Genomic DNA, 57,671 nt, shown 5'->3' with positions numbered 1-57,671 from the left:
TTTGTTGAATAACATAACCGATACTTCTTCTTAATTCCACGGGATTCATATGACGAACATCTTTGCCATTCATCTGGATTTCTCCATCAGTGGCCTCAATCATTCGGTTAATCATTCTTAATGCAGTTGTCTTACCACTACCACTCGTCCCAATAAATGCGATAAACTCTCCTGATTCAATATCAAGTGATAAATTATCAACTGCCTTTTTATTCCCAGAGTAAATCTTGGTTAAATTCTTAATACTTAACATGATTATTTTCCCCTTCCATTAAGTAAAAAATGGCGAATATCACTATACAATTTAAAAGACCAGCAGAACAGTTGTTAACTAATAAATAATATTGGTTGAACAAGCATACGATGGTCTTTACCTTCAATGTTTAATTTTAAAAAGATGTCATTATGTTACTGCTATGTGTATAACATTGGCTTTAGGTTTCTATGTATGCATATTCGACAACGATATAAATATATACCCTATATAATTTTAATAAACATATTGCGTTTTTACAAAATTCATTTATTTAAACTTAACAAATTTATAAAGATATTCATAATTTTAATTTGAATTACAAAACGATAAACATTGTATTTCTAGCTTAAAATTATGAATTGTGAAAGTTATTTTAATAATTAATGACAATAAATCGAAAAGTATTTTTATGTTACACATTTATGAATACCTAATGTTCTTTTGTGATATTTTGAAATTGTATTAAAAAAAATAAAAAGAAGGGTTAAAAATGAATGAACAAAATAAAGTAGCAGTTGTAACTGGTGGCTCACAAGGTATTGGTTATCAAATTGCTAAACGTTTATTCTCAGATGGTTTTAAATTGGCTATTGTAGATTTCAATGGAGAAGGTGCAAATCAAGCAGCACATGCTCTATCACAAGATGATTCAAAAGTAATCGCAATCAAAGCTGATGTTTCAAATCGAGACGATGTATTCAATGCGATGAATCAAACAGTAGAACACTTTGGAGACTTACACGTACTAGTAAGTAATGCAGGTTTAGGTCCTATGACACCTATTGATTCTATTACCCCTGAAGACTTTGACAAAGTATATGGTGTCAATGTGAAAGGTGTACTATGGGGTATTCAAGCAGCACATGCTCAATTTAAACAGTTAGGTCATGGTGGTAAAATTATTAACGCCACATCACAAGCTGGTGTTGAAGGAAATGCAGGATTATCACTTTATAGTAGTAGTAAATTTGCTGTAAGAGGCTTAACGCAAGTTGCGGCACGCGATTTAGCACATGAATCTATCACAGTAAATGCATTTGCACCAGGTATTGTCCATACACCAATGATGGAAGGCATAGCTAAAAAAACAGCTGAAGAAGCTGGCCAACCTGAATCTTGGGGATGGAAACAATTTACTGATCAAATTGCTTTAGGAAAACTATCCCAACCAGAAGATGTATCCAATGTTGTTAGCTTTTTAGCTGGTAAAGATTCAGACTATATTACTGGCCAAACAATCATCGTTGATGGTGGCATGAGATTCCATTAATAATCATTGGCATTGTTTAAACTCTTACTATATAAAAAGACTAAGCGAAGTTAGCAGTATATGATTACTGTTAGCTTCGCTTAGTTATTACTTATCATGCATACCTTTACCTTCAAGGATATGATTAATATATTTATCCACACGCTTTTGTCTAGTATCTGCGCGTTTTGCTTCTCCGATATGATGTAAATATTGTCGTTGTCTCCCAGGTGTTAATTGTTTAAATGCTTCTTTTAACTCTGGCATTTTATCAAATTGTTGTTGTAGTTCATCTGGAACTTCATAGTCCTCTGTTTTCTTTAATTTTACTTCTTTACCTGCTTTTTCAATGTCTATCGCTTGTTTCACATAATCAATAATTTCTTCTTTTCGTGATTGAATATCTTCTAATTTTTCAAATCGTAACTGTCTTGCAGATTGTACGTTTTTCGTTTGTTGAATTAGCGTGTTGTAACTGTCTTCTATTAATGCACCTTTGAAAAACATAACCGCAACATATTCTTTAAACCCGTGTATTAAAACAACGTTTTTATTATTAATTGTGTAACAAGGGTGCATCCATTTCATTGTTTCTTCTAAATCATCAAAATTTACAATGGTCTCTCTTAAATAATTGAATTCATCTTTCCATTGACTATCCTTTTTTAAAAATGCTTCCACATCAGCATTGATATTTTTTTGACTACTCATTTGTTTGCCCTACTTTCTACTTTTTCCAGTGATTTATTCACTATTATATACCAAAATATTTAAAACACTATTTTTATACATTTATACAAAAATTACAATATATGCATTTGACTAATATTTTAACTAGCGTATAATAATGGCGTAGTATTTTCAGAATATAAAAGAATGAGGAGTCAATATGGCAAATAAAAATGAAACAGAATCGAATAACAGCAAGATTAATCTGCCCCAATTAGTGTTACTCGGACTAGGATCATTAATTGGTTCAGGTTGGTTATTCGGTGCATGGGAAGCATCTTCTGTTGCAGGCCCAGCAGCTATCATTTCTTGGATTATTGGATTCGTAGTTATAGGAACAATTGCTTATAACTACATAGAAATTGGAACTATGTTCCCACAATCGGGTGGTATGAGTAACTATGCTCAATATACACATGGTTCACTACTTGGTTTCATAGCCGCTTGGGCAAACTGGGTATCACTAGTAACGATTATCCCTATTGAAGCAGTATCTGCTGTTCAATATATGAGTTCTTGGCCTTGGGATTGGGCTAAGCCAATGAGTGCCTTAATGAAAGACGGTTCGATAAGTACTTCTGGTTTATTCGCCGTTTATGCTATTATTATCATCTTTTCATTATTAAACTATTGGTCAGTAAAATTACTAACGTCATTTACTAGCTTAATTTCATTCTTTAAATTAGGTGTACCATTATTAACAATTATCATGTTAATGGTATCTGGATTTGACACTGGTAATTATGGTCATTCTGTAGGTACATTCATGCCATACGGAAGTGCACCAATATTTGCTGCGACTACAATGTCTGGTATTATCTTCTCATTTAATGCATTCCAAACAATCATTAATATGGGATCAGAAATCAAGAGTCCTGAAAAAAATATCGCACGTGGTATTGCAATTTCATTAACTATTAGTGCTGTACTATATGTTATTTTACAAAGTACATTTATCACTTCAATGCCACAATCAATGATTCATGAACATGGTTGGAGCGGTATTAACTTTAACTCTCCATTCGCTGATATGGCTATTTTATTAGGATTAAATTGGTTAGCTATTTTACTTTATATTGAAGCTGTAGTATCACCATTTGGTACTGGTGTATCATTTGTTGCTGTAACAGGTCGTGTGTTACGTGCAATGGAAAAAAATGGTCACATTCCTAAATTCTTAGGAAAAATGAATGAAAAATATAAAATCCCACGTGTTGCAATTGTCTTTAATGCTATTATCAGTATGGTAATGGTGACATTATTCCGCGATTGGGGTACACTAGCAGCCGTTATTTCAACTGCAACATTAGTTGCTTATTTAACAGGTCCAACAACAGTTATCGCATTACGTAAAATGGGACCTAAGATGACGCGTCCATTCAGAGCTAGAATTTTAAAATTCATGGCACCACTGTCATTCGTACTTGCTTCATTAGCTATTTATTGGGCTATGTGGCCAACGACTGCAGAAGTTATTTTAATCATTATTTTAGGTTTACCAATTTATTTCTTCTATGAATATAAAATGAATTGGAAAAACACTAAAAAACAAATCGGCGGAAGTTTATGGATTATCATTTACCTAATTGTACTTTCTTTCCTATCATTTATCGGTAGTAAAGAGTTCAAAGGTTTAAACTGGATTCACTATCCATGGGATTTCTTAGTTATCATTACTGTTGCCCTTATTTTCTATCAATTAGGTGCAATTAGTTCATTCGAAAGTGTCTATTTCAGACGCGCTAAGAAAATGAACAGCAATATGGGTGATAAACTTAAGAAACGTAAACGTCGTGAAAGACGCGAAAAAATCGCCGAAAAACGTCAAGAACAACAAGAAGAGCAAGAACAAAATAAATAATATATTGAAAACTGCTAATGACTAAAAATAGTCTTTAGCAGTTTTTTGTATGTTGTTAGAAGTTATCAATCATTTATTATATAGTGAATATATAGTACGAATTGAGAGGACGAGTGGTGTGTATGGTGAACGTGAAAACAAGCAATGGAGAAATTAATGGTATTCATAAAGATGGTATAGATACATTTCTTGGTATTCCGTATGCCACCTTGTCTAATGGACGTTTTAATCATTCTAAAGTTTATAAACAATGGTCTGAAGCTATACATGCAACACATGTTCAAAGTATTCCTCCTCAACCTTATAATCAACTTGAAGACTTTTTCTCAAATGATGATGACTACCATTTCAATCAATTTTCTCAACATGAAGAGTGTCTATATTTGAATATATGGCGACAGCATCACCATTCTGAATCACGTCCAGTTATTATTTATTTTTACGGTGGAGGCTTTATCAATGGTCATGCTAATGCCGAATTATACTCTCCTAAAAATGTTGTAAAACAAGAAGATGTCATTGTCGTCACTTTTAACTATCGTTTAGGTGCATGGGGATTTTTAGATTGGTCTTATATCAATTCTAATTATGATTTAAATAATGGATTATCTGACCAACTAAATGTTTTAAAATGGGTTCACCAAAACATTGAAGATTTCGGCGGTGATCCTAACAATGTCACATTAATGGGACAATCAGCAGGAAGTATGAGCATCATGGCTTTAATGCAATTACCTCATACTTATCCATACTTCCATAAAGTAATGTTGCTAAGTGGCATCTTAAACTTAGATAGCCCAACAATAGGATATGATAAAGCTCAAAGATTTAGTAACTTAATCTCAAAACAATGTCCTAATGTCTCAATAGATGCATTATCGACTGACGATATATTAAATATTATGATGTTAGATCAAACATCTAGAGGGAATTCAAAAGGATTGGAATTAATATATGCACCCATTCAAACAGCTGATATGGACTTTAATAATGCTAACTTTTCAAAACCCATCTTCGTTTCATATACGAAAAATGAAGGTGATATTTATATAAAAAATGAATCACGCAAACTATCTCCCGAACGATTTGTTGAAGCCATGTCATTTAATAAAGTTAATATCGATTCGACGGAAGCGATATCTGCCAAACAGCAATCAGATTGTATTACCAAGTATATTTTTCAACAGCCAGTACATCGTTTCTTAAATGACATGAAGCATAACCCACATATATGGTTAGCTTGTTTCAAGTGGTATCGTACTGATAGTAAGTACTATAAAAGTGCATATCATATTTTAGATATGATTTTTTGGTTTGGTAACTTGAATATTTTAAAAGCGCATCAATTATCTGTTACACAGCATGAAACAAAGTTAAGCTCGAAAATGATACATGATTTATGTTACTTTGCTACACACAGTAAAATGCCTTGGACCCCTTATAATGAAGACAATAAAAGACCATTTAAATACAAATAAAAGCGTCTCCTCTTTTGGGAGACGCTTTTGTTTACTTAAAAATTTAATTTTTAGCAAAATGATTATTTTTTAATGCTATAGTAACAATTAAACCTAAAAATCCAATGAATGCACTCGTATAAGTCACAAAGTGAACTGACATATTTGATACAACGAGTCCACCTATAATGCCACCCATTCCTATTCCGGCATTCAAACTAGACATGTTCCAACTCATCACTTGACTTGTGTCGCCTTCAACTTGTTCGATAAGACCACTTTGTACGGCAGGATTAGTACTCCATTGCATAATATTCCATACAAATAAACCAATTAATAACATAATAGTACCTGATAATATGAAGTTCAAAATAAGCATCATTACAATAAATATCGTAATTGAAATAATCAACCAACGCTTACTTGTCCATTTATCAGCAAAAATACCACCTAATGATGTACCAATGACACCAGCAACACCATTAATTAATAATGCGAGTGATACAAATGACATTTCGTGACCATTTGATAATATAAGTGGATTAATATATACAAATGTGACTGAGTTTGCAACTAAAATCAAGAATGTAATTGTTATAAATTTAGCAACTTCACCAGGACGTAATACTTTTGATATGACTTGATTGCTATGATTAGTGTTTGAGTTATTAGAATGACTTAATTCATGTTCTTTAGGTAGGAAAAACATCATTAATATTCCAACGATAACACTGATAACAACTATAAATACAAATGTAAATCGCCAACCTACCATATCACCTATTAATGTTCCTACAGGTACTCCAAACACATTTGCTCCGCTAAAACCTGAATAAACGATTCCTATCATTTTCCCTCGATTTTTAGCTGGCGTTAACATTGCAGTGAGCGCTAGTACTTTTACAATAATTAATGAGGCCGCTGCAGATGAAAGAATTCGACCTATAACTAATATCGTGAAATTAGGTGCGACTGCTATAATTAAATTCCCTATAATAAAAGCAATTAAGGTCCATAACAGGACTGATTTAGCTTTAAAACGTTGTGTTACTTTAACAAGTATTGGCCCACAAATCGCAAACGTTAAAGCATATAAAGTCACTAGTTGACCTATTACGGCTTCTGATACATGTAAGTCCTGACTCATTAAATTCATAATTCCAGCTACCATCATCTCAACCATTCCAACGATAAATACACTGAATATGAAGGTGATGATACGCATCAACGACATAATATATCCCCCTTCCCTATAAAATTACAATATTTGTAGCATCAAAAAAACAGCTACAAACCCATTTAATTAGATTAGTAATTGTTACATTATATAATATAAATTAATACTTTTGTTTGTCAGGAATTTAAAATTTTAAAATTTGTCTTCACCAATGGCATGATTAATGATTTCCAAAGCTACAATCAAAATCAGTGTGCATATTAAACTACCATTAACTATATAAGAGTTGTGTAATAACATTTCCACCCCAAAATCTTTATGACTCCTATTTTCAATGAATACTAAAATAAATCTTAAAATATTGTAAGTTACTGTAATCATTAACAAAAAAGACATTAGATAACCTAGGACTTTCATTTTATATTATCCCCCATCTTTAGTTTATTATCGTATTTCTCTTTAATTTCACCAAAATAGATTAATAAAGTATTAATAAAAGAAATACCACAAATGACGTATGGTCCCTCTAAGAAGTTAAAGAAAGTTAAATTGAAATACTCTCCCAATTCTCTCACGAATAATAGTGTTAAGACTGAAATTATAAAAACACAAGAAGTCACTAGAACTTTTTTCATTGCTAACATCTCCTAAACTTATTATTTAATTTCATGTTATGACATATAAATAAAGCTTCATTTATTTTAAGTTTAAATTTTCCTTAAATATCGAAAGTTTCATAGTTTAATTATTTAATAACGCGTAAACTATAACTGTGAGGTGGATAAAATGAATTCTCAAATATTAATCATTGAAGACGATAAAGATATTCAAGAATTAATCAAACTTTCTTTAACAACTAAAGGAATTTCATCTATAGATACGGCTGATGATATAGAAGAAGGCTTAAACTTTATAAATCAATATACATACAATGTCATATTATTAGATTTAAATTTAAAATCAGAAGATGGATATGAATTAATGAAGTATATTGATTTATCATCTACCTCAGTAATAGTCGTTACCGCTAAGGAAGAAAATATAGAATTATATAGAGGGTTTGAAAAAGGTGTTGTCGATTATATTAAAAAGCCCTTTGATCCAATGGAATTATATTATAGAGTGTCTCTTCATTTAAAAGAAACACCAAATGATACGTATAAACATGAACATTTAACAGTTAATTTTAAAAGTGGTTTAGTTCAAATTAACGAACAACCTGTTACACTCACAGCTCGGGAACTAGACTTACTTTTCTATTTTATTAATAATAAAAATCAAATTTTATCTAAGGAGCAAATTTACGCAAAAGTTTGGGGATATGAAACATCAGTTGATGACAATACATTGATGGTACATATTAGAATGTTACGACGAAAAATTGAAAAAGATCCTAATCATCCAGAATTTATAAAAACATTACGTGGAAAGGGATACATATTTAAGGATAATCATTATGAATAAACGATTTATATTAAAGTTTTTTAAATACTTAGCGACATTTTTAATATTGTCTTTTGCAATTATCATTATCACTTCTTTATTCATCTTAAAATCAATGTTGGATGCGATATATTCTGATATTAAAAGTATCGATCCTGATTATTTTATTACTGGTAAAGTTGAAGATGTACCATATTCGTATTTAAAGGGATTAGCAACAGAAGAAAATGCAAAACTATATTTAACAAACAATAAGGGGAATATTATTTATCCTAAAAATTCCAAAATACAAAATGTTAAACCATTAATTTTGAAAAACATCAATTATTCGAATGCTGTTCCTATATCTAAAAAAGAAAAGAATTATATTGTTTATATATACAAAAATAAGCATCAGTCTTCAATCAAAAATTCTAAGAATATTAATACGCATCAATTACTTCAAAGTATTACAACTCATGATTATAATAAATACAATTTTAACTATCAAAACAACAAAATTAAATTTCACAAAAATTCTAATCAAAATCAAATTTTAAGTAAATCAATTTCTCAAAGCGATATAGCGAATAAACTTATTGATATTCCTAAAATTTTGATAATTGCTTTAATCATCAATGTCATCTTAGCGTTAATTACTTCTTATTTAGTATCAAGAAAGCTAACTAAACCTTTAGGCTATTATATTGATTGGATTGGTAATCTATCTAAGGAAAAACTGCATCAACCGAATACTAAAGGTAATATTAAGAAATATAGTAAAACGTATCCAGAATTACACAAATCATTAACATCATTAAATCAACAATTACTTCAAGACAAAATATACCAAAATCAGATTAACTATTATAAATCAAAATGGATTTCTCAAATTTCACATGATTTAAAATCACCACTAACGTCTATCTATGGTTATTCAAAAATAATTGAAGTTGATGACTCAAATAAAAAATATTTAAATCTTATATCAGAAAAAGCTAAATACATGGAAGATTTGATACAAAGTTTAAATAAAGATTTTGATAAAGAAACAAATCAAATGAAACATGATAAAGAAAGTTTTCCAATTCAATATACAGTAGAAAAATTCGTTTCCTCTATTGGTTATGACAATATAGAACTCTCTTTTCTATTTGATCAAGAAGAAACTTTTTATGGTAATAAATTATATTTTGAAAGATGTCTTATCAACTTAATAGAAAATAGCATTGAACATAATAATCTAAATCCAAAAATTAATATATTGTTTGATAAAATTGAAAATACTCTTTTAATTGATTACAAAGATAATGGTCAAGGATTACCAAGTAATAAAAATGATATTTTCAAACCTGGTTATAGTACTAAAGCGACCAACAAAGTTAATCATGGTTTAGGATTAACCATTATCAAAGAAGCTATTGATTATCATAATGGCAGTATTCATATTATTCCTACAACGAACGGCGTACATTTCAAAATCAAATTAATTTCACAGATATAAAAAAGCCAACTAATGATTTCAATTAAGTTAATCATTAGTTGGCTACTTGATTATTTAAAGCTCTAAATCATATTAAACAATCGCCTAACTATAAAGTAAATAACATCGCTACAAAGGCGACACTATTATTAATTACATGTAATGTTATGGTCGCTGCTAAGTTACGATTAGTAAAGTGATACGCTGCAACAAAACAACTTGCCATAATAATATATGGCCCTATTTCAAATGGTGACTGTGCATCTGTTACGTGCACACTTGCAAATATTAAAATGGACAACACATACATAACAACATAAGTTAATTTTTTACCCAGTTCATGAATTAATAAATGTCTAAACAGTAATTCTTCTACGATAGGTGTAACGATCACAATGTCTAAAAACAAGATTGGCCACATCCAACCTGATGTAAACATTTGTGCTAACATTTTATTATTTTCGGTATCATCAAATTGATATTTTTCAGGTAAAAATTCAACCATAGCTCCATACAAAATATTTAATACATACATAACAACAATAATAATCGCAATTGTTGCGAAATGTTTTTTCAAATCTTTAAAACGTTGTTTAGCTAAGGAAATTAATGTTTTTCTGTGCATTAAATAAAATAATAACAATACTAATGCCATACCAATCAAGCCAAATACAGTAGCAAAATTGGTTATAAGATTATTAATTTTATGATCTGACTTCATATGAAGTGAATTCGATATAATAAAAGCAATTAACATACCAATCATTGGTAATAAGAATTGCGCTAATATAATATAGGCAGGAATAAGCCAAAAATCTCTTTTAACTACCTTCTTTGATGCAAATTCATTCTGTAATTTATCAGAATCTAATAGTTGTTGAGTAGTTTCATTTTCCATAAAATTCTCCTTTAAATCTTCTTTAATTTTATTACTACATTAATAAGAATTTCACTGTAAAAACGATAAAAATAATGAGTTGAATACCTGCTTGAAATAAATAAGCTGCTGCTAAATTCATTCCAGATTTAAGATACACAAATGTTGAACCTATAGCAATAATCAAATAAGGCAACATTTCCATTATATTTATCATATCATACACATGGACAAGCACTTCTATGAATATAGAAAGTATAATCACTATAACAATATGCCACTTTTTCCTTAATTCATGAATTAATACGTGTTTATAAATAAGCACTTCAATCATAGGTCTTAAAACAACCATTGATATAAGGGTAAAGAATAATGCAGATGGATAGTTAAATAAACCTTCTACTCTACGTTCATATTGTGTTGGTCCAAAGTTTAATATACCTAGTAACCATGTTGCCATTAACAGACCTAATAATACAACGACGATAGAAATCATAATATGTATAGTGTATTGTTTTGCATAATGAAATTGTCTTTTCATTACTTGTGCTATATCAAATTTATGCATTACAAAAAAGGCAAATAATGTTAAAAACTGAGCTAACACGAATCCCACGCTTAAACTAAGATTATATAAAAATTGTGCCGGTGGTCTTTGCGTTACCATTGCTGTTAATCCTAATGTCCCAAATACCGTACCAATAGGAATTAACATTTGAAATAATATGTATATAGGTATGATTAAAAAATCCTTTTTCATCATTTGGTTTTGATTCCAAACGTCACGTTGTAATTGGTTATATTGGCTCATGTGTCACCTCCTAAATCGCATTTTATCACAATTACTTTATCATTTTATTATTCAGTTGAATACACTAATTAAAATAAATTGTCTCACATAAACATTTCATAAACTAAAATAATTTAAATTCTACAATATAAATTTAACCGGTTTCATTGTAAAACATTAAGAATGGTGTATCATAGTGTTGGAGTAATGATTAAGGGGGGCATATTAATGAGTGTACTAACGACGATGCAGTTCATTGTCAACATCATTATTATGATTTTTTTATTGGGTGCATTATTATTAGGTATCATTTGGCTAATCAAGGATAAACGACAAACACAACACAGTGTATTAAGAAATTATCCGTTACTTGCACGCATTAGATATCTTTCAGAAAAAATGGGGCCTGAATTAAGACAATATCTATTTTCTGGTGATAATGAAGGTAAACCCTTCTCTCGTACAGATTATAAAAATATCGTATTAGCTGGAAAATATAATTCAAGAATGACTAGTTTTGGTACTATGGAAGATTATAAAGATGGATTTTACATACAGAACACAATGTTTCCACTTCAAGCAAATGAATTAAAAGTGGATAACACCACACTACTTTCAACTTTTATTTATCAAATTGAGAATGAACGTTTATTTAGTAGAGATGAACATCGTAAAAGTAAGGAAGTGGATCCTTATTATTTAACTGATGAACACGCTGTCGTTCTCGGAGAACATCTTGCGCATCCTTATAAAATCAAACGATTAGTTGGTCAATCAGGGATGAGTTATGGTGCATTAGGTAAAAATGCTATTTCTGCTTTATCTAAGGGATTATCTAAGGCTGGCACATGGATGAATACAGGTGAAGGTGGTTTATCAGAATACCATCTTAAAGGCGATGGAGATATCATTTTCCAAATTGGACCAGGCCTTTTTGGTGTAAGAGATAAAGAAGGTAATTTCAGTAAAAAAGAATTTAAAACACTTGCTGAACGTAAAAATGTACGTGCATTCGAATTAAAATTAGCTCAAGGTGCCAAAACTCGTGGCGGTCATATGGAAGGTGCAAAAGTAAACGAAGAAATTGCTAAAATTCGTAATGTTGAACCGTTCAAAACAATCAATTCACCAAACCGCTTCGACTTTATTCATAATGCTACTGATTTATTAAATTGGGTAGATGAAATCCAACAATTAGGCCAAAAGCCAGTTGGTTTTAAAATAGTTGTGAGTCGTGTTGAAGAAATTGAAAACTTAGTCAAAACTATGGTTGAACTTGATAAATATCCAAGTTTTATAACTGTTGATGGTGGCGAAGGTGGTACTGGTGCCACATTCCAAGAATTACAAGATGGTGTAGGTCTTCCATTATTAACTGCTCTACCTATTGTTTCTGGTATGTTAGAAAAATACGGTGTTCGTAATAAGGTGAAAATCTTTGCATCTGGAAAATTAATTACACCTGATAAAATTGCAATCGCTTTAGGATTAGGTGCTGACTTAGTTAATATTGCACGCGGTATGATGATAAGTGTAGGATGTATTATGAGTCAACAATGTCATATGAATACATGTCCTGTTGGTGTTGCGACAACAGATCCTAAAAAAGAAAGAGGACTAATTGTTGATGAAAAACAATATCGTGTAACCAATTATGTAACAAGCCTTCACGAAGGATTATTTAATATTGCAGCAGCTGTTGGCGTATCAAATCCTACCGAAATTACTGCTGAACATATTATTTATCGTAAAATGGATGGTGGCACACAAACTATTCATGATTACAAATTAAAGTTAATATCTTAAATGAGCTCAATGTAACGCGATCACTTCAATGTGGTCGCTTTTTTAATGTCATTTTCTTACATAAACCTTCATAGACAGATATCTATATAGATGATAATCTATATTTAATTTGGAGGTTATCATGACTTATCAACAATTAGCAATTTTATTAAAAGTGTTATCAGATGAAAATAGATTAGAAATTTTAGATATTCTATCTTGTGGTGAATTATGTGCGTATGACTTATTATCATACTTTCAATTTTCTCAACCAACGTTAAGTCATCATATGAAAATCTTAGTCACACATCAATTTGTCACCACTCGAAAAGAAGGAAATAAACGATTTTACCAATTAAATGATGCGTTTTACACTCAAATACTTAATCATTTAAACCTCATTAAAAATAATAATGAACAATGTAAATGTCATTCAATGAAATTAGGTGATAGTCAATGATGAGTATCCTTGCTATTGCTATATTTCTAATAACCCTCTTATTTGTTATTTGGCAACCTAAAGGATTAGATATCGGAATAACCGCTTTAATAGGTGCTGTCATCGCAATTATTACAGGCGTTGTTAGTTTATTAGATGTCGTTGAAGTCACTCAAATTGTTTGGAATGCAACACTTACTTTCGTGGCTATTATATTAATATCCTTAATACTAGACCAAATCGGCTTTTTCGAATGGGCAGCCGTACACATGGTACGTGCATCAAATGGAAATGGTCTCATGATGTTTATTTTAATTATGGTTCTGGGTGCTATAGTAGCAGCATTTTTTGCCAATGATGGCGCAGCATTAATACTAACGCCCATCGTACTTGCTATGGTACGTCATTTAGGTTTCAATAAAAAGATTATCTTTCCTTTTATTATTGCCTGCGGATTTATTGCTGATACGACGTCCTTACCCTTCCTAATTAGTAACTTAGTCAATATCGTTTCTGCTGATTACTTTGGTATTGGTTTTATTGAATATATGGGGCGCATGATTATCCCAAATATATTCTCATTAGTCGCAAGTATAGTTGTTTTATGGATTTATTTTAAACATTCTATACCTAAACGTGTAGATATCTCACATATCAATAAACCAAAAGATGTAATTAAAGACCGTCGTTTATTTAATATTTCTTGGATCGTTATTATTGTTTTAATGATTGGTTATTTTGTTAGTGAGTGGATGCAAATTCCAGTTTCAATTATTGCTGGTGTTATTGCGATAATATTCCTAATACTTGCTAGCCGATCCTCAGTAGTAAATACGAAACAAGTCCTTATAGGTGCTCCGTGGAATATTGTCATCTTTTCAATAGGCATGTATTTAGTCGTATTCGGTTTGAAGAATGCCGGCATTACTACTTTATTGGCACATGTTTTATCAATGATTTCGAACCATGGATTATTTGCTAGTATTATGAGTATGGGATTCATATCTGCAATTCTCTCTTCTATTATGAATAACTTACCTACAGTTTTAACTGATGCTATAGCAATTGGACAATCAGGTGTTTCTAGCACAATTAAAGAAGGAATGGTTTATAGTAATGTTATTGGCTCTGATTTAGGTCCTAAAATAACACCTATTGGTTCGCTAGCAACATTGTTATGGTTACATGTACTGGCACAAAAAGTCATGAAAATTTCTTGGGGAACATATTTTAAAACAGGCATTCTCATTACTCTACCTGTATTATTCTTTACATTACTAGGTCTCTATTTAACATATTTTATTTTTTAACATAAAAATGGCAACATTGAACACGTTTCGCTCAATGTTGCCATATATTTTAGTCGTCATGATCAGTCATATTACTTTTTTCTTTTAATCCATTACGTTTCATCTGACTAACCGTTTTATCAAGACTCACTTTATCATTTTTACCTTTAACTGAAACAAATCCTAATTTTTTCTTCAATTGATCTATATCTGCTTTTTTATAATCAATATCAATATGTTCTACGGCTTTATCATTTTTATAATCTATTTTAAATGATACACCTTTATTACCTTTAAATGCTTTTTCATCTTTTTTTAATATATCTTTGGCTTGTGCTTTATCTATACCTAAATCCTCATATTTTAGTGTTCCTAATGTAGATTGTTTAAGTACTTCATCACCTTTATACGTTAAAGATGTAATAACTTGTTTACCATTAACGTCCCCTTCGAACGTTTTAGTCTGTTCTTTACTACACGCAGACAGTGTAATGACACTTAACGCAATGACTATCAAAACTGAAACTAATTTCTTCATATGGTCGCCTTCTCTCGCCTGTTTCTTAAATTACTTATACTATTATTTTTGTTATTGTTGGTATTACTATACTCTTATTTAACACAAAATTCTAATAATATATCACACCATTATCGCTATGTTAAACTATACATAATACGTATTTGGGAGGATTGTAAAATGAGTGATTCAGTTCAATTACTTAAACAATTAACATCAGCAAATGGCATTGCAGGTCGTGAAATGCAAGTTAAATCATTAATGAAAAATCATTTATCAACTGTTAGCGATGCTATTATTGAAGATAATTTAGGCGGTATTTTCGGAAAGAAATCAGCTACCAATGGTTCAAAATCTATTTTAGTTTCTGGACATATGGATGAAGTAGGATTTCTAGTGACAAAAATTGATAAAGATGGCTATTTATCTTTTAATCCAATCGGTGGTTGGTGGAATCAAGTCATGTTATCTCAAAAAGTGACTGTTACCACAGATGATGGTAAAACTCTAAGAGGTATCATAGGTTCGAAACCACCTCATGTGCTTACACCAGAAGAACGTAAAAAAACTGTAGATATTAAAAATATGTTTATTGATATCGGTGTAAGTAGTAAAGAAGAAGCTGAACAATTAGGTGTATCTGTAGGAAATATGGTAACGCCATATAGCGAATTCGAAACACTAGCTAATGAAAAATATATGACAGCTAAGGCTTTTGATAATCGTTACGGCTGTGCATTAGCCATCGATCTACTTAATGCGTTAAAAGACGAATCAATCGACATTAATTTATATTCAGGTGCTACTGTACAAGAAGAAGTTGGACTACGTGGCGCAAAAGTTGCAGCCCAAACGATTCAACCTGATTTAGCTATTGCAGTTGATGTAGCCGTTGCTTTTGATACTCCTGGAATGTCAGGCCAAACGAGTGATAGTCATCTAGGCGGTGGTCCAGTTGTTATTATGATGGATGCATCTAGTATTGCTCATGAAGGTTTACGTCAACATGTTAAAGATGTGGCGCAACAACATAACATTGAAGTACAATGGGATACTACACCTGGCGGAGGAACCGACGCTGGAAGTATACATGTAGCAAATGAAGGCATTCCAACTATTACTATCGGTATCGCTTTACGTTATATGCACTCAAACGTTTCAGTTATCCATAAAGATGATTATGAAAATTCAGTTCGTCTCGTTACTGAAATCGTGCGTTCATTGAATGATGATACTTATAATAATATTAAATGGTAATATCTTAGGAGGCTTGATTAATGTATGAGGTTATTCGGAGAGTTAAAATGTTCCAACTGTCATCGTGAAATCAAAGATGATGAAAATATTTTCATAAAAGTACAAGCTAAAGATTTACATGGCTATACTAATTTAGATGGTTGGTCTAACGAACAATACAAATTATGCGAAACATGTGCTAAACAATTAAAGTAAAAAGCAAGCCAAGATTTCTCAGGAAATATGAGAAATCTTGGCTTTTCTATATAATATGGTGTTTTCAACTATTTATTTAATAGATTTTTTCCAACTATCATCACTTAACATTTCACCTGGCCAAGTGTATGCCATGACGCCACCATCAATACGAATTGTTTCTCCTGTAATAAATGAACTATCATCAGAAGCTAGGAAAGTTACTAATTTACCTACTTCGTCTGGTGTACCTAATCGACCTAATGGTGTAACCCATTTTTGATTTTCACGGAATGTTTGACCCGCTTCATCTTGTGCAGTTCCCGCTAAGTTATCTACTAACGGTGTCTCAATAGTACCTGGTGCAATTGCATTGGCACGAATATTTTCACGACCATATTCAATTGCGATTGATTTAGTGAAGTTAATCACTGCACCTTTTGCAGCGTTATATCCTGAGCGATATAAGTCGGCAGCTTGACCAGAAAATGATGCTGTATTAATAATTGAACCGCCTTGATCCATCATTAATGGCAATAAGAATTTAGTTACTAAGAACGTACCTCTCATATCTACGCCCATAATCTTATCAAATACTTCTACTGGATATTCATGAATTCGTCCAGCACCATTATCAACACCTGCATTGTTAAATATCACATCAATACGACCATATTGTTGCTTCAAATCATTCGCAAATTGTTCCACTTGTTGTTCATCTGAAATATCAACTTTATATGCAGTAGCTTGACCACCATTTTGTTTAATATCTTCAACAGTTTGATCTAATTCATCCGCAATATCTAATGCTAATACATGAGCACCTTCTTGAGCTAAAACTTTAGCAGATGCTTGACCTATACCAGTACTTGCTCCTGTCACAACGGCTATTTTATTTTCTAAACGTTTCATGTTGTTTCACTCTCCTAATATTTTTCATGAAAAATGAATTTTAATATTATATTTCCACTTCCTATAAAGGTCTAAACGCCGTTATGACAATGATAGCGCTTTATTCAAAAATTCTTTTGAACGAGTTTATTAAATTATCTTTTTAAACTAAATAGTTTTATTATCAATTTCAATTTCAGAAAATTCTTATCATTACATGTAATGTTTGCTATACTTTTAGATAATTTAACTTAGGAGTGGTTCATGAATGGCAACAAATGCAAAGGAAAAACCATCAATCGTTAGTAAATTTTTAAATGGTGTAGAATGGGTCGGCAACAAATTACCTGATCCAACTGTGTTATTTTTCTTAATGTGTGTAGGTCTCGCAATCATCACTTGGTTTGTTTCACTATTTAATGTTTCTGTTAAACACCCTGGTAACGGTGAAACCATACATATCAAAAGTATTTTAAGTCATGACGGTTTTGCGATGATTATGAATGATGCAATTAAGAACTTTTCAGAATTCCCAGCACTTGGTTTGGTATTAGGCGTCATGATTGGTATTGGTGCCGCTGAAAAATCTGGTTATTTTGATAAACTTATGATTTCTGTAGTTAATAAAGCGCCAAAGAAGTTAATCGTGCCTACTATCATTTTAATAGGTATTCTTGGTAGTACGGCTGGTGATGCAGCTACTATTATTTTACCGCCTTTAGCTGCAATGTTATTTATTAAAATTGGTTACCACCCTATTGCTGGTTTAGCAATGGCTTATGCGTCAGCGGTTGGTGGGTTTGCAGCAAATTTAGTTGTTGGTATGCAAGATGCACTTGTGTATTCATTTACAGATCCTGCTACTAAAATTGTATCTAAAAGTATTCATACTAATGTCGCAATGAATTGGTACTTTATTGCTGCAAGTGTTGTCGTCTTATTACCTACGATTCATTTTGTAACTTCAAAGTTAATTATTCCGAGACTAGGTAAATATGATGATTCAGATGCACATGAAGATATGGAAGAAACGTCTTCTCATATTACACCTGTCGAACGTAAAGCATTATTTTGGGCAAATATGAGTTTTATAGCTCTCATCTTATTATTAATCATTTGTGCAATACCTGAGCATAGCTTTTTACGTAATGCTAAAACAGGTAGTCTTTTAGATGACGCACCATTAATTAATGGTGTTGGACTGATTATTTTAGTAGTATTCTTAGTTCCCGGCGTCATTTATGGTGTATTAAGTCGTGAAATTAAAAACACTAAAGATTTAGGACAAATGATTACAGATTCTATGGCATCTATGGGTTCATTCATAGTAATCGTATTCTTTGCGGCACAACTACTTGCGTTCCTTGAATGGAGTAACTTAGGTGTTATTACGGCTGTTAAGGGTGCTAAACTTTTACAACATCAAAATGGAGTCGTCTTAATACTCGGTGTCATTTTCTTAAGTGCTTTAGTCAACATGCTTATTGGTAGCGCCTCAGCTAAATGGGGTATCTTAGCACCTATCTTTGTTCCAATGTTAGTTTTAGTTGGTTTCCATCCAGCGTTTACACAAGTTATTTATCGTGTGGGCGACTCTATTACTAATCCAATTACTCCTATGATGCCTTACCTACCTCTATTATTATCATATGCACAAAAATATGATAAAAACATGAAACTCGGTACACTTTTATCTAGTCTTATGCCATACTCCATTGCTTTAACTATTGTATGGACATTATTTACACTCATTTGGTTCTTCCTTGGAATTCCTGTTGGACCTGGTGGACCTATTCATGTGAAATAATAAAAAGCGTTAAAATAATAACAAAAGTCACTTTCATTTATAAATGAGGGTGGCTTTTATTGTTGTAGAAAATGATGATTTCTCCTCGCTATATAATCTATTTGTAAACGCATTTTATAAGTTAATTAAAATCTTCAAAAATTCTATGGAAAATGTCTGAAAAATCTTTTCATTTTATATATCTCATGTAAAATAAAATTAAACAGGGGTATATTGTTTGGCCCATAAACATAGGAGGCAGTGATGGAAGAACGTATTGGATTAATAGATATTGGTTCAAATACTATTAGACTGGTTATTTTTGGATTTGATAAAGCAACAGGCTTGAATGAAATCTTAAATATTAAGACACCTGCACGTCTAAGTCAGTATTTAACTAAAGATAATGATATGAATGATGAAGGTATTCAAGTACTAACTGAGGCACTAAGTAGCTTCAATAAAGTAGCAACTAAATTTAAAGTAGATGAATTACACCCTATTGCAACAGCAGCCATTCGTCAATCAAATAATCAAAAAGATATTATTAAAAAAGTCAAAAAAGATACTGGTATAGAAATTAAAATCGTACCAGAAGAAGACGAAGCATTTTACGGTTATTATGCTATTACTCACACTACTGATATTGAAGATGGTGTATCCGTAGATATAGGCGGTGGCTCTACTGAGGTCACTTTATTTAAAGACAAACAATTAAAAGAAGCACATAGTTTTCCTTTTGGTGTTGTTTCATTAAAACGTCAATTTTTCGGGGATAAAGATCATAATGACAAATCAGCAATCAAAGGCATGGAAAAATTCTTATCAGAACAATTTGATCAATTAGACTGGTTGAAAGATCAGAAAGTTGCATTAGTCGGTGTTGGAGGGTCTGCACGTAACGTTGCGCGAATACATCAATCAGAACATTCTTACCCTATCGGTGGTGTTCACAACTATACGATGTCAGATAAAGATATCGAAGAAGTCTTTGACCTTATTCGTAAAAGCTCTAGAGATGAACTTACTAATTTAGACGGCTTAAGTCGTGACCGAGTAGACATTATCTTACCTTCCGTGTCAGTGTTTAAAACACTTTATAAAAAAATTGATGCAACTCAATTTACATTTTCAAGAAAAGGAATTCGCGAAGGTTACATTATGAATGTGATACGACAACGTTACCCAGATGAATTTTCAAAAGAGAATGTTAGAAAAGATGCATTACGTCAACTAGCAAACGAATATCATATTGAAGAAAGTAGTGCAAACCGACGTCTTAAATTAGCAGAATCATTGCTTACACAATTACTTAATCATTCAGATCTTAAAGTTAATGATAATGACAAAGAATTATTTGTTGAAGGTGCTTATCTTTATTATTTAGGTAGTTTCATTGATTCAGATTCTAGTTCTCCACATACGTATTATCTTATCGCGAACTCAATGATTAATGGCTTTTCACATAAAGATCGTGTGAAATTAGCTCTATTAGCGAGTTTCAAAAATAAGTCATTGCTTAAATTTTATTGTAAGGAAACTGAATGGTTTAACAGTAAAGAGACGGACACCATTCAAGCTTTAGGCGGTATTATCAAATTTGTGAATGCTTTAAATATTTCTCACACGAGCTTTGTTGAAGAAGTTGAACTTAAACCTAAAAAAGACGATAAGTATGAACTACTTGTCTTCTATAAAGGCGAACCTATTGCTGAAGAATATCAAGCAAACCGTCAGAAAAAACATATCGAAAAGATTCTTGATGGTAAAGTAACGATTACCTTTACAAAATCTTAACAAACGTATGATACTTTTAGACTACGCAAATATATAAACAATGAGGTGTGTTGAGGTTATGCAAACTCAATTGGGAGAAAAGGATATTAATTTACCACAATACTATAACAACCGGGAACTAAGTTGGTTAGACTTTAACTACAGAGTTTTACAAGAAGCTTATGACAAGAACAACCCTCTACTTGAAAAATTAAATTTTGTATCTATTTTCAGTTCAAATTTAGATGAATTCTTTATGGTTCGAGTAGCTGGACTTAAAGATCAAGTTGAAATGGGATATGACAAACCTGAAAATAAAGCACAAATGACACCTCAAGAGCAGTTAAACGCGATAAAAGTTAAAAATACTGACTATGTAGCAATTCAGTATAAGCGTTATAATGAGTTGATTGAAGAATTACGTCAATATGATATTGAAATGGCAAAACCTGAAGATTTATCAGAAATGCTAAGCGAAAAATTAGAAAAAGAATTTAAAACAAGAATTCTACCTACTCTTACGCCTTTAGGTATTGATGCTTATCACCCATTTCCAAAATTGAATAATAAAAGTTTGAAGATTTTCGTAGATATAGATACAGAAGATGCGATTAATTCAGCAATTGTTCAAATTCCATCATTAATTCCTAGATTTATTACACTTAATGAAGGTCCAAAGCAATTTGTTTTAATGATTGAAGATGTTGTTACTTACTTCATTAACTACTTATTCTCTGGTTATGAAGTTTTAAATACATTTACCTTTAGAATAACTAGAAATGCAGATTTAACAATTCATGAAGACGGTGCGGAAGACTTACTTATTGAAATTGAACGTTTCTTAAAAGAACGTCGTAGTGGCGCTGCAGTAAGATTGGAGGTAGATGGACGAACTGCTGAACGAGAAGATATTAGTTGGATTATGGAACAATTAGAAGTAGAAGAAAATGACATCTATTTCGTAGACGGTCCGTTAGATTTAACATTCTTATTTGGTTTAGTAGATCATTTATCTAATAAACTTTATTACTTAACATATGAGAAATACACGCCACAAGTGCCTAAATCTTTAGGTTATAACAATGTGTATCAACTAGCTTTAGAACGCGATATCTTCTTCCATCATCCTTACGAATCATTCGAACCGATTGTAAACTTTATTAGAGAAGCAGCAGATGATCCAAGTACTATAGCAATCAAACAAACATTATATAGAGTTAGTAAAGACTCACCTATTATTAAAAGTTTAAAAGAAGCTGCTGAAAAAGGTAAACAAGTAACAGTATTAGTAGAACTAAAAGCAAGATTTGATGAAGAAAATAATGTCCATTGGGCACGTATGCTTGAAGATGCAGGATGCCATGTGATTTATGGTATGACCCATTTAAAAACACATAGTAAAATCGCACTCGTAGTTAAAAAAATCGGTAACGAATTGACTTCATTTGTCCATTTAGGAACAGGTAACTATAACGATAAAACCGCTAAACTATATACAGATATGGGAATTATTACGACTAATAATGATATCGCAGAAGATGCTATTAACTTCTTTAATTATTTAAGCGGCTATTCAGTTAAACCAGATTATAAAAAATTAATTGTCGCACCTTTCGATATACGAGATGTTTTCATCGATAGAATTGATAAAGAAATTAGCAGCCATTTAGAACATGGTAATGGTAAAATCATGATGAAAATGAATTCATTAACGGATAAAGCCATCATTGAGAAATTATTTGAAGCGTCTCAAGCTGGAGTTAAAATCCAATTAATTATACGAGGTATTTGTTGTTTAAAACCTGGTATTCCAGGTATCAGTGAAAACATTGAAGTTGTAAGTATCGTTGGTAGACTACTTGAACATTCACGTATTTATTATTTCCATAATAATGGTGATGAACGTATCTACTTATCTTCTGCAGATGTAATGACACGTAATATGATTAAACGTGTTGAAATACTCTTTCCTGTTGAAGATAAAACCATTGCATCACGTTTATTAGACTTTATGAATTTACAATTGTCTGATAACCAAAAAGGACGCTATCAAGATGAACATGGCAATTACCATTATATAAAAAATAATTTGTCACCTTTAAATTCTCAAGTTTATTTAATGCAAAATGCAATTAAATATGGACAAGAATTAAAAAAACAAAGTACACATCCTACAGGCCAACCTGTACGTTCAAGACGAGGCGGTAACTGGATGAGCCGTCTAAGAGATACGCTTAAACGCTAATATACAAAATTAAAGAGTTTGTAGATATATCCAAACGAATAATCTACAAACTCTTTTTTTATTTATCCAAATTATTGAAATGAATTTATACTGGTCTAACCGTCACTTCATTTACGTTGACATGGCTAGGTTGAGTTAATGCATAAATCGCTGCATCTGCAATATTTTGTGCTTCTAATTTTTTACGTCCATTGAAATCGTAATGCTCAGTTAATGGTGTTTCAACCATACCTGGAGAAATACTTGTCACTTTAACTCCAGTCTTAGCTAGTTCTTTTTCTAAACCTTGAGTTATGGAATGCACAGCGGCTTTTGTCGCACTATAAATTGCACTCCCCTTCGTCACTTCAAAGCCAGAGATAGATGCGATATTAATAATATGTCCACTTGATTGCTCTAACAATGTAGGTAATGCTGATTGAATTGTATATAATGTACCTTTGACATTTACATCAATCATTGAATCCCAGTCATCTACATTGTAATCAGTAATTTTAGATGATTTCATTTGTCCGGCACTATTAACAACAATATCTAATCTGCCAAATGTATCTTTAGCTGTGTCAATCAATTGTTGAACTTCTCTTTTATCTGTAACATCTGTCGCAACAACTTTGACATTTCCTTGTTCAAATTGAGTCGCTACAGCATTTAATTTATCCGTATTTCTACCTGCTAATACGACTTTAACACCATTATTACCAAGTGCTGTTGCAATTGCTTCACCAATGCCACTACCTGCACCAGTAACAACTGCTACTTTATTGTTTAATTCATTCATATTTTAAAACTCCTTTTTATTAATCACTATTTTTATAATTACCTACAAAGTTACACGATTAAACCTTTGTTCTTTTAACAAAATCACATCTTCTCCTGTGATTATAAAAAATCTTGTTTGTAAAAATCATATATAAGTTATAAAGTTAGTATGTAACTATCATACATGTTTTCAAATTATAGGGGGGGATACGATGACTTTTCACGATCGCATATTAAAATTAAGAGAGCAAAATAACCGTACTGCATTTGAATTTCGCTTCGAAGAATTATTTAGTGAAGAAGAATGGTTAGAAATGTCAATTGCTGAGAGAAAATCAACTGAAAAACAATTCCAACATGAATTATCTAAAATGAGTGACGTAAGAATGCCTTACTCAAGTGTAGATAAAGCTAAAAATAAATTATTCAATCAAGTCTATGCTTATAATGGAATTAAGAAGAATTTTAAACAAGTTGAAGAAAAAAGTAATGCTAGATAATATGATAAAAATAACCTGGGACCTTTAAATTGGTCTCAGGTTATTTTGTAGCATTTTCCAGAATTATATGGGGGTATAATAATGTATTTGCCTTCAATTGCTCACCAACGAAGGCAATCAATTGCTTTTTGATTAGGAGTCAAAAATTATTGTTAGTTTGTTACTAATGTTTTACGTTCTAAGCCATAGTAGTATAATCTTTCTGCATCAATATAAGGGATTGAATCGATAGTTAAATAGCCATCTTTGATGTCACCAATTATACCTTGATTAACACCTGTATTGACATAAATTTCATAACTGCTTACATCAGAGAATACAAGTTCTTCAATTACTTTTCTCACTTTTATCACTCCAACATGTCTTATTCCTTACAATTCATATACTACATCATTTTTCAGAAAATAAAAGTATTTTGTGATTATTTTCACAAATTTATCACTTTTCAAAATCTGTAAAATTAATGTCTAAATTCATGAATTAAATTATGTTTTTAGAACTACATCAATAATAAGTTACAATTCCAATTCAATCACTACGTTTATAGTTTATTCTATTACTGAATTGAAAAATGCTGCCATTTGTTCAGCAGCTGTATCACTGAACATCACTTCTAAATTATCTTGAGATCCTTGTGCACTTTCTTTAGAAACAGCATACATTTCTTCTTCATATTGAGCTATAGCTGACTTAAGATCTTGAGAAGTTTTAATGGCACTCGCTAATAAATATGCATCGTACAATGCCATATTAACGCCTTCACCAGCAAACGGACTCATTAAATGCGCTGCATCGCCCATTAAAGTGATGTTGCCATTACTTTCCCAAGTAAAACCGATTGGTAATTTATAAATTCTTCTAAGGAGCATATCATCACTGGCATACTCGATATATTTTTTTAATTCTGGTGACCAATCCGCAAAGTCTTTTAATAATTGCTGTTTAATTTCTCCTTTTGATAAAGCTTTGTAATCATCAAGTTTATCTGCATCCATTAAATAAGACATATAGACTTTAATACGTCCATCTCCATTAAGTTGTCCTAGAATTGCTTTATTGTCACCTAATGCCATCATTTTACCGTTTTTATTGAATTGAGCTAAATCAGGATAGTTGTTTTTAACATTATTCACATTTAATTCAACCATTGAAATATCATTATATTCAACATCTACATCTGAAATATATGAACGTACTTTTGAAAATGCACCATCAGCACCTATAACTAAATCAAATGTTTCTTTATTTCCTTCTTTAAATGAAACTTCAACTTGGTCGTTTTCCAATTGAGTTAATGCATTAAAAGTATAACCATATTGAATGGATGAAGGTTCTAATTGATTCATAATAATATCACACAACACACCACGATCAATTTCAGGTCGAGAACCTTCGCCCTCTGCATCTTCTTCAAATAATACCGTTCCATCTTTAGCTACAACTTTAGTGTCTTCACCTTCGTATCGAGCTAATTGTTTAAACTGTTCATAAATATTTGCTTCTTTTAAAGCAAGTTGCCCACTATCGTCATGAATATCAAGTGAGCCACCACGATCTCTATTCACATTCGGATCTGCTTTTTCAAAAATAGAAACATTATGACCTTGCTGTTGTAATAATAGACCAAGCATGAGTCCTCCAGGCCCTCCACCAATAATTCCAATACGTTTTACATTTTCCATCTTCAACACTCCTCAACTTATTATTTATAGCATTATTATTTATCGTTTAATTAGATATCTAACTATTTATTTGATGTTGCTCATTCTATTCCTTTTATCTGTAATGTGCAAGTATAAAGTTAGTTTTTATAAAAATTTAAAAAATCGAGATAAAAAATTGAATTAGAGAAAGCGTTGTTGCACTTTTCTAACCTATTTTTATCTCGATAGATTATGATTTATTCTTTTAAATACTAGATACTAGTTCCAGAAAGTTTTAATACTTTCTGAATCTGATTGACCTTGCTTTTCGCCTAATTTAGCCATATCTGGTCTAATAGATGGATCTACAGTATTGCCACCAAGTTCATTTAATTTATCAAATACTTCTTTACTTGGGGTAATAAGCTTAACTTCAGCACCATTTTGTTCTAATTCATTTATCGCATCTTCCAATTTATATGGTGTGTTGATCGGTAAATTTGTTGATAAAATTAAGACTTTTTTAGCTCCTTTTGCTAAATCTGCATTTTCCATTGAGTGACAACCGCCATCAAAATGTTTGCTATTATTAACTGTTGTTGTTGGCCAAACACCTGGAAGTGATCCACTTGCTGCCATCGCCCTATAAATATCTACATTGGATTCTGTAGTAAATGCTGCTCTTGATTTCGCTTGTGCATCAACAGCCGTAATCATCAAATTTTCAGGCCATTGGTTGACTTTAATTCTATTTTTCAATCGATTAATATGTTCATTTTCATCAAATTTGTCATACTCTAATGCATATTCACTATAGCCTTTTATCCACTCTTTTGGTGTTGATGAATTCTTTTCAATGTCTGCATATCTCGTGAAGATATGGGACATATCACTTTGTGGTGGTTCTTCGTTTGATTTCGGAGCAATTTGTTCTTCAAATATTTCATCCCAACTTTTACTAGACGTAATACCAGTAGCTACCTGAGCACCACCTGATGTACCTATAATTAAATCTGCATTACGAACATCAATACCTTCTTTAGAAAGTGCTGATAAGTATCCTAATTGCCATCCAATTGCTAGTGACCCTCCGCCACCTAGGACAATGGCATGATTCATGTTTTGTTTATTATTCATGTTTAATGCTCCTCTTTTTCTTTTAATCATATTATCTATGATATAGTTGTTCTTTTTCCAGTAAAAGACTAATATGATAGCTAATAATTTATGTTATTCATTTTTAGATTGAATATCTGCTTGGTCTGTATTGTTAGTAATTATTTGTTGAGCGATATTCCAACTATCATGCTCGATATCTAAAACACTTCTTAAATAAGCCCATGTTGTATGTTGTAGTAAGTCAATTCTTTCAGGATTTTCGTCAGTCGTTTCTTTGGCTTCATATCCTGCTATACCACCTAATGAATGTTCCGCTTCATATAATTTTAATAAACTTTTCTCACCTGGACTTAAATAATACGGTTCTTCCATCCATTCAGGTCCTATACTAGTTAATGGATTTTGATCTTTATCTCCCACTACAACTAAAGCTGGTTTAGTCATATGTTCAAAGGTTGGATTTAAAAACGAAAAATTATCTTTCGCAAATTGTGTTAACTTGTCTCCACCTTCTCCAGCAGTTGCTAATAAAATTCCGCCTTTCACTCTATCATCAGAATAATCTGTTGTCGCTTTAGTTATCGGATCAATCACTTGAAGTCCTAATAAATTACCTGCTGTTTGACCACCGAATGAGTGACCAACTGTCGCAATCTTACTCGTGTCTAATCGTCCACTCAAACCTGGGACTTGAGTCTCAATATATCCCAAATGATCTAAAATTGTTTTAACATCTTCCACTCGCTGACGCCATAAGTTTGATTGTCTAGGATCATCTTGAGACATGCCAATCGTTCTTGAATCTAAAAATGTAGGTTGAATGACAACAAATCCATGCGATGCCCAAAAGTCAGTTAAAGGTTCATATGCGTGCATTGAAGATCCAAATCCATGTGCAAATAAAATGATAGGTAAATTGTTACCTTCAGACGGCATACTTACTTTCACTTGTAATTCATCACCACGTTCAGTTGGCGTTGGTAAAGAAATCGGTTTGATTGTCATACTAGGAATAGCTTCGTTTATATTAAAATTGAGTTGATTCATTTTAAAAGCCTCACTTTTTTATTAGTTAAATTTTGTGGATTTTGAGTATAAAAAGTATATTTATTAAGCAAGTTTAAAATGAGACACTCTGAAATTCAAATATATTGACTGTAATAGACCAATTTGTATTTATTTAATAAAAATATGCCTTGATAACATCTTTTAAGATGTACCAAGACATATAGCTATATCAATATTATTTTTCAATCTATAAAATAAGCAGGTATGGATTTTCGATATATTTTGCAAGCACTTTTAGGAAGTCCGCTGTTCCTGCACCAAAATTTAAAAATTCTAACATTCCAATCAAAGTTCATTATATTTAATCAGAAGTAATATACCTATAAATATCATCTCTAACTGGTTGATACATAGATAATTTCATCGTTACAACTGAATTTCCGTTAGGCATTATATCTTCCTCTTCTGTCCCTTCAATATAATTAGCTGTTCCAAGATAGTAGAAGTACTTACCATCATCGTCTTTTTTCTTTACAAAAATATACATTGTTACATTATTTTCCACATGATTGAGTATATTTTGTATTTCTGGAGATTGGATTTTTCTTGGTAACCTTGTGTACCATTTCAACTCATCTTGGCTTAAAAACTCATCTTCATATTTAGTATTATCACTTATGTCTTCATGTTTATCATAAGTGATAAATATAGGTAAAGTTTGATGTTTCATTTTATAGCCATTTATAGTTCCCGACTCATCACTATCCCAATTAAGCAGTTTAACAAAATCTTCACGGGAATATTTATTATAAATAATCATCCTATTTCCACTATCTTGATATCGACGATTATTATATTTAGACAGTTCTATTAAATCAAAAATATATTTTAAAAATAATGGATTATTTAATGAGTTGGAAAATTCTTTTGTTAATTGAATTTTGTCATTTTCAATATTTATAAGTGGTTCACCATAAGTATCACCAATTGTTGATTTGAATAATGAGAAGTCTAAAATTTTCAGGGATGTTATTACATCTTTTTCAATTATATCGTCGTTTAATTTTCTCATTTTCTCTAATAATTCTTTAATGAATATGGGGCCTTTCAATATTTCTTCTAATACTAAAATATCCACTTTCTTTAAACCTGGAGTTAGTTGCCTTGATAAAAAAGTTAAGTTTTTAAATTCATTAAGATTGATTTTATCTTCTATGTATTTATTTTTTAATAAAAACTCATGATAATTTTTGTATTTAGAAAAAATAACACTAGGATCAATTGAATTTTGTCTAATAAAATCCATTAACATAGGTAGTCTACCAATTCTATTCTGAACTGTTTCATAGGCTTCTCTTATCAATTTAGGCTGATTTAATTTAACTGCATCTAAAGAATCATAAATCTTTTTCTTAGCTATTTCTTCAAAATTTATTGTAGACACACCGTTTAATTCACTATTAGAAGTTAAAAACTTTTTATAACTATCCTTATTTTGAGACTGATCTCCTGATAGAGCGACTGGTATTAAATAATTCGTTTTATAATTCCCAATAAAATCAATAACTGTAACGTATTCTTTATTGTTACTTTTCCTTAATCCTCTACCTAATTGTTGAATAAATATGATACTTGATTCAGTTGGTCTTAACATTACGACTTGATTAACTTCAGGAATATCAATACCTTCATTGAATAAGTCTACAGTTATAATATAGCTAATTTCTCCATTTTTTAAACGCTCAATTGTGGTACTTCTTAATTCAATTTTATCTTTTCCTGTTAATCCTACAGAAGGTATTCCATGATCCGTTAATTTCTGCGCTAATTCATATGCTTCATCTCTTCGACTTACAAAAATTAACCCTTTAAGTTCTTCTCCAGAATAACCATAATAGTTAGTTTTATCTAAAATATTTTGCAATCGTTCATCTGACGTTAGATTCTTTAAATCTGCAACTTCCTCACTTATTTCTCCACCAATTGAATAATCAGTAACACCAAAATAGTGAAAGGGACATAAAATTTCACTTTCCAATGCTTCTTGTAATCTAATTTCAAAAGCTACATTATAATCAAATAATTCATATATATTTAGATCATCAGATCTTTCTGGTGTAGCTGTCATACCTAACATAAACTTGGGTGTGAAATAGTTGAATATTCTTTGGTAGCTCGAAGCAGCAGATCTATGAGCCTCATCAAATACAATATAATCAAAATGTTCTTTTGAGAATGCTTTAAAATTTTCATTATTAGATAAAGTTTGAATAGTAGCAAACAAATATTTTGCATTAACGTTTTTGTGTTTACCAGTAAGTAAACCAAATTCATTATCATCAATATGAGGCATTACTTTTTGAAATTCTTCTCTGGCTCTATTTAAAATACCTTCGTTATGTACGATAAATAAAAACTTTTCTGGGTTAAACGCTCTAACATCTAATGCACACAATATTGTTTTCCCTGTTCCTGTAGCCGAAATAATAAGACTTCTATCTTTTCCTTCTTTTCTGTGTGAATCCAGACAACTTAATGCTTCTTTCTGCATTTTATTAGGCTGAATATTAAATACGCTTTTATATTTATCATTCAACACTTTTTGTTGATTTTGTAATTCAAATATTTGTTTTATTGACTTGTATTCAAAAGTCTCTTTATAATCATCAATCCATTTCTGAGTTAAGGATATACTTTTATCCCATAGGTCATTAAATTGTGACTTAATATTATGTACTAATTCACCATTTCTATGAGTTGATAACAATATATTATGTTCGTAATTAATTTTTAATGCATTAGAGGTTAGATTTGAACTACCAATGATCATAGAAGAGTAATTTTCATGATCAAAAATATACCCTTTTGCATGAAACCCTTCTACATCAGTTAAACGTACTTCCACATTTTCTAATTTTAATAATTCACTATACATTTTAGGACTATTAAATCCTAAATAATTGGAAGTTAATATTCTCCCTTTTATTCCTTTACGATTTAAATCATATAATATGGATTTTAAACTAGCTAATCCACTTTCAGTAATGAATGCTACTGAAATACTAAAAGATATACACTTTTGTAACTCTTGAACTATTGTAGATAAAACATTTTCATTTTTATTATTTATTAATAATTTGGGAGTAAAATTTCCTTGGTGCGAAACATTTTTATCTATAAATCCTTTATGTAAAGATTGTGTGAAATCTTCAATTAATCTATTCATAGCTATTCTCCTTCAATTATTAATTTAACCGCTGGAATATCTGGTGGAGCCCATGTTAATGAATTAAGCTGGTTAATTGGTAACCACTTTATTTCTTTATGTTCAGTTAAAGTAGGAACATCTTGGTTTAATTGACACTTAAAGGTTGTTAAGTTAACTATACCAAAATCATATTCATACTCTGTAGTTGTCAATTTTTCATTAATAGAAATATCACATTTCATTTCTTCTTGAATTTCTCTAATCAAGGCTTCTTCTTCTGATTCATTTTTTTCAACTTTTCCACCTGGAAATTCCCACATTAAAGGTAGGCTCATTTTTTCACTTCTTTGAGCACATAAAATTTTATTATCAGAAAATATAATTGCTCCAACTACATTTATCACTTTTTTCATATATTTCACCTTCTCTATCAAATTTATATATACATTCTATCAAATAATTTAAAAGCAGTAAGTTAACTAATAAAAATATAGAAATTTCATTGAAATCAGAAGTGTAAAAATCCGAACAAGTTCTTCACTTGTCCGGATTCAAAATCTTTCTATTTAATTTTATCAAACAACTTTTTAAAGTTGGCTGCGGCGTTTTCTTGTTTGAGTGTTGCTTTTGTAGCAACATGTGTTAGTGGTTCTCTAACTACTTTATCCATGTATTTTGCAAATTCTTCAATATTATCTGGTTCTACTAAATAACCATTAACGCCATCATCAATAATTTCACTTGGACCATATCTAACGTCATATGAAATAACTGGACAGCCTACTTCTATACTTTCCATTACTGTTAAGCCAAAGCCCTCATACTTACTAGTTAATAATGAAGCTTTAGACTTTCTAAATTCATCCAATGGATTATTAGTATAGTTATATACTTTTACTTTATCGCCTAAGTTATATTCTTTAATAAGGTCTAGCATTAATTTTTTTTGATTGGCTTCATCTGGGCCAAACACTGTTAATTCAGTATCATGACCATAAGATAGAAATTGTTTATATGCTTTAATCAAGTGGTCAATTTGTTTTTGTAAACCTAATCTACCGATAAATACAAATCGGTCTAATTTTTCAACTTGATCTGACTCAGGATATGGTTCAATAAAATGCGGAATAACAGATATTTTATTATCATCGATATCATACAAGTTTTGAATATCATCTTTTTGCATTTGAGTAAGTAATAAATATTGAGCTACTTTATCAGCATTACCTAGCGCTGTTTTGTATGAGCCTTTTACATTTTCTCCATCTAAATGACTATTGTGGAATACAAGAACATTTTTAGTTTTAGGTATTTGATTAAGCATTGGTTTATCTAATACTCTAGCATCATTAAAGATGATATCTCCATCTTTAAAACGATGATTGAAATAATACTCAAATAAATCTTTTTCAGTTTTAAATGAGCGTAAATATTTATTGTCTTTAAATATTTGAATAAAATCGATACGTTTATCTACACTAGCATCATAAAATTTCTTACAATAAATTTGTCCTTCTGTATCGTAGTATTCTTCTAATATTTTAAAGTATGTTTTACTAGAGAAATAATTAATTTTATGAAGTTGACCATACACATTGTACTCATGACGTTCAATTCTTTTCTTAGATACAGGAGACATAACATCTTCGAATTCTACAATATTAGTACCTTCATAATATCTTCTATAAAGAACGTACGTATCTCCATCATAATAACGAACGACATTACCATCTTTAAATTCTTTCTTTTGTAGTCCTTCAATTTCTTTATCTTTTTCTTTATAAATTGGTTTTTTCTTAAATTTTGTCGTTGGTATAGATAATAATTTAAAATCTGAAAGCCAATCATATAAATTTTCGTATTCTGTATTTTTAGTTACAAAACCTTTTTTTAAAAATTCATCATATACTTCTTTATAATTAGCATTATAATTTGTAGTATATATCTTATTAACGATATTCATTTCCTCATCTAAAAACTTGATTCGTTTTAATAACGCTTTAGTTCTTCCCCCATGGACTGGTGGCAATGTGCTTGTAATTGTATTTATCATATTTAATCCCCATTTATATTTGATATGCTAATTATATGAGACAATATTTAAAAAGTATAGACTTTTGATATTAAAAAATAATTGATAAACACTTATTTTTTAATATTGTCATAAATACTTAAATTTCAACTTTGAATTTTTCTCATCATTTTTTATATCTTTTTAATGTAACTTACAATAAATGTACTATATAATAAGATTAACTTACATGCGTACATCTGTATTCAATATACCCGTTTGATAATGATTTAAAATAATTAATTTAGATGTAACGCGATTATTTTTTAAAGGGGAATTTTATATTATGAAAGATAATTGGACTAAAGTAGCTGATGAAAGTTTAGTTAAAGACTTTTATGAGAACCAATCAACTGAAGCTCAACAAGAAGGCTTTGAAACAACACTTGCTTTTGGTACGGCTGGAATAAGAGGCAAATTAGGACTTGGAGAAGGACGTTTAAACCGATTTACTGTATCTAAAGTCGCTTTAGGCTTAGCCAAGTTTTTACAATCCAAACACACATCACCAGTAGCAGTGATTCATTATGATACAAGACATTTGTCACCGGAATTCGCTCAAATTATCGCAACGATTTTAGCTAGTAATGATATCAAAGTTTATTTATCTGATACATACCGTACAACACCTGATTTATCTTATGCTGTTAGATTTTTAGAAGCAGATGCGGGTGTCATGATTACTGCAAGTCATAATCCTAAAGACTATAACGGTATCAAAGTTTACGGTGAAGACGGTGCACAACTGTCTACAGAACCATCTGCCGAGCTAAGTGATTATATTAACGATTTAGGTGATCCACTTAACATTGAACTACCTGAATTAAATGAACAACAACAATCAAACATTTTAACAGTCCCAACTGACGTAAGAACATCATACTTTGAACACATTAAGGAATTAGTCGGTGACATTCCTAAATCAAATTTACAAGTGGTGTTTACAAGTTTACATGGAACAAGCGTACCTGTTGTACCTGACATTTTGACAACGTTAAATTTCAATCAATTTAATTTAGTTGAAGCGCAATGTAAACCTGATCCTAACTTCAGTTCTGTTGCAAGTGCAAATCCAGAAGATCATAAAGCGTTTGATCAATCCATTGAACTTGCAAATCAAATTAAAGCTGATTTATTAATTAGTACTGATCCAGATGCTGACCGTTTAGGTATAGCAGAGCGTGATGCAGACGGTAATATTCATTACTTTAATGGTAACCAAATTGGTGCCCTATTATTAAATTATCGTATTAATGAAACAGCACACTTAAACAATAGAATTATGATTCAATCTATTGTAAGTAGTGAACTAGCTAAGTCATTAGCGCGTTATCATAATGTAGAATACAAAGAAGTGTTAACTGGCTTTAAATATATTGCTGAAGAAATTAGAAATATGTCTGATGATCAAAATTACTTACTTGGTTATGAAGAAAGTTATGGTTTCCTAGCTGGTCCATTCGTAAGAGATAAGGATGCGATTCAGATCGTACCGCTTATTATTAAATATGCTTCTGAACTTAAAAATGAAGGACGTATGTTAAAAGATGAGTTGGAAGATATCTACCAACAAGTAGGACACCACAATAACAAATTATTCTCTCATGCATTTGAAGGTGCAAAAGGCAAGGCAATTATCGATGATATTATGACAACATATAGAAATAACCCACCACGTTCTATTAATGGATTAGATGTCATTGCTATTGAAGATTATGAAACAGGAGAAAAAGTTGATTTCCAAACAAATCAAACCTCTTCTATTACGTTACCTAAAGCAAATGTACTTAAAATTTACTTCAAAGAAGGGTTTATTGCATTAAGACCTTCTGGTACTGAACCTAAGATCAAATTGTATGTATCATTAACACATGACGATTTTGATAATATTGCAAACAAAATAAATTCATTTATTTTTGATAAATAATAAGAAGCTTCTCCAATCAATGGAGAAGCTTTTTATTATACCGCACATTTAATTATTTAATATTTTGATATTTTAATTGATAGTGCTATACTTTTAGTGATTTTCAAATATATTATTCAGTCATAAAAATAACAATTTCAAAACACTAATTAGGGAGAGAGTATTATTCAAAAGCTTATTTCAATTATTGTACCTGTATATAATAAAGAAGCATATTTAGAAACATGTATTCAATCTTTGATAGACTTAAAAATAGATAAAACGCTTATTGAAGCAATATTCATAGATGATGTATCCACAGATAAATCATATGAATTACTAAAACAATATAACGAAAAATATGACTTTATTCAGACGTACCAACTAGATGAAAATTCTGGTGGTCCTGCGGTTCCAAGAAATTTAGGTATTAAAAAAGCACAAGGTGATTATGTTACTTTCTTAGATGCTGATGATTGGTTAGATACTGAAGGTTTCCCTAAATTTGTTGAACAAGTGAACAGTCATCAATCAGATATTGGATTTGGTCAATGTTATAAACATACTAATGAAAACATTAAAAAAATTGCTCGTTTTGCGTCATATAAACAGGATGATAATTTAGTTCCAAGTGATATTTTCAAAATATTTCGTGCTGTAGGACCACCAGGTAAAATTTACAAACGTTCTATTTTGTTAGATCATCATATTACCTTTAAACATATGAAATATGGGGAAGATAAATTATTCTTTTTTGAAACTTTACCTTTATGCCATTCAGCATCAATGACCACTGAACCTGTAGATCATGTAAACCGTTACGAACTAAATGACTCTCTAGTTAATGACACTAACATGCTAGAGAAATCACAATTAAATTTAAATATACTTGAGCATGTCTTAAAGATGGATATAGAAAATGGAATTATGATTAAAATTTTAAGTAGAATAGTGGAAATTGATTTTATTTCTAGATTTTTATTAACTAAGACATTTAATAAATCAAAAGATAAATCATTCTTTTATAAGCAGTTTGATAAAGTAGAGTCTTTAATTACTAATGCAGGTTACAATATGAATGATTTAATTATTACTGATAAATTCAAACGTATTTATGACGCTTATCAACAAAATAAAAATATTTTAGAATCATTAATCAACTTTTTATTGAATGATGCAAAAGTTAGTAAGTATATTAAAGAAAATACTATGTACTACATGTATCCTGAAGATTTAAAACATTTACCTGAATTAGCACTAGATTGTGTGCCTATATTTAGAGGTACATATTATATTAAAGATGAATTATACGATGAAATTGAGATTTTTAAATTAGCAGAAACAGAAATAAATTCCGTCGAACTAATTAAAATTCACGACGAACGATACATTAAACCCGTCAAATATGAGTGGACAAATCAATCACTTTATATTAAACATAAAGATATCTTCTTTAAAAATACTGACTTTAATATTTCAATCACTTATAATGATTTTGAGAAGTGTTTAGTAAAAGCTACACCACCTCATTATAGCGATTATAATTATTTAAAACGTCAGAACTTATCATTAGCATTTCACTCATACAAAGATGGAGATGAAGACATAAACATGAAACAATATCTAACTGATACACCAAAGCATGTTGTCGCATTGCAAAAGTTTAAGAAGTATGAAGAAGCAAACTTTATAAACGAAATAAGTGATATTAATAAAGGCCAATGTATTCGTATTATCCATATGGATAAAAGTGATAAAGGCACTCCTAGATTGGTTACAGAGGATGGAAGTTATATAACTGCTAATCAAGATTTTGTTACACCAATCAATCTTGATAGTATTGAAGGCTATATTACAAACACTCCGAAATCTGTTGAAGTAATTAAGAAATGTAAGCTATATGAGGATGTAGGTTTTAAGAAAGATCCAGTTAAGACTTTAGAAAAAGGCACAAAAATAGATATTATTGATATCGAATTTACTAGTAAGTTAACACCTAGATTAAAAACAACAGATGGTTATTATTTAACTGCTAATCAAGGTTTTATCAAAGTTTTAAAATAATATTGAAAAAGCATCAATCACTATACATTGTGATTGATGCCTTTTTGCTTTATAAGTCTAATTGTTTAATGAATGCTTTTAAATCATCTTTCATGTCTTTATCTTTTAATGCATATTCAATCGTTGTTTTAACGAATCCTAATTTTTCACCAACGTCGTATCGATCACCTTCGAAGTCATATGCGTACACTTGGCTTTCTGTGTTCATACGTTCGATTGCGTCAGTTAATTGAATTTCATTTCCTGCGCCTTCTTCTTGTGTTTCAAGATAGTCAAAGATTTCTGGTGTTAATACATAACGTCCCATTATAGCTAAGTTTGATGGTGCTGTACCTTGTTTAGGTTTTTCTACGAATTTTTTAACTTCATAACGTAATCCAGATTGTTCTAATGGATCAATGATACCGTAACGGTGTGTATCTTCTGGTGCTACTTCTTGCACACCAATGACAGATTTACCAGTTTCATCATAGACATCCATTAATTGTTTAATCGCAGGTGTTTCAGATTCAACAATGTCATCGCCTAATAACACTGCAAATGGTTCATCGCCAATAAATTGACGTGCTGTGTGGATGGCATGACCTAAACCTTTTTGTTCTTTTTGTCTAACGTAAAAGATATTAGCTAAATCGGTTGAATATTGAACACGTTCTAATAAATCATTTTTACCTTTTTCTTCTAATACCATTTCTAGTTCTTTTTGGTTATCAAAGTGGTCTTCAATCGCACGTTTATGTTTACCTGTAACGATAATAATGTCTTCAATACCTGCTCTAGATGCTTCTTCAACGATGTATTGAATAGTTGGTTTATCTAGAATTGGAAGCATTTCTTTCGGCATTGCTTTTGTTGCTGGTAAAAATCTAGTACCCAAACCAGCTGCTGGAATAATTGCTTTTTTTATTTGTTTCAAAGTCTCTACTACCCCTTTTTAAAAGAATAACTGCTAATGTATAACATCATTTTATCATTAATACCACAATGTGCATAGTTTACATCATTTTAATATTTTATCTTAAATTAATGTGAGAATTTTTTATATTTAAAACAATATATTGCTCATTAAGATTTTGGGATTTCTATTACTATATCTCCTACTATTTGAAGTCAACTAGTAGTATTTTACACTCAAACTTATTGCCTTAATCTTCATATCATAGTATAATTTAAGCATAAAAATACACCTAGCAACTTTTAGAGTGTTTACTAGGTGGAAAAACTAAGCAACATATTTTGAGGGTTAACTCAATTCATATGTTCTACACAAACAGCTTTTAGACTCGTCTTATTGCAGTAAGACGGGTTTATTTTTTTGCTCGAATGTGCTTGATAAACCACATAACAATAAACGTAATAGTTACCATAACCGGTAAATATACAATGATATGTATAGTAATATCTATTGTCATCAATATCACCCCTGCACATTAGACCTTCTTAATAATTGATTACTTAGAAGGTTTTATGCATGAACTTTAGTTCATGTATACCATTAAGTTTTCAAATCTTTTATATCAATGCTTCACAGTTATTCAAAAATGGTTTAAACAGACAAGAAATATATCAGTTTTTGTTGCGACCCTTTATAAATCCATACAAAAATACCGACTGTCTCCAGCCGGTATAATTATAAATATTTTATACGAATAAACTAATAAATAAGATGAAGATAATGCCTGATACCGAAATAACTGTCTCTAGTAATGACCAAGTTAAGAAAGTTTCTTTAACTGTTAATCCAAAATACTCTCTGAACATCCAGAAACCAGCGTCATTGACATGAGATAAGATAACACTACCTGCACCAATAGCTAGTACGACTAAAGCGACATTGGTATCTGACGCTTGAAGTAATGGCATGACTATACCTGTAGTAGAGATAGCCGCAACAGTAGCAGATCCTAATGCGATTCTAAGTACTGCAGCAACAATCCATGCGAGTAAAATTGGGGACATATGTGTACCTTCAAACATTTTTGCGATTGTGTCACCAACACCGCCATCTATTAGAACTTGTTTGAATGTACCGCCACCACCAATGATTAACAACATCATACCAATTGGATATATAGCTTGTGTGACTGATTCCATAATATCTTCCATTTTTCTTTTTCGAAGTATTCCCATAGTAAATATTGCAAAGATAACTGCTATAAGCATTGCAGTACCCGCATTACCAATTAGATAAATGATCGACTCAACACTATTTTTAGGTGTATCATGTCCAGTAACCAATTGAACAATTGTTGAAATCAGCATCAATATAACTGGTAATATTGCAGTTAAAATACTAATACAAAATCCTGGCATCTCATCATTAGTAAATTCCTTTTGTGCGCCTAATGCTGAAATATCTCCTTCACGTGAGTATGCTGAAGGAATGATTTTTTGCGCAAATTTATTAAATAATGGACCTGCGATTAATGTGACTGGAATTGCAATAATAATTCCGTACATTAATACATGACCGATATTGGCTTTTAATTCTTTTGCAATAACAACCGGTCCAGGATGTGGAGGTAAGAATCCATGTGTCACAGATAAAGCAGTTACCATTGGTAGTCCTAGTTTTAAAATAGAAACGTTTGCACGTTTAGCTACTGTGAATACAAGTGGGATTAATAAGACTAGTCCTACTTCAAAGAACAATGCTATACCAACGATGAATGCTGCAATAAGCATCGCCCACTGTACATGTTTCTGTCCAAATTTTGCGATTAATGTATCAGCGATTCTTGTCGCGCCTCCACCATCAGAAAGTAACTTTCCTAAAATAGCACCTAATCCAAAAATTAAAGCGATATGACCTAATGTGCTACCCATTCCGTTTTCAACAGTTTCCATAATTTTATTGAGTGGCATTCCTAATAGTAATGCCGTGATTATCGATGTAATAATTAAAGCAATAAAGGTATTCAATTTTAAAAATATAATTAAACTTAATAAAATGATAATTCCTAAAACAACGCTAATTAGTGGCCAAATTTCTCCAAACATGGCAGTCCCTTCTTCCTTTTCTGTGTTATTCTCAATAAAGTTGCTCGAATTCAAAAGTGACATGGCTACATTGCAATTAAATACTGTCTATGTGCTAAGATATTTTATGAAATCAATTAATCCATATGTTGACGTTGAAAATCTGCAATTTCACTATAAGATTCTGTTAATGAACGACTAATCTTAATGAATATTTTGACTAACTGTTGATAAATGTCTACTGTATTGGGATCAGGTTGATGTTCATGAGTTGTTCCAACCATTTGTTCAATTATTGAAAAATCATCTATTTCTCCTAGTGCCTTCATACCTAGAACGCAAGCACCAAGACATGAGCTTTCATAGCTTTCAGGTACACTTAATTGTGTATCAAAAATATCTGCCATCATTTGACGCCATATTTCACTTTTCGCAAATCCACCTGTTGCTTTAATTTCATTTGGTGTTTCGTTCATCACTTCAATCAATGCAAGATATACAGTATATAAGTTATATAAAACACCTTCTAAAGCAGCACGAATCATATGTTCTTTTTTATGTGATAATGTAAGCCCGAAGAAAGATCCTCTTGCATCGGCATTCCACAACGGTGCTCGTTCACCTGCTAAATATGGATGGAAGATTAAACCATCTGATCCAGGCTTAACTCGACTTGCAATTTGTGTTAGTACATCATATGGATCAACACCAAGTCTTTTAGCCGTTTCAACTTCACTAGCTAATATTTCATCTCGAAGCCATCTTAAAATAACGCCACCATTATTTACTGGCCCACCAATAACATAGTGTTCATCAGTTAACACATAACAAAATATACGTCCTTTTTCGTCTGTTCTCGGTTTATCAATCACTGTTCTTATCGCTCCAGACGTTCCGATTGTGACTGCTACTTCACCTTGCTGATAACTATTAACACCGAGATTTGATAAAACGCCATCACTTGCCCCTATGACGACTGGTGTATTTTCATCAATGCCCATTAAAGTTGCATATCGTTTTTTCATTCCAGTTAAAATATGTGTTGTTGGTACCAACTCTGGTAATTGAGATCGTGAAATACCTAATAAATTGAGTACATCATCATCCCAATCTAATTGTTCAAGGTTAAACATACCTGTTGCTGAAGCCATTGAATGATCAATCACATATTGCTCAAATAATTGATATAAAATATATGTCTTAATATCAGCAAACATGGCAGTATTATCGAAAGTAGATTGTTGTTCGTGTTTCATCCAGAAAATTTTTGATAACGGTGACATTGGATGGATTGGCGTGCCTGTTCTTCTATAAATATCTAATCCATTATATTGATTATTGATTAATGTTGCGTATTTGCTTGCTCTATTATCTGCCCAGGTAATATTTTCAGTTAATCTATGATGATTTTCGTCCATAGCAACAAGGCTATGCATTTGTGCACTAAAAGAAATCAATTTAATATCTTCTTTTGCTATGTTTGCTTCCCTTACCACATATTTCACTGTCATTAAGACTGCATCAAATAGTTCGTCTGGATTTTCTTCAGAGACATCAACATTAGGTGTATGTAATTCATATCCAATGTTATGCTTCATTATAAATTGTCCATTTTCGTCATATAGCACTGACTTAGTACTCGTTGTCCCTATATCGACTCCAATCATATATTTCATCATTTCCCCTACTTTCTCAAAAAAATTATCGTAACCAAAATCCTTCTATATCTTTTCCAACATCATCAAAGTTTAAATGAAATGCTTCTCTTAATTTGTCTGAATCTTTATTATCAACCGCTTCCACAAAAACATTATGATTGCGATGGATACGTTCAAAATCATCCGGATTTTTTAACATTCTACGTCTCATAGACAATAAAATGAGTGATTCCATGACAGGTTTAAGATGGTACCAAAAGGTTTTTAGATATTGATGATTAGAAGCTAAAATCATTGCCTCATGAAACTCGAAATCATGTTTTGTAAATGATTCAGCGTCTTCGAATTGTACGGCTACTTTCATCATTTCTAACTGCTTTTTCATTTCCTTTGCGATAGGTTGTGTATCCTGTGTTCTCAACCTTGAAAAGGCAAACGATTCTAACATCAAACGTAAGTCATATAACTCTCTCTTTTCTTGCTCTCCAAAAGGTAGAACCTGTGCGCCCATTCGTTCTAAATGTATCAATTGGTCTGTTTGTAATAGTTTAAAAGCATCTCTAACAGGTGATCGACTTACATTAAATTGTTTAGCAACTTGATTTTCTGTTAACCAAGTTTCAGATTCAATGTCACCATTAATAATGCCTAATCTTATTTCAGCAGCGATTGACTCACCTGTAGTTAAATGTCTTTTCCAACTTTCTGGATAGCCATATGTCATATCTTACACCTCAATTTCCAGTTGCCTTTATACTTGTATACAAGTATATTAATATATGTATCCTCGTTTTGCAAACGCTTACTTTAACTGCAAATAAAAAGCCTCGCTGATAGTCATCGAGGCTTAATCAAAATAATTATTTAGTTTTAGCTGGTGTTTCTATGCAATAATTCGTTTCGTGACAATTTGGACATTCCAGTCTTCGTGTCTTCATGGTATGTTTCGCAGTGATCACTTTATTCAGTGATGGTCGAAATTGGTTTTGACAATTAGGACAAATAAACTCTACATTTTTGTAATAATAGCGTGTTATCCCAATTGCATAACTAATAATAAAAGGAGACACGATAACTAATGGCGTTTTATTTCTTAAAACGAATGAACTTATTAATCCTGTATATTGAATTATACCGACTATGCTTGCACTTAGAATTATTTTCTTATAAGTCTCTTTCATATTATTAGATTCTTTCACTATTTTCTCTATGTCAGTTAATTTAAATATAGGTGTTACAGAACTTTCATTAAAATATTGTTTTGTTAATTTTATTTTATCAACTATGCTTTGCTTTTGTTCAATTTGTTTTATCAATGTTTCTTCTTTCATATTTAGAATATAGTTCAAGGTTTTCATCGTACTCTCTTCATTCATTAATGTTTTAATTTCATTTAATGAGCAGCCCATATTTTTTAATAGTAATATCAACTCTAGTTTTTTTAAGTCATCATCTGTATAAATACGTCTTTTGGTTTTTGTAAAATGACTGGGTTTTAAGATACCTTTTTTATCATAATATTGTATAGTTCTTACTGAAACATCATACTGTTCTGCAATGTCACCTGTCGTATAATAAGACATAGATTATTCACCTCCTAATACAAATGTAGCTTATTACGCTACGTCATTTTCAATAATTAAAACTCATTTTTTAGACTGCCGGTCGTCTACAAATTTATTTTATTATTATAACGTATACTTTTAATATATATTCTCTTAATATAAAAAAGTAGTATGGAATAATATACTATATTATTACTACATACTACTTTGAAAATTTAATTAATTAATCATTTTTAGAGATTTCTGAGTGAATTTGCTGCATTTTTCTTTCAACATCTGTTATTTCTGTTGCACATTGTTCTAACAGTCCTTTATATTTTTCAGTATCTGTATTATTTTTGTATCGGATTTTATGTTCTAAACTTGCCCACATATCCATACCAATTGTTCTTATCTGGATTTCTACTGGTGTTACTTCTACAGAATCAGCTAAAAATACAGGAATCGTTACAACAATATGTAAACTTCGATAGCCATTTTCTTTAGGATGTTCAATGTAATCTTTACGTTTGATTAATTTGACATCTTCTTGTTTTAATAACATTTTTTCAATTACATAAATATCATCTAAGTAATTACATATAACTCTTATACCAGCGATATCCATAATATTTTCTTTGGCACTTTCAGCACTTACTTCCAAATCTTTGCGTTTTAGCTTTCCAACTAAACTTCCCATTTCTTTCACACGACGTTCCATATGATGAATAGGGTTATGTTTATACATATGATTAAAGTTATCATCTAATATACTTAGTTTAGTACTAATTTCTTTAAGTGCTGATGAATAAATATGATCTAACTCAACAAAGCCTACTAAAATATCAAAAGCTTCATCGCTATTTTTAAATGTATTCAAACTATTTTTAAATTCTGTTCTTAAGTCTTCTAGATATAATGAGGGTTTTCTCTCTACATACATATTATTTCCTCCAACTTCTTTATCAATTTTATTATAACTAAGTTCATAAAGAAGAAGAAATAATTGCACTCCCTACTTTAGTCGCATCCAATATAAAAAGACTACCCTCATTTTGAGGATAGCCTTTCTAGACTTTTTCTCTATTCATCTTTTTGATGTTCTATTACTTTCGTATTTTTATTTTCTGCAATTTCTTGTGCTCGCTTAATTGCATCTTTTTTATATTGAAAAGTATCAGAAGCTTGTTTAGCCTTTTCTGTTTTTACTTTCCACTCATTGTCTTCAAAGTAAACGTGTATAGGTTCTTCATTTAATTCTGGGTTTGCAGACTGATCTGTTTGATGTTGTGTAATGTGTTTATTTTTCAATTCATTTAAATCATCTTTAGAAGCATCTTTGTACCATTTTTCAGCCTGTTTCGTAGCAATTGGGATAATATCTGATTCTTTATAACCATCTTTCAACATGGCATTAGCTATATCAATTGCTTTTTTACGTTCTAATTCATCAAGATTTTTTAAACTCTGTGGGTAATCATCCATTGTCCAAGGCATAGTATTCATCTCCAGTTTAATTTGCTTATATATTAGTATTACCACCAATACTAACTATTTAACCACTATGACGTCATACTACGGTTAGACAACCCTCAGACTACTCTACTTACCTAATATGCCTGCTTCAATAGCATCTTCACGTGCTTTTTGACTGTTTTTCTGTATTTTCATTAAACCAGACTTAATATAATTATACTGTGGTAAATCAGTTAATTCTTTTACTTCGAGATGTGATTGTAATTCGAAATGTTTAGCAATGTTTTCAAATGTAGCTAAATATTCACCCATTAATTGATCATCTATTCTTGAACGATGATTATCACTAAGCGCCCTACTAAGCATAAAACTAATTTCTTCAAGCGCAAATATACTTGGATAATAATATTGGATGACTTCAACTCACCATTCGCTGCATTATACATTTGAGTCATATTGTTCAATCTAACTGATAATCCTAGATTAAGATTTTTTTCTTCTTCTTTATTATGATACTTGTTTTCTGAGAATAAGTAATGGAAGAACGATGCTTCTTTTCTCACAACTTCTGCAATTGTATTTGGTAACAATATTGATGACGTTCTTTGTCCCAATATAAATAGGCCGATAGTAGAAATAGCTACACCAATAATTACGTCTACAATTCTTGGATATGCAATACTAATAGATAGGTTTTGTGAAGCAAGACCATTTAGTAAGATAACTTGAATTGTAATAAATATTACCGCAAACGTGTAATTTGCACCAACAAACATTTCTGTAATTCCAGCGCCTAATCCCATTAATATAATTGCTAATGGTGTTGGAATAGAAAATGCTAATATTCCTGTTAGCACTATAACACCTAATATAGTACCAAAACTTCTTGCAGTACCTCTTTCTAATGAATGAATTGTTGATGTTCCTACCAATAAGGTATGTGCAGATAATGGAATCCAGTATGCTTTATCAAATCCAAAGAATAAAGCTATGAATATTGCTGCTGACATGATGACTGTATATCTCAATGTGTTTCTAAATACAATAGAATCTAATGTTAGATTTTGTAAAGTACGCTTACTATATAAAGGTGTTCTAATTTTTGCTTCATGTTCGATATGATTAGAATCAGCATGTGCAATTTCATCTATTTTTAGTATATGATTTAATAAATTTTCAAATTCAGAACTTACATTGATTTCTTTTTTCCATGTTTGATGATTAGTTTTTGGATGTTTTACTTTATTGATAATGAAATTCAACATTTCAATTAAATCATTAGGTAATGGTCGTATATTTTTTTCATTAAGCTCTAATAATTCTGAATAAATACCTTGAACTGAAGTATGAATTAATAATAATTTTTGAAATCGTGAACTCATTTTATCATTATTCGCAGATGACGTTATGAGTAGTTTATCTGACGCTTTAAATGCAGATACTGCTGAATTTGCAACTTTTTTAAATGCTTCTGGGTCATTGTAATTTTCCATCATATCTTGAATTACTTTGAAATCTGCATTAATTGCACTATCTTCAGCTTTTTCTTTTTTAATATAAATAGTTAATAGCACCATTAATGTCGCTAATATTCCACCTATTAATATAGCTAACCCTCTAATTAATGCTTGGTCAGGTGCAATAGGTAAATTCATCGGTAAACAGAACGTTACGATGAAGAACGTAGATGAAGGGCCTGCTATTTTGAGAGAAGTGAATATATAAAATGGTACTACCGTAACAATTAATAACAAGATACCAAATATAATTGGTTGTGCTGTTGTCAATGTTCCAAGCATCATACATACTACAAATGCTAAAGAACAAAGTATTACAATTCTAATTTGTGATTTTGGTGCTCCTTTAAAGACATATATATGCGCTAATGTACCTGTGGCAATTAATATACCAAAAGAGAAAAAGCCAAAATAATATCCTAAAAGAGCCGGAATAATCATTAATAATCCTTGTCTTAACCCTTTATATGGATCAACTTTTGATTTATTAAATGTCATGACTAGCTGTATAAAACTCTTCAATATGTCCTCTCCTTTCCTTTTTATTGATTTTAAACAAAATAAAAGAACGGAATGTTTCTCATTTCATTGATTTGAAATCAGCGTTATTCCGCTCTCAATAGCGTTAACTTATTAGATGTATTGTTCACAATCCATCAATGATACATACTATTATATCACTTTCATTAATATTTGATTACTATTTCCCATTATATTTTATCTACCAAATTTATTTAATTTGTTGGGCAATTTCTATAACTGGTTCTTCTGCAACATACTCTTTAACTTTATTATTAAAGTTTTGGAAATGTGGAGACTCCATATGTGAGTTGATTGCAGTTTCATCAACATAATTTTCAACTATCACAAATGTATTACGTTCTTGTACATCTTCAAAATGGCTATAGTATAAGACCCCATCTTCTTTTCTTGTTTCTTCAACTAAACTTTCCATTAATTTTAAATATTCGTCTCGTTTTTCTTCTAATATTTTTATTTTTGCATTAATGATCATCATTTAAAACACACCTTTCTTATTAAGATATTATGTACTTAACAAAATATAAAAAGCAATAAATGAGATTTGATATAGTACATTACTATATTTATACAATCTCACATATTGCTCTTTTTAATATCTACTATTCTATTGTTTTATGTTCATCAATAACTAATGGTTTATCAGGTTTAACAAAGAACCACATTATAATTGCTACTACTGCAGGAATTGCTAACAATTCAAATGTTAAAGTCCATCCTAGACTTTCAACAAATATTCCTGCTAACAATGGGCTTGTTAATGCCCCAATATTCCCCCATAAGTTCATCCATCCTGATACTGTACCTGAGAAGTTACGGCCTAAGTCAGTAGCTGCTGCCCAGCTCATACCCATAGACATACCAACGCCACCAAGTCCTAATGATAACCAGAAAATAGTAACATAAAGGCTATCTGTATGTACTGCAAGGAACATTGACGCTGAAAATACAATAAATCCTATAATAGCAATAACACCACGAGCGACAAAGCGTGATTTGCCAGTGTTTAAAATTCTATCTGAAATTGCTCCTCCGCTAAGTATTAAGAAGAACATTAATAACCATGGAAGAGAACTAATTGACATATCTTTAAAATCAACATGATATACTTCTGTTAAATATGTAGGTAACCAAATTAAAAACAGAGTGATAACGAATTGAACAACAAAGTATTGAATTGCAATTGCATAGAAACTAAAGTGAGTTAAGAATCGTTTCCAAGGTGGTAACGATTTGTCTGTGTCTACAATATCTCTATGTTGCATAATAAATTGTTTTTCAGCCTCGTTGACCATTTTATGTTGTTCAGGTAAATCTTTTGCAATAATTGCCCAAAGTATTGCCATTACAATTCCTATTGCACCAAAAATATAAAATACCGCTTCCCAGTTAAATACATTTACGATAGCTATAGTCACAATTGGCGCTAATACAGGGCCAAAGTACGAACCAGCTAATAAAGCACTTGAAGCTCGTCCCTTTTCATTTTTTGCAAACCAAAATGAATTGAATACTGCATTCGAAGGATACATTGGCGCTTCACCTACACCAAATAAAAATCTAACAAAATATAATAAACCATGATGCTTAATCATACCTGTAAATATAGTAAAAGCACTCCACCATACCAATGCAATTGTAATCATTTTACGTGGTCCAAATTTTTCAGCTAACATCCCAGAAGGTACTTGCATTAATGCATAACCTAGTGAGAAAAATGAAGCCAATAAACCAAATTGAGCTTTTGACAAATGCAAATCTTCCATCATTGGAACAGCAATATAAGAAATATTAGACCTGTCCATGTATGCAATAACTCCGATCAAGAAGAATGCAATTGCGAAGCCCCAACGAACGTTACTTCTTTTCTTATTCATTTCTTTTCCTACTTCCCTTATTAAATATGTTGTCTCTAAGTGTTGTCGTTCAGTTTCAGAAATCCTTCAAGATGACTATGATTAAACTACTAAGAAACAACTTAAAAATTTCTTGTAGCGCTACAATTTTTAATAATAATAGCACGAAATGGAAACGGTTACAATATAAATTTAATAAAATATTCACTTTTTATTCAATAAATATTAACAATACATTCAATATACTGTCACAAGTGTAATACTCAATTTAGAGTTAAAACTATAACTACAATAAACAAACAATTTTAGTGTTTTAAAAAACTAAAAATACTAATAAAATTTTAAATTGACTCCCCTTTCACAAGCATTTATGACTATTTTTTATTATAATGACGTTACCGTACTTTTAATTAAGTAGATTGTTTAGATGAATAAAGGAGTCTATTTATATAAATGGAACAAATTATAACGAATTTTATTAGCCAATGGGGCTATACAGCTATTTTTATTTTAATTTTATTAGAAAATGTCTTACCTGTTGTCCCTTCAGAAATTATTTTAACTTTTGCAGGATTATTATCAGTTAAATCTCATTTATCAGTTTGGACCTTGTTGATTATTGCAACGATTGCATCATTTATTGGATTATTAATTTTATACTATATTTGTCGTCTTATTTCAGAAGAAAAACTTTATCGTTTTGTCGATCGACACGGTAAATGGATGAAATTGAAAAGTAGTGATTTAAAACGTGCCAATGATTGGTTTAAAAGATATGGCGCATGGGCAGTATTTCTATGTCGATTCATACCAGTATTACGTGTATTAATTACCATCCCTGCAGGTATTAATCGTATGAATATTATTGTTTTCACATCTTTATCATTATTGGGTACAACTATATGGAACTTTGCGCTTATTATACTAGGTCGTTTGCTTAGCGATAGTTTTGGCGCATTAATGAATGGTATTCATACATATTCTAGAATTATGTATGTCATTATCATCATTGCCATTATTTACTTTGTTATTAGATATTTTGTGAAACGTAAACGTGTAAAATAATATATTATTACTTAACGCTAACATAGTGACTACTTTGTTGGCGTTTTTATTTTTTACATGTCCATATCTCTCCTATTTATTTGGCTACTCAATTGACTTGCCTCCTGGTAAAAAATTGTCATTTTCAAACTTGAATCACTCTGAATATGAAAATATATTTTCAAATAAAGCTTTGCTATTGAAAATTAATCACTTTTTCTTGATAATCAAATGTAAGCGCATTAATTATTACAAAGACTGACTATATTGGAACTTATAAACAGGAGTGACAAATCATGACACATATTACTGAAAGTGAATTGAAACAAAAATATTTAGACTTACTATCACAACGTTTTGATAGTGCTGAAAAATTAGCTACAGAAATTATCAATTTAGAATCAATATTAGAACTTCCAAAAGGCACTGAACATTTCGTAAGTGATTTACATGGTGAATATGAATCTTTCCAACATGTTTTAAGAAATGGTTCAGGTAATGTCAGAGCAAAAATAAATGATATATTCGGAAATACGCTTAACGAAAAAGAAATTAATGATTTAGCAGCACTTGTATATTATCCTGAAGACAAATTAAAGTTAGTTAAAAATCAATTCAATGCGAAAGGTCAGCTCAATGTTTGGTATATTACAACTATCGAACGTTTAATAGAATTAACAAAATACTGTTCTTCAAAATATACTCGTTCTAAATTACGCAAAGCGTTACCAAAACAATTTGTATACATTATTGAAGAGTTGCTTTATAAAAATAATGAATATCAAAACAAAAAAACATATTACGAAACATTGATTAACCAAGTTATTGAATTAGAACAATCTGATGATTTAATTATCGGTCTTTCATATACTGTACAACGATTAGTCGTGGACCATTTACATGTAGTTGGAGACATTTATGACCGTGGACCTAAACCAGATAAAATTATGGATACGCTTATTAATTATCATTCTGTAGATATTCAATGGGGAAATCATGACGTATTATGGATTGGTGCTTATGCCGGTTCCAAAGTGTGTCTAGCTAATTTACTTAGAATCTGTGCACGTTATGATAATTTAGATATTATTGAAGATGCATATGGCATTAACTTAAGACCATTACTAACTTTAGCTGAAAAATATTATAGTGGAGATAATCCAGCGTTCAAACCGAAAAAACGTCCTGACAAGGAAGTAAGTCTTACTCAACGTGAAGAACATCAGATTACGAAGATTCATCAAGCAATTGCAATGATACAGTTTAAGCTTGAAATGCCAATTATCAAACGTCGCCCATCATTTGAAATGGAAGAACGCTTAGTTTTAGAAAAAATTGATTACGACAAGAATGAAATTACTGTTTACGGTAAAACATACCCATTAAAAGATACATGTTTCCAAACTGTTGATCCAGAACATCCTGAAACATTATTGAAAGAAGAGGAAGATGTTATTGAGAAGTTACTCCTTTCTTTCCAACAATCTGAAAAACTTCGTCGCCACATGTCCTTCTTAATGAGAGAAGGAAAATTATATCTGCCTTATAACGGAAATTTACTTATTCATGGATGCATTCCAGTAGATGAAAATGGCGAAATGGAATCATTTGAAATCGATGGTGAATCACATAGTGGACGTGAACTATTAGATGTTTTTGAATATCATGTAAGAAAAGCATTTGACGACAAAGAAATCACAGATGATCTTTCTACTGATTTAGTTTGGTATTTATGGACTGGTAAATACTCTTCATTATTTGGTAAACGTGCCATGACAACATTTGAACGTTATTTTATTGAAGATAAAGCCTCACATAAAGAAGAAAAGAATCCTTATTATTACTTACGAGAAGATGTTGATATGATTCGTAAGATGTTAAAAGACTTTGATTTAAATCCTGATGAAGGCCGTATCATTAACGGGCATACACCAGTAAAAGAAATTGACGGTGAAGATCCAATTAAAGCAGATGGTAAAATGTTAGTTATTGATGGCGGTTTCTCAAAAGCTTATCAATCTACTACAGGAATAGCTGGTTATACGTTACTTTATAATTCATTTGGTATGCAATTGGTTGCTCACCAAGAATTTAATACTAAGGAAAAAGTATTATCAGATGGTGCGGATGAGTTATCAGTTAAACGTGTTGTTGATGAAGAACTAACACGTAAAAAAATTAAAGACACTAATGTAGGACATGAACTACAATCTCAAATAGATATTCTTAAAATTTTAATGCATGATAGATACATAAAATAATATAAAAACAGAGCGATAATTGAGTAGAATTCCAATTATCGCTCTGTTTTTATATTTTATAATATTTTTTTCTTTTAAATTAATTATCCCTTGCTATAATAATACTATCGTCTATGCTTTAGACGTCTTAATGACGTGTAAAGGAGGTGTTATGATGCGGGATATTCTGATAAATATTCTGGCAACCATAACAAGCGGTTGCATCATTGCTTGGTATACTAATTGGTTACGCTGCCGCAATGATAAAAACAATAGACGTAAGTAACCACACCTATAAGAATCCCCTCACTATCACCAGTAGTGAGGGGATTGGTGTTATATGCGAGATATTTCTGATGTTATATTAACATTATTTTTTTATAAAAGCAATATTTTATACGTTATAAACATTTTTTAATATACCATATGTCCCATGTTCTTCTTTAGGTAGTGAATGATTATTCCTTTTAAAAGTGACATTTTTATTTTCATTAATATAATAAATTAACATATCTTTATCAGTAATTTCATGATATCTTTCGGCAGGCACTTCTATAATATTATGTTGTGTTATATAGTTATCAAACCATCTTGGTGTATGATTTTCATCAAATAAAATATGATTTCGAATAGGACCATTTAAATTATTACGTGCTTGTTCATCATTAAATGATACCGGCATCATATGGACATTATTCAAACCAAATTCAGGTACTAGTTCATTAAATGCTAAACTGTTAAAAATAAATGATTTTGTCATCAATATGCACTTATTATATCTTAGTAAATCTGAATATATACGGTCATTGCTAGATAATAAATTCCCTTTAAATACTTCAAATCCTTGTTGATGTGCTTTATCAGAAGTGTTTTCAAATAAATTGAACATCATAATGGGTATACCATGATCTTTAAGCATACTTCCTAAATGAAATGAGAATTCACTTTCCCCAACAATAATAACGCCAGGTGGTTCATTACTTGCTACGCCTAACATTTTACTTAAAGGTGTAAAACTAAATCCATAGATGACAACTGTAATAAATACAAGTCCAAATGTAACTGGTGTTATGTATTGAGCCATTTTGACACCGTCATCCATAAACAAACTTGAAAAGAATTGTGCAACGGTAAGTACAACAATACCTCTAGGCGCCATTAAGGCTACACTAACACGTTCTCTTTTAGTTATTTCTGTTCTAAATGTAGAAATGATAACCGATAAAGGTCTTACAAGTAAAATCATTACAACACTAAATACAAGTAATTGCCATGATAGTACATTTAGTAATACATCTTTAGTAAGTGATGATGTAATTAAAATAAATACTGTTGAAACCATTATTGTTGATGCATTTTCTATAAAATGATCAGACTCCTTAAACATTAAGTCATGGCGTTTATTTCGTGCCATTATAAGCCCAAATATGGTTACAGATAATAATCCAGATTCTGCTAAAATTTCGTCACAGATACTAAATATTAATAGTATAAATACCAGCTGTATTGGCGGCATTAAACTTTGTGGTATCATGTCATGTTTAATTAACCAGTTAAATAAGAATGATGCACCAAAACCTATTAAAACAACGCTTAAAATTTTTAAGATAAATAGTAAGATCACTAAAAAACTTATACCGTCATCAATAATTTGGTATACATAGAATGCTGATAGTGCTAACATCGGTCCAATCGGATCTAATATGATACTTTCCCAACGTAATATTGAATCGACATTCTTCTTTACCTTTGCTTGTTTTAACAATGGTTGAATTACTGTGGGGCCAGTGATTAAGAATAATCCACCCATAACTAACGATACCGATATTGGAAAATCTAATACGTAATGTAATGCAATTGCACCTAAAATCCATGCAATCGTTGCACCTACAGTAATAATTCTGATGACCGCTTTCGATATCCCTTTTAACTCTCTGAAATCTAAATTACTACTACCTTCAAATAATATAACGGCTACTGCTAATGAAACAATAGGACTAAACACTTCCGATCCCATTGCTTCTTTAGGATTTGCTATGCCTAATATTGGTCCAATTAACAGACCTACAATAGCCATTACTACTATGGATGGCCATTTTATTTTATTTGCTAACCATTGGCTGAATATACCTAACGCTAAAAATACAACAATCATTAGCATTAAAGGTAAATCAAATATCATAACAACACCTTCTTCAATTTTTACACTTCTTCCAATCAATCGTTCAATATCCGATAATACTATCAAAGTATCATTAATAATGCATTAATATTTCTCATATTTCTCATATTTTTTATATTTACTATTCTACACTAATCATTTTGTATTGCATTACTATTTTTAATTCTTAGAAACCGTACGTCTTATTTACACAATAGTCCATATAGCATGTACTCAGGTATTTATTTTTAGTATTATTTCGTCTAAAATAGAAAGATATGAATTTTTAAGATAATTATAATTAAAATTGAAATCTCATTAATTTTGACATGAAGGGATAAGAACATAAATGAATATAGCTAAAGAGTCCATTATAGTGGCTTTCGCATTTGTAGGCGTTGTCGTAGGTGCAGGATTTGCGACTGGTCAAGAAATATTCCAATTTTTCACTAGCCATGGTGTTTATAGTTTAGCTGGCATCATTGTAACAGGAACTATTATTACTCTAGGCGGAATCTTTGTTTTAAAGACAGGTTATCGACTAAAATCAGGTAACCATTCAGAATCAGTACATTATTATTTACATCCAATGATTGCTAAAGTCTTTGATTTAATATTAACTGTTTTTTTATTTTCATTAGCTATTATAATGACAGCTGGCGGAGCCTCTACTATTCATGAGAGCTTCAACGTTCCATACTGGCTGAGTTCATTATTACTAGTCATTCTTATATTATCAACATTATTTTTAAAATTTGACCGTCTCATTGCAGTACTAGGAGGAGTGACACCGTTTCTAGTAGCAGTTGTAACAATGATAGCTATTTATTATTTTGCATCAGGTCATCTTAACTTTAATGCAGCTAACCAATACTCAAATCATCATAAATCTATTTCACCTGGATGGTGGTTTGATGGTATCAATTATGCTAGTTTACAAATTGCGGCTGCGTTCAGTTTCTTCTCAGTTATGGGTGGCAAATTAAAATATCGTCAGTCAGCAACGTATGGCGGACTAATAGGCGGTGTCATCATCACATTTTTAATATTAATGATTAATTTAGGTCTTGTAACTCAATTTAATCAAATTAAAGATGTTACGTTACCTTCCCTATTATTAGCTAAAAATATTTCACCATCCATTGGACTAATTATGTCAGTCATTATGATTTTAGTAATTTATAATACAGTAGTAGGACTTATGTATGCTTTTGCTGCTAGATTTAGTAAACCCTTCTCGAAACGTTATTATATATTGATTATCACAATGGCATTCATTACGTTTATATGCACTTTCGTTGGATTTATATCACTTATTGGAAAAGTATTCCCTATTATGGGGTTATTTGGATTTATACTCCTCATACCTATATTCTATAAAGGGTTCACAAAAAGTTAGAGCATTGTTGCTCTAACTTTTTTTATGTCTAAATTTAATTTTAATATTTAATCACTGACTTTTAGGGAATATTTCAAGTGGAGGTATGTTATATGACTAATCAATTATTTATAAACAATGAATTTATAGAAAGTAATTCAAACGAAACAATGGATGTAATTAATCCAGCAACTGGTGAAAAGATAGATACGATTACATTTGCGACTACTGAGGAAGTTAATGAAGCCATCGAGAAATCTAAACATGCACAATTAGAGTGGGAAAAAGTTCCGCAACCAACTCGTGCCGAACATGTTAAATTATTAATCCCATTACTTGAACAAAATAAAGAAGAACTTGCACAACTTTACGTCAAAGAACAAGGTAAAACATTAGCCGAAGCTCAAGGCGAAATTGATAAATCTGTTCAATTTATTGATTATATGACTAGTTTAAGCATGAGTAATAAAGGCGAAGTTTTACAAAATAGTGTAGAAAATGAAACTATTCAACTCACTAAAAAACCTATCGGCGTAACAGCTGGTATTGTACCTTGGAATGCTCCTATTTTAGTATTATTACGTAAAGTCATTCCTGCTATTGTAACAGGTTGTTCTGTTGTCATTAAACCTAGTGAAGAAACAACATTACTTACCCTACGTTTAGCTGAAATTTTTAAAGCTTCAACGATTCCTGCAGGTTTAATCCAAATCGTCCCAGGTACTGGTGAAACTGTTGGTACACAATTAGCACAACATAAAGATATCAAATTAATATCTTTAACTGGTAGCATGCGTGCCGGTAAAGCCGTATTTGAAAATGCAGCAAACACAGTTAAAAAGGTAAACTTAGAATTAGGTGGAAACGCCCCTGTCCTCGTAACGCCAAATGCAAATATTGATAAAGCTGTGGATTATATTGTAACTGCTCGTATTAAAAATGCAGGCCAAGTATGTACATGTCCTGAGAGAATATTTGTACATGAAGACGTTCATGATGAATTTGTAGAAAAAGTAAAATCTAAAATGGAATCTTTAACTGTAGGAGATCCACTTGATGAAAAAACAGATTTCGGTGCTATTATTAATGAAACTCAATTAAATAGCATTGACGAAAAAGTACAAGATGCTGTTAATAATGGAGCTAAACTTGTATTAGGGGGTCACAAATTAGACCACCCTGGTTATTTCTATGCTCCTACTGTTTTAGATAATGTTAAACAAACAGATAGTGCATTTAAAGAAGAAATATTCGGACCTGTATTAGCAATCACAACATATAATGACTTTAATCAAGTTATTGAAGACGCTAATGATACAAACGCTGGCCTTTCTTCTTATATATTCTCAAATGATTTATCTGAAGTCATGACAGCAACTGAACGTTTAAAATTTGGTGAAGTATATGCCAATTGTGAAGCTGAAGAAGTTGTTAACGGCTACCATGCTGGTTGGAGAGAATCTGGTCTAGGTGGCGCAGATGGTATTCATGGTTTCGAGGAATACTATAATACTACCGTTTCTTATATTAGATATAG

At 30.9% G+C, this 57,671-nt stretch carries 46 protein-coding genes and 1 pseudogene (2 of these 47 running past the window's edge); 21 read left to right on the top strand and 26 right to left on the bottom strand.

From position 1 onward, the window contains the following. On the bottom strand, window positions 1-253 hold the start of the coding sequence (locus NSQ15_RS02045) for a betaine/proline/choline family ABC transporter ATP-binding protein (protein ID WP_154835306.1). 1,022 nt of this gene lie to the left of the window's left edge; 253 of the gene's 1,275 nt are visible here — the first part of the coding sequence; the start codon lies at window positions 251-253; the stop codon falls past the left edge of the window. 493 nt (window positions 254-746) lie between these two features. Here NSQ15_RS02045 and NSQ15_RS02040 point away from each other — a divergent pair, with 493 nt between their 5' ends. Next, a complete protein-coding gene (locus NSQ15_RS02040; RefSeq protein ID WP_340746894.1) occupies window positions 747-1,526 on the top strand; it encodes a (S)-acetoin forming diacetyl reductase in 780 nt (259 codons plus the stop codon). 87 nt (window positions 1,527-1,613) lie between these two features. Here the strand turns inward: NSQ15_RS02040 and NSQ15_RS02035 are convergent, their stop codons facing one another. Beyond that, complete coding sequence (locus tag NSQ15_RS02035; protein ID WP_017637567.1) at window positions 1,614-2,216, bottom strand: YdeI/OmpD-associated family protein; 603 nt, start codon at window positions 2,214-2,216, stop codon at window positions 1,614-1,616. Between the two features lie 178 nt (window positions 2,217-2,394). On the opposite strand from NSQ15_RS02035, the gene NSQ15_RS02030 reads away from it, so the two are divergent. Both NSQ15_RS02030 and NSQ15_RS02025 read left to right on the top strand, forming a co-directional pair. Continuing rightward, on the top strand, window positions 2,395-4,095 hold the full coding sequence (locus NSQ15_RS02030; protein WP_154874079.1) for an APC family permease: 1,701 nt from the start codon (window positions 2,395-2,397) through the stop codon (window positions 4,093-4,095). 122 nt (window positions 4,096-4,217) lie between these two features. Next, a complete protein-coding gene (locus NSQ15_RS02025; RefSeq protein ID WP_154835312.1) occupies window positions 4,218-5,573 on the top strand; it encodes a carboxylesterase family protein in 1,356 nt (451 codons plus the stop codon). Between the two features lie 43 nt (window positions 5,574-5,616). Here NSQ15_RS02025 and NSQ15_RS02020 read toward each other — a convergent pair whose 3' ends face one another. Beyond that, window positions 5,617-6,786 carry an MFS transporter gene (locus NSQ15_RS02020; protein ID WP_017637564.1) on the bottom strand — a complete coding sequence of 390 codons (1,170 nt, stop codon included), beginning with the start codon at window positions 6,784-6,786 and terminating at the stop codon, window positions 5,617-5,619. A 729-nt stretch (window positions 6,787-7,515) separates the two neighbouring features. Between NSQ15_RS02020 and NSQ15_RS02015 the strand changes: the two genes are divergently transcribed. Next, window positions 7,516-8,193, top strand: coding sequence for a response regulator transcription factor (locus NSQ15_RS02015; protein WP_154874073.1), 678 nt, complete (start codon window positions 7,516-7,518; stop codon window positions 8,191-8,193). Then, window positions 8,186-9,655 carry a HAMP domain-containing sensor histidine kinase gene (locus NSQ15_RS02010; RefSeq protein WP_340746893.1) on the top strand — a complete coding sequence of 490 codons (1,470 nt, stop codon included), beginning with the start codon at window positions 8,186-8,188 and terminating at the stop codon, window positions 9,653-9,655. Before NSQ15_RS02015 ends, NSQ15_RS02010 begins: the two co-directional genes overlap by 8 nt. Window positions 9,656-9,743: 88 nt before the next feature. Here NSQ15_RS02010 and NSQ15_RS02005 read toward each other — a convergent pair whose 3' ends face one another. Together NSQ15_RS02005 and lnsB are read right to left on the bottom strand one after the other, a co-directional pair. Further along, complete coding sequence (locus NSQ15_RS02005; RefSeq protein WP_154835319.1) at window positions 9,744-10,532, bottom strand: CPBP family intramembrane glutamic endopeptidase; 789 nt, start codon at window positions 10,530-10,532, stop codon at window positions 9,744-9,746. A gap of 34 nt (window positions 10,533-10,566) precedes the next feature. Then, window positions 10,567-11,322: a CPBP family lipoprotein N-acylation protein LnsB gene (gene lnsB / locus NSQ15_RS02000; RefSeq protein WP_154835321.1), complete on the bottom strand. Its 756-nt coding sequence runs from the start codon at window positions 11,320-11,322 to the stop codon at window positions 10,567-10,569. 207 nt (window positions 11,323-11,529) lie between these two features. Here lnsB and NSQ15_RS01995 point away from each other — a divergent pair, with 207 nt between their 5' ends. From NSQ15_RS01995 to arsB, 3 genes are all read left to right on the top strand, one after another. After that, window positions 11,530-13,107: an FMN-binding glutamate synthase family protein gene (locus NSQ15_RS01995; RefSeq protein WP_046467035.1), complete on the top strand. Its 1,578-nt coding sequence runs from the start codon at window positions 11,530-11,532 to the stop codon at window positions 13,105-13,107. Between the two features lie 121 nt (window positions 13,108-13,228). Continuing rightward, window positions 13,229-13,546 carry an ArsR/SmtB family transcription factor gene (locus NSQ15_RS01990; protein ID WP_154874071.1) on the top strand — a complete coding sequence of 106 codons (318 nt, stop codon included), beginning with the start codon at window positions 13,229-13,231 and terminating at the stop codon, window positions 13,544-13,546. After that, the gene (gene arsB / locus NSQ15_RS01985; protein ID WP_340747182.1) at window positions 13,546-14,835 is read left to right on the top strand and encodes an arsenite efflux transporter membrane subunit ArsB; all 1,290 of its coding nucleotides are present in this window, start codon (window positions 13,546-13,548) and stop codon (window positions 14,833-14,835) included. The genes NSQ15_RS01990 and arsB overlap by 1 nt, the downstream gene beginning before the upstream one ends. Window positions 14,836-14,884: 49 nt before the next feature. On the opposite strand, the gene NSQ15_RS01980 is transcribed toward arsB, so the two are convergent. Beyond that, window positions 14,885-15,352: a YehR family lipoprotein gene (locus tag NSQ15_RS01980; protein WP_029056122.1), complete on the bottom strand. Its 468-nt coding sequence runs from the start codon at window positions 15,350-15,352 to the stop codon at window positions 14,885-14,887. A 159-nt stretch (window positions 15,353-15,511) separates the two neighbouring features. Between NSQ15_RS01980 and NSQ15_RS01975 the strand changes: the two genes are divergently transcribed. Next, window positions 15,512-16,588: a M42 family metallopeptidase gene (locus NSQ15_RS01975; RefSeq protein ID WP_340746892.1), complete on the top strand. Its 1,077-nt coding sequence runs from the start codon at window positions 15,512-15,514 to the stop codon at window positions 16,586-16,588. A 24-nt stretch (window positions 16,589-16,612) separates the two neighbouring features. Next, window positions 16,613-16,783: a hypothetical protein gene (locus NSQ15_RS01970; RefSeq protein WP_017636427.1), complete on the top strand. Its 171-nt coding sequence runs from the start codon at window positions 16,613-16,615 to the stop codon at window positions 16,781-16,783. A gap of 72 nt (window positions 16,784-16,855) precedes the next feature. Here the strand turns inward: NSQ15_RS01970 and NSQ15_RS01965 are convergent, their stop codons facing one another. Next, window positions 16,856-17,674: an SDR family oxidoreductase gene (locus NSQ15_RS01965; RefSeq protein ID WP_217194082.1), complete on the bottom strand. Its 819-nt coding sequence runs from the start codon at window positions 17,672-17,674 to the stop codon at window positions 16,856-16,858. Window positions 17,675-17,921: 247 nt separating this feature from the next. Here NSQ15_RS01965 and NSQ15_RS01960 point away from each other — a divergent pair, with 247 nt between their 5' ends. From NSQ15_RS01960 to NSQ15_RS01950, 3 genes are all read left to right on the top strand, one after another. Then, complete coding sequence (locus NSQ15_RS01960; protein WP_154835329.1) at window positions 17,922-19,460, top strand: AbgT family transporter; 1,539 nt, start codon at window positions 17,922-17,924, stop codon at window positions 19,458-19,460. Between the two features lie 243 nt (window positions 19,461-19,703). Next, the gene (gene ppx, locus NSQ15_RS01955) at window positions 19,704-21,236 is read left to right on the top strand and encodes an exopolyphosphatase (protein ID WP_340746891.1); all 1,533 of its coding nucleotides are present in this window, start codon (window positions 19,704-19,706) and stop codon (window positions 21,234-21,236) included. 58 nt (window positions 21,237-21,294) lie between these two features. Then, entirely contained in the window at window positions 21,295-23,460 is a 2,166-nt protein-coding gene (locus NSQ15_RS01950) for an RNA degradosome polyphosphate kinase (RefSeq protein WP_154835334.1), read from the top strand. 85 nt (window positions 23,461-23,545) lie between these two features. Here NSQ15_RS01950 and NSQ15_RS01945 read toward each other — a convergent pair whose 3' ends face one another. Next, the gene (locus NSQ15_RS01945; protein WP_017636432.1) at window positions 23,546-24,241 is read right to left on the bottom strand and encodes an SDR family oxidoreductase; all 696 of its coding nucleotides are present in this window, start codon (window positions 24,239-24,241) and stop codon (window positions 23,546-23,548) included. 193 nt (window positions 24,242-24,434) lie between these two features. Between NSQ15_RS01945 and NSQ15_RS01940 the strand changes: the two genes are divergently transcribed. Further along, window positions 24,435-24,722, top strand: coding sequence for a DUF1413 domain-containing protein (locus NSQ15_RS01940; protein ID WP_029056116.1), 288 nt, complete (start codon window positions 24,435-24,437; stop codon window positions 24,720-24,722). Window positions 24,723-24,874: 152 nt separating this feature from the next. Here NSQ15_RS01940 and NSQ15_RS01935 read toward each other — a convergent pair whose 3' ends face one another. The 7 genes from NSQ15_RS01935 to NSQ15_RS01905 all read right to left on the bottom strand — a co-directional run bounded on the left by NSQ15_RS01935 (window position 24,875) and on the right by NSQ15_RS01905 (window position 33,753). Beyond that, window positions 24,875-25,066, bottom strand: a complete 192-nt coding sequence (locus NSQ15_RS01935; protein WP_002450408.1) for a hypothetical protein — start codon at window positions 25,064-25,066, stop codon at window positions 24,875-24,877. 204 nt (window positions 25,067-25,270) lie between these two features. Next, the gene (locus NSQ15_RS01930; protein ID WP_154874066.1) at window positions 25,271-26,404 is read right to left on the bottom strand and encodes an FAD-dependent oxidoreductase; all 1,134 of its coding nucleotides are present in this window, start codon (window positions 26,402-26,404) and stop codon (window positions 25,271-25,273) included. A gap of 240 nt (window positions 26,405-26,644) precedes the next feature. After that, a complete protein-coding gene (locus NSQ15_RS01925) occupies window positions 26,645-27,502 on the bottom strand; it encodes a patatin-like phospholipase family protein (protein ID WP_029056114.1) in 858 nt (285 codons plus the stop codon). Window positions 27,503-27,595: 93 nt separating this feature from the next. Continuing rightward, window positions 27,596-28,531, bottom strand: a complete 936-nt coding sequence (locus NSQ15_RS01920) for an alpha/beta hydrolase family protein (RefSeq protein ID WP_029056113.1) — start codon at window positions 28,529-28,531, stop codon at window positions 27,596-27,598. Window positions 28,532-28,853: 322 nt separating this feature from the next. Next, window positions 28,854-31,718 (bottom strand): DEAD/DEAH box helicase, encoded by a 2,865-nt coding sequence (locus tag NSQ15_RS01915; protein ID WP_154874063.1) that lies wholly within the window; start codon window positions 31,716-31,718, stop codon window positions 28,854-28,856. 2 nt (window positions 31,719-31,720) lie between these two features. Then, window positions 31,721-32,113 (bottom strand): (deoxy)nucleoside triphosphate pyrophosphohydrolase, encoded by a 393-nt coding sequence (locus NSQ15_RS01910; protein ID WP_340746890.1) that lies wholly within the window; start codon window positions 32,111-32,113, stop codon window positions 31,721-31,723. A 149-nt stretch (window positions 32,114-32,262) separates the two neighbouring features. Continuing rightward, the gene (locus NSQ15_RS01905; RefSeq protein ID WP_029056110.1) at window positions 32,263-33,753 is read right to left on the bottom strand and encodes a glycosyltransferase; all 1,491 of its coding nucleotides are present in this window, start codon (window positions 33,751-33,753) and stop codon (window positions 32,263-32,265) included. A 304-nt stretch (window positions 33,754-34,057) separates the two neighbouring features. Here NSQ15_RS01905 and NSQ15_RS01900 point away from each other — a divergent pair, with 304 nt between their 5' ends. Next, window positions 34,058-35,698, top strand: a complete 1,641-nt coding sequence (locus NSQ15_RS01900; RefSeq protein ID WP_154874061.1) for a phospho-sugar mutase — start codon at window positions 34,058-34,060, stop codon at window positions 35,696-35,698. A gap of 162 nt (window positions 35,699-35,860) precedes the next feature. Continuing rightward, the gene (locus NSQ15_RS01895) at window positions 35,861-37,741 is read left to right on the top strand and encodes a glycosyltransferase family 2 protein (protein WP_340747181.1); all 1,881 of its coding nucleotides are present in this window, start codon (window positions 35,861-35,863) and stop codon (window positions 37,739-37,741) included. 49 nt (window positions 37,742-37,790) lie between these two features. On the opposite strand, the gene galU is transcribed toward NSQ15_RS01895, so the two are convergent. From galU to NSQ15_RS01845, 10 genes and pseudogenes are all read right to left on the bottom strand, one after another. Continuing rightward, complete coding sequence (gene galU, locus NSQ15_RS01890) at window positions 37,791-38,657, bottom strand: UTP--glucose-1-phosphate uridylyltransferase GalU (protein ID WP_029056107.1); 867 nt, start codon at window positions 38,655-38,657, stop codon at window positions 37,791-37,793. Between the two features lie 725 nt (window positions 38,658-39,382). Then, window positions 39,383-40,741 carry a gluconate:H+ symporter gene (locus tag NSQ15_RS01885; protein WP_154874057.1) on the bottom strand — a complete coding sequence of 453 codons (1,359 nt, stop codon included), beginning with the start codon at window positions 40,739-40,741 and terminating at the stop codon, window positions 39,383-39,385. Between the two features lie 116 nt (window positions 40,742-40,857). Then, window positions 40,858-42,396 carry a gluconokinase gene (gntK, locus tag NSQ15_RS01880; protein WP_017636533.1) on the bottom strand — a complete coding sequence of 513 codons (1,539 nt, stop codon included), beginning with the start codon at window positions 42,394-42,396 and terminating at the stop codon, window positions 40,858-40,860. Between the two features lie 25 nt (window positions 42,397-42,421). Beyond that, on the bottom strand, window positions 42,422-43,102 hold the full coding sequence (locus NSQ15_RS01875) for a GntR family transcriptional regulator (protein WP_119622581.1): 681 nt from the start codon (window positions 43,100-43,102) through the stop codon (window positions 42,422-42,424). A 136-nt stretch (window positions 43,103-43,238) separates the two neighbouring features. Beyond that, a complete protein-coding gene (locus NSQ15_RS01870) occupies window positions 43,239-43,961 on the bottom strand; it encodes a MerR family transcriptional regulator (protein WP_154835353.1) in 723 nt (240 codons plus the stop codon). A gap of 205 nt (window positions 43,962-44,166) precedes the next feature. Then, complete coding sequence (locus NSQ15_RS01865; protein ID WP_046467018.1) at window positions 44,167-44,865, bottom strand: GTP pyrophosphokinase; 699 nt, start codon at window positions 44,863-44,865, stop codon at window positions 44,167-44,169. Between the two features lie 140 nt (window positions 44,866-45,005). Continuing rightward, the gene (locus tag NSQ15_RS01860) at window positions 45,006-45,419 is read right to left on the bottom strand and encodes a DUF2188 domain-containing protein (protein ID WP_154835355.1); all 414 of its coding nucleotides are present in this window, start codon (window positions 45,417-45,419) and stop codon (window positions 45,006-45,008) included. A gap of 105 nt (window positions 45,420-45,524) precedes the next feature. Then, window positions 45,525-47,413, bottom strand: a pseudogene (locus NSQ15_RS01855) (FUSC family protein). 232 nt (window positions 47,414-47,645) lie between these two features. After that, window positions 47,646-47,933, bottom strand: a complete 288-nt coding sequence (locus tag NSQ15_RS01850; RefSeq protein ID WP_154835357.1) for a putative quinol monooxygenase — start codon at window positions 47,931-47,933, stop codon at window positions 47,646-47,648. 124 nt (window positions 47,934-48,057) lie between these two features. Next, window positions 48,058-49,332 carry an MFS transporter gene (locus NSQ15_RS01845; protein WP_154874049.1) on the bottom strand — a complete coding sequence of 425 codons (1,275 nt, stop codon included), beginning with the start codon at window positions 49,330-49,332 and terminating at the stop codon, window positions 48,058-48,060. Between the two features lie 432 nt (window positions 49,333-49,764). On the opposite strand from NSQ15_RS01845, the gene NSQ15_RS01840 reads away from it, so the two are divergent. From NSQ15_RS01840 to NSQ15_RS01830, 3 genes are all read left to right on the top strand, one after another. Further along, window positions 49,765-50,376, top strand: a complete 612-nt coding sequence (locus tag NSQ15_RS01840) for a DedA family protein (RefSeq protein WP_017636540.1) — start codon at window positions 49,765-49,767, stop codon at window positions 50,374-50,376. Window positions 50,377-50,651: 275 nt separating this feature from the next. Next, complete coding sequence (locus NSQ15_RS01835) at window positions 50,652-52,616, top strand: fructose-1,6-bisphosphatase (protein WP_217194075.1); 1,965 nt, start codon at window positions 50,652-50,654, stop codon at window positions 52,614-52,616. A gap of 130 nt (window positions 52,617-52,746) precedes the next feature. Continuing rightward, the gene (locus NSQ15_RS01830) at window positions 52,747-52,881 is read left to right on the top strand and encodes a type I toxin-antitoxin system Fst family toxin (protein WP_371106450.1); all 135 of its coding nucleotides are present in this window, start codon (window positions 52,747-52,749) and stop codon (window positions 52,879-52,881) included. A 108-nt stretch (window positions 52,882-52,989) separates the two neighbouring features. Here NSQ15_RS01830 and NSQ15_RS01825 read toward each other — a convergent pair whose 3' ends face one another. Further along, window positions 52,990-54,777, bottom strand: a complete 1,788-nt coding sequence (locus tag NSQ15_RS01825) for a cation:proton antiporter (protein ID WP_154835448.1) — start codon at window positions 54,775-54,777, stop codon at window positions 52,990-52,992. 328 nt (window positions 54,778-55,105) lie between these two features. On the opposite strand from NSQ15_RS01825, the gene NSQ15_RS01820 reads away from it, so the two are divergent. Beyond that, entirely contained in the window at window positions 55,106-56,155 is a 1,050-nt protein-coding gene (locus NSQ15_RS01820) for a YkvI family membrane protein (protein ID WP_154874044.1), read from the top strand. 92 nt (window positions 56,156-56,247) lie between these two features. After that, window positions 56,248-57,671, top strand: partial view of an aldehyde dehydrogenase gene (gene aldA / locus NSQ15_RS01815; protein WP_070453208.1) — the 5' portion only. The gene runs 4 nt beyond the window's last position; only the first 1,424 of its 1,428 coding nucleotides appear in the window; it begins with the start codon at window positions 56,248-56,250; its stop codon lies beyond the right edge, outside the window.

The sequence above is a fragment of the Staphylococcus sp. FSL W8-0774 genome (assembly GCF_038006785.1).
Lineage (GTDB): Bacteria > Bacillota > Bacilli > Staphylococcales > Staphylococcaceae > Staphylococcus > Staphylococcus pasteuri.
Note: the sequence above shows the minus strand (reverse complement) of the source record. Positions and strands in the feature narration are given on the sequence as shown.

What these genes read in the sequence shown, in the direction of transcription:
- NSQ15_RS01835 (WP_217194075.1), top strand. Translation starts at nt 50,652, where the DNA reads ATGACACATATTACTGAAAGTGAATTGAAACAAAAATATTTAGACTTA.
- NSQ15_RS01845 (WP_154874049.1), bottom strand. Translation starts at nt 49,332, where the DNA reads ATGAATAAGAAAAGAAGTAACGTTCGTTGGGGCTTCGCAATTGCATTC.
- NSQ15_RS01940 (WP_029056116.1), top strand. Translation starts at nt 24,435, where the DNA reads ATGACTTTTCACGATCGCATATTAAAATTAAGAGAGCAAAATAACCGT.
- NSQ15_RS01915 (WP_154874063.1), bottom strand. Translation starts at nt 31,718, where the DNA reads ATGAATAGATTAATTGAAGATTTCACACAATCTTTACATAAAGGATTT.
- ppx (WP_340746891.1), top strand. Translation starts at nt 19,704, where the DNA reads ATGGAAGAACGTATTGGATTAATAGATATTGGTTCAAATACTATTAGA.
- NSQ15_RS01885 (WP_154874057.1), bottom strand. Translation starts at nt 40,741, where the DNA reads ATGTTTGGAGAAATTTGGCCACTAATTAGCGTTGTTTTAGGAATTATC.
- NSQ15_RS01930 (WP_154874066.1), bottom strand. Translation starts at nt 26,404, where the DNA reads ATGGAAAATGTAAAACGTATTGGAATTATTGGTGGAGGGCCTGGAGGA.
- arsB (WP_340747182.1), top strand. Translation starts at nt 13,546, where the DNA reads ATGAGTATCCTTGCTATTGCTATATTTCTAATAACCCTCTTATTTGTT.
- NSQ15_RS01960 (WP_154835329.1), top strand. Translation starts at nt 17,922, where the DNA reads ATGGCAACAAATGCAAAGGAAAAACCATCAATCGTTAGTAAATTTTTA.
- NSQ15_RS01945 (WP_017636432.1), bottom strand. Translation starts at nt 24,241, where the DNA reads ATGAATGAATTAAACAATAAAGTAGCAGTTGTTACTGGTGCAGGTAGT.
- NSQ15_RS02015 (WP_154874073.1), top strand. Translation starts at nt 7,516, where the DNA reads ATGAATTCTCAAATATTAATCATTGAAGACGATAAAGATATTCAAGAA.
- NSQ15_RS01905 (WP_029056110.1), bottom strand. Translation starts at nt 33,753, where the DNA reads ATGATAAATACAATTACAAGCACATTGCCACCAGTCCATGGGGGAAGA.
- NSQ15_RS02040 (WP_340746894.1), top strand. Translation starts at nt 747, where the DNA reads ATGAATGAACAAAATAAAGTAGCAGTTGTAACTGGTGGCTCACAAGGT.
- NSQ15_RS01825 (WP_154835448.1), bottom strand. Translation starts at nt 54,777, where the DNA reads ATGATATTTGATTTACCTTTAATGCTAATGATTGTTGTATTTTTAGCG.
- NSQ15_RS02030 (WP_154874079.1), top strand. Translation starts at nt 2,395, where the DNA reads ATGGCAAATAAAAATGAAACAGAATCGAATAACAGCAAGATTAATCTG.
- NSQ15_RS01965 (WP_217194082.1), bottom strand. Translation starts at nt 17,674, where the DNA reads ATGAAACGTTTAGAAAATAAAATAGCCGTTGTGACAGGAGCAAGTACT.
- NSQ15_RS01970 (WP_017636427.1), top strand. Translation starts at nt 16,613, where the DNA reads ATGAGGTTATTCGGAGAGTTAAAATGTTCCAACTGTCATCGTGAAATC.
- NSQ15_RS01830 (WP_371106450.1), top strand. Translation starts at nt 52,747, where the DNA reads ATGACGTGTAAAGGAGGTGTTATGATGCGGGATATTCTGATAAATATT.
- NSQ15_RS02035 (WP_017637567.1), bottom strand. Translation starts at nt 2,216, where the DNA reads ATGAGTAGTCAAAAAAATATCAATGCTGATGTGGAAGCATTTTTAAAA.
- NSQ15_RS01980 (WP_029056122.1), bottom strand. Translation starts at nt 15,352, where the DNA reads ATGAAGAAATTAGTTTCAGTTTTGATAGTCATTGCGTTAAGTGTCATT.
- lnsB (WP_154835321.1), bottom strand. Translation starts at nt 11,322, where the DNA reads ATGAGCCAATATAACCAATTACAACGTGACGTTTGGAATCAAAACCAA.
- NSQ15_RS01950 (WP_154835334.1), top strand. Translation starts at nt 21,295, where the DNA reads ATGCAAACTCAATTGGGAGAAAAGGATATTAATTTACCACAATACTAT.
- NSQ15_RS01865 (WP_046467018.1), bottom strand. Translation starts at nt 44,865, where the DNA reads ATGTATGTAGAGAGAAAACCCTCATTATATCTAGAAGACTTAAGAACA.
- NSQ15_RS01850 (WP_154835357.1), bottom strand. Translation starts at nt 47,933, where the DNA reads ATGATGATCATTAATGCAAAAATAAAAATATTAGAAGAAAAACGAGAC.
- NSQ15_RS01925 (WP_029056114.1), bottom strand. Translation starts at nt 27,502, where the DNA reads ATGAATAATAAACAAAACATGAATCATGCCATTGTCCTAGGTGGCGGA.
- NSQ15_RS01900 (WP_154874061.1), top strand. Translation starts at nt 34,058, where the DNA reads ATGAAAGATAATTGGACTAAAGTAGCTGATGAAAGTTTAGTTAAAGAC.
- NSQ15_RS02020 (WP_017637564.1), bottom strand. Translation starts at nt 6,786, where the DNA reads ATGTCGTTGATGCGTATCATCACCTTCATATTCAGTGTATTTATCGTT.
- NSQ15_RS01860 (WP_154835355.1), bottom strand. Translation starts at nt 45,419, where the DNA reads ATGCCTTGGACAATGGATGATTACCCACAGAGTTTAAAAAATCTTGAT.
- NSQ15_RS01870 (WP_154835353.1), bottom strand. Translation starts at nt 43,961, where the DNA reads ATGTCTTATTATACGACAGGTGACATTGCAGAACAGTATGATGTTTCA.
- gntK (WP_017636533.1), bottom strand. Translation starts at nt 42,396, where the DNA reads ATGAAATATATGATTGGAGTCGATATAGGGACAACGAGTACTAAGTCA.
- NSQ15_RS01875 (WP_119622581.1), bottom strand. Translation starts at nt 43,102, where the DNA reads ATGACATATGGCTATCCAGAAAGTTGGAAAAGACATTTAACTACAGGT.
- NSQ15_RS01990 (WP_154874071.1), top strand. Translation starts at nt 13,229, where the DNA reads ATGACTTATCAACAATTAGCAATTTTATTAAAAGTGTTATCAGATGAA.
- NSQ15_RS01920 (WP_029056113.1), bottom strand. Translation starts at nt 28,531, where the DNA reads ATGAATCAACTCAATTTTAATATAAACGAAGCTATTCCTAGTATGACA.
- NSQ15_RS01995 (WP_046467035.1), top strand. Translation starts at nt 11,530, where the DNA reads ATGAGTGTACTAACGACGATGCAGTTCATTGTCAACATCATTATTATG.
- NSQ15_RS01975 (WP_340746892.1), top strand. Translation starts at nt 15,512, where the DNA reads ATGAGTGATTCAGTTCAATTACTTAAACAATTAACATCAGCAAATGGC.
- NSQ15_RS01840 (WP_017636540.1), top strand. Translation starts at nt 49,765, where the DNA reads ATGGAACAAATTATAACGAATTTTATTAGCCAATGGGGCTATACAGCT.
- NSQ15_RS02010 (WP_340746893.1), top strand. Translation starts at nt 8,186, where the DNA reads ATGAATAAACGATTTATATTAAAGTTTTTTAAATACTTAGCGACATTT.
- NSQ15_RS01910 (WP_340746890.1), bottom strand. Translation starts at nt 32,113, where the DNA reads ATGAAAAAAGTGATAAATGTAGTTGGAGCAATTATATTTTCTGATAAT.
- NSQ15_RS01820 (WP_154874044.1), top strand. Translation starts at nt 55,106, where the DNA reads ATGAATATAGCTAAAGAGTCCATTATAGTGGCTTTCGCATTTGTAGGC.
- NSQ15_RS02025 (WP_154835312.1), top strand. Translation starts at nt 4,218, where the DNA reads ATGGTGAACGTGAAAACAAGCAATGGAGAAATTAATGGTATTCATAAA.
- NSQ15_RS02005 (WP_154835319.1), bottom strand. Translation starts at nt 10,532, where the DNA reads ATGGAAAATGAAACTACTCAACAACTATTAGATTCTGATAAATTACAG.